General features: G+C 58.2%; 41 protein-coding genes, 1 pseudogene and 1 riboswitch (2 of these 43 cut by a window edge). Of the genes and pseudogenes, 20 read left to right on the top strand and 22 right to left on the bottom strand.

Annotation, left to right across the window (positions count from 1 at the left end; genetic code table 11):
- The 5 genes from ABLV75_RS07790 to yegS all read left to right on the top strand — a co-directional run.
- Nucleotides 1–1,091, top strand: partial view of a PcfJ domain-containing protein gene (locus ABLV75_RS07790; protein WP_196090133.1) — the 3' portion only. Its footprint begins 109 nt before the window's first position; only the last 1,091 of its 1,200 coding nucleotides appear in the window; its start codon lies off the left edge, out of view; its stop codon occupies nt 1,089–1,091.
- Complete coding sequence (locus ABLV75_RS07795; RefSeq protein ID WP_004103748.1) at nt 1,091–1,807, top strand: DUF1266 domain-containing protein; 717 nt, start codon at nt 1,091–1,093, stop codon at nt 1,805–1,807. Before ABLV75_RS07790 ends, ABLV75_RS07795 begins: the two co-directional genes overlap by 1 nt.
- A gap of 11 nt (nt 1,808–1,818) precedes the next feature.
- Complete coding sequence (locus tag ABLV75_RS07800; protein ID WP_196090132.1) at nt 1,819–3,927, top strand: DUF4034 domain-containing protein; 2,109 nt, start codon at nt 1,819–1,821, stop codon at nt 3,925–3,927.
- A 115-nt stretch (nt 3,928–4,042) separates the two neighbouring features.
- Nucleotides 4,043–5,404, top strand: a complete 1,362-nt coding sequence (gene yegQ / locus ABLV75_RS07805; protein ID WP_004114016.1) for a tRNA 5-hydroxyuridine modification protein YegQ — start codon at nt 4,043–4,045, stop codon at nt 5,402–5,404.
- A 243-nt stretch (nt 5,405–5,647) separates the two neighbouring features.
- A complete protein-coding gene (gene yegS, locus ABLV75_RS07810; protein ID WP_004103756.1) occupies nt 5,648–6,541 on the top strand; it encodes a lipid kinase YegS in 894 nt (297 codons plus the stop codon).
- Here the strand turns inward: yegS and ABLV75_RS07815 are convergent, their stop codons facing one another.
- The 12 genes from ABLV75_RS07815 to dalD form a co-directional block, all read right to left on the bottom strand.
- Nucleotides 6,542–7,012, bottom strand: a complete 471-nt coding sequence (locus tag ABLV75_RS07815) for a hypothetical protein (protein ID WP_004103758.1) — start codon at nt 7,010–7,012, stop codon at nt 6,542–6,544.
- A complete protein-coding gene (locus tag ABLV75_RS07820) occupies nt 6,999–7,808 on the bottom strand; it encodes a winged helix-turn-helix domain-containing protein (RefSeq protein ID WP_196090131.1) in 810 nt (269 codons plus the stop codon). The genes ABLV75_RS07815 and ABLV75_RS07820 overlap by 14 nt, the downstream gene beginning before the upstream one ends.
- A gap of 417 nt (nt 7,809–8,225) precedes the next feature.
- Nucleotides 8,226–8,999, bottom strand: coding sequence for an ABC transporter ATP-binding protein (locus ABLV75_RS07825; RefSeq protein ID WP_004103762.1), 774 nt, complete (start codon nt 8,997–8,999; stop codon nt 8,226–8,228).
- Nucleotides 9,000–9,009: 10 nt separating this feature from the next.
- Nucleotides 9,010–9,873, bottom strand: a complete 864-nt coding sequence (locus tag ABLV75_RS07830) for an ABC transporter ATP-binding protein (RefSeq protein WP_004103764.1) — start codon at nt 9,871–9,873, stop codon at nt 9,010–9,012.
- The gene (locus ABLV75_RS07835; RefSeq protein ID WP_004103766.1) at nt 9,845–10,750 is read right to left on the bottom strand and encodes an ABC transporter permease; all 906 of its coding nucleotides are present in this window, start codon (nt 10,748–10,750) and stop codon (nt 9,845–9,847) included. Before ABLV75_RS07835 ends, ABLV75_RS07830 begins: the two co-directional genes overlap by 29 nt.
- Complete coding sequence (locus tag ABLV75_RS07840; protein WP_004103768.1) at nt 10,747–11,784, bottom strand: ABC transporter permease; 1,038 nt, start codon at nt 11,782–11,784, stop codon at nt 10,747–10,749. The genes ABLV75_RS07835 and ABLV75_RS07840 overlap by 4 nt, the downstream gene beginning before the upstream one ends.
- Entirely contained in the window at nt 11,781–13,403 is a 1,623-nt protein-coding gene (locus ABLV75_RS07845) for an ABC transporter substrate-binding protein (RefSeq protein WP_049594099.1), read from the bottom strand. The genes ABLV75_RS07840 and ABLV75_RS07845 overlap by 4 nt, the downstream gene beginning before the upstream one ends.
- Before the next feature lie 119 nt (nt 13,404–13,522).
- The gene (locus ABLV75_RS07850) at nt 13,523–14,677 is read right to left on the bottom strand and encodes a mandelate racemase family protein (protein ID WP_049094414.1); all 1,155 of its coding nucleotides are present in this window, start codon (nt 14,675–14,677) and stop codon (nt 13,523–13,525) included.
- Nucleotides 14,678–14,974: 297 nt separating this feature from the next.
- Nucleotides 14,975–15,637: a hexitol phosphatase HxpB gene (gene hxpB, locus ABLV75_RS07855; RefSeq protein ID WP_032728518.1), complete on the bottom strand. Its 663-nt coding sequence runs from the start codon at nt 15,635–15,637 to the stop codon at nt 14,975–14,977.
- Nucleotides 15,638–15,685: 48 nt separating this feature from the next.
- Nucleotides 15,686–16,963, bottom strand: coding sequence for a D-arabinitol transporter (dalT, locus tag ABLV75_RS07860; RefSeq protein ID WP_004103784.1), 1,278 nt, complete (start codon nt 16,961–16,963; stop codon nt 15,686–15,688).
- A 69-nt stretch (nt 16,964–17,032) separates the two neighbouring features.
- Entirely contained in the window at nt 17,033–18,496 is a 1,464-nt protein-coding gene (xylB, locus tag ABLV75_RS07865; RefSeq protein ID WP_049594100.1) for a xylulokinase, read from the bottom strand.
- 9 nt (nt 18,497–18,505) lie between these two features.
- Nucleotides 18,506–19,873: a D-arabinitol 4-dehydrogenase gene (gene dalD, locus ABLV75_RS07870; RefSeq protein WP_004103787.1), complete on the bottom strand. Its 1,368-nt coding sequence runs from the start codon at nt 19,871–19,873 to the stop codon at nt 18,506–18,508.
- A 206-nt stretch (nt 19,874–20,079) separates the two neighbouring features.
- On the opposite strand from dalD, the gene ABLV75_RS07875 reads away from it, so the two are divergent.
- Nucleotides 20,080–21,021: a sugar-binding domain-containing protein gene (locus tag ABLV75_RS07875; RefSeq protein ID WP_004103788.1), complete on the top strand. Its 942-nt coding sequence runs from the start codon at nt 20,080–20,082 to the stop codon at nt 21,019–21,021.
- A 22-nt stretch (nt 21,022–21,043) separates the two neighbouring features.
- On the opposite strand, the gene ABLV75_RS07880 is transcribed toward ABLV75_RS07875, so the two are convergent.
- A complete protein-coding gene (locus ABLV75_RS07880) occupies nt 21,044–22,045 on the bottom strand; it encodes a LacI family DNA-binding transcriptional regulator (RefSeq protein WP_004103789.1) in 1,002 nt (333 codons plus the stop codon).
- Nucleotides 22,046–22,302: 257 nt separating this feature from the next.
- Here ABLV75_RS07880 and ABLV75_RS07885 point away from each other — a divergent pair, with 257 nt between their 5' ends.
- On the top strand, nt 22,303–23,052 hold the full coding sequence (locus tag ABLV75_RS07885; RefSeq protein ID WP_004103790.1) for an SDR family oxidoreductase: 750 nt from the start codon (nt 22,303–22,305) through the stop codon (nt 23,050–23,052).
- A gap of 30 nt (nt 23,053–23,082) precedes the next feature.
- A complete protein-coding gene (locus ABLV75_RS07890; protein ID WP_004103791.1) occupies nt 23,083–24,690 on the top strand; it encodes an FGGY-family carbohydrate kinase in 1,608 nt (535 codons plus the stop codon).
- Nucleotides 24,691–24,876: 186 nt separating this feature from the next.
- On the opposite strand, the gene fbaB is transcribed toward ABLV75_RS07890, so the two are convergent.
- The 4 genes from fbaB to ABLV75_RS07910 all read right to left on the bottom strand — a co-directional run bounded on the left by fbaB (nt 24,877) and on the right by ABLV75_RS07910 (nt 29,064).
- Nucleotides 24,877–25,929, bottom strand: a complete 1,053-nt coding sequence (fbaB, locus tag ABLV75_RS07895; RefSeq protein WP_004103793.1) for a class I fructose-bisphosphate aldolase — start codon at nt 25,927–25,929, stop codon at nt 24,877–24,879.
- A gap of 148 nt (nt 25,930–26,077) precedes the next feature.
- Nucleotides 26,078–26,878, bottom strand: coding sequence for a bifunctional hydroxymethylpyrimidine kinase/phosphomethylpyrimidine kinase (gene thiD, locus ABLV75_RS07900; protein WP_004103795.1), 801 nt, complete (start codon nt 26,876–26,878; stop codon nt 26,078–26,080).
- Nucleotides 26,875–27,648, bottom strand: a complete 774-nt coding sequence (thiM, locus tag ABLV75_RS07905; protein ID WP_004103797.1) for a hydroxyethylthiazole kinase — start codon at nt 27,646–27,648, stop codon at nt 26,875–26,877. Before thiM ends, thiD begins: the two co-directional genes overlap by 4 nt.
- Before the next feature lie 34 nt (nt 27,649–27,682).
- Nucleotides 27,683–27,779: riboswitch (TPP riboswitch) on the bottom strand.
- 358 nt (nt 27,780–28,137) lie between these two features.
- The gene (locus ABLV75_RS07910) at nt 28,138–29,064 is read right to left on the bottom strand and encodes a LysR family transcriptional regulator (protein ID WP_162098338.1); all 927 of its coding nucleotides are present in this window, start codon (nt 29,062–29,064) and stop codon (nt 28,138–28,140) included.
- Nucleotides 29,065–29,184: 120 nt separating this feature from the next.
- Here ABLV75_RS07910 and ABLV75_RS07915 point away from each other — a divergent pair, with 120 nt between their 5' ends.
- Together ABLV75_RS07915 and ABLV75_RS07920 are read left to right on the top strand one after the other, a co-directional pair.
- Entirely contained in the window at nt 29,185–30,996 is a 1,812-nt protein-coding gene (locus ABLV75_RS07915) for an adenine deaminase C-terminal domain-containing protein (RefSeq protein WP_004103801.1), read from the top strand.
- A 2-nt stretch (nt 30,997–30,998) separates the two neighbouring features.
- Entirely contained in the window at nt 30,999–32,342 is a 1,344-nt protein-coding gene (locus ABLV75_RS07920) for an NCS2 family permease (RefSeq protein WP_004103803.1), read from the top strand.
- A 174-nt stretch (nt 32,343–32,516) separates the two neighbouring features.
- Here ABLV75_RS07920 and ABLV75_RS07925 read toward each other — a convergent pair whose 3' ends face one another.
- On the bottom strand, nt 32,517–33,437 hold the full coding sequence (locus ABLV75_RS07925) for a LysR family transcriptional regulator (RefSeq protein WP_004103805.1): 921 nt from the start codon (nt 33,435–33,437) through the stop codon (nt 32,517–32,519).
- Between the two features lie 169 nt (nt 33,438–33,606).
- Here ABLV75_RS07925 and ABLV75_RS07930 point away from each other — a divergent pair, with 169 nt between their 5' ends.
- The gene (locus ABLV75_RS07930) at nt 33,607–33,924 is read left to right on the top strand and encodes an RcnB family protein (protein WP_004103807.1); all 318 of its coding nucleotides are present in this window, start codon (nt 33,607–33,609) and stop codon (nt 33,922–33,924) included.
- A gap of 59 nt (nt 33,925–33,983) precedes the next feature.
- On the opposite strand, the gene ABLV75_RS07935 is transcribed toward ABLV75_RS07930, so the two are convergent.
- Nucleotides 33,984–34,313, bottom strand: a complete 330-nt coding sequence (locus ABLV75_RS07935; RefSeq protein ID WP_004103809.1) for a hypothetical protein — start codon at nt 34,311–34,313, stop codon at nt 33,984–33,986.
- Between the two features lie 351 nt (nt 34,314–34,664).
- Complete coding sequence (gene apbC / locus ABLV75_RS07940; RefSeq protein ID WP_004103811.1) at nt 34,665–35,774, bottom strand: iron-sulfur cluster carrier protein ApbC; 1,110 nt, start codon at nt 35,772–35,774, stop codon at nt 34,665–34,667.
- A gap of 151 nt (nt 35,775–35,925) precedes the next feature.
- On the opposite strand from apbC, the gene metG reads away from it, so the two are divergent.
- The 9 genes and pseudogenes from metG to ABLV75_RS07985 all read left to right on the top strand — a co-directional run bounded on the left by metG (nt 35,926) and on the right by ABLV75_RS07985 (nt 56,416).
- Nucleotides 35,926–37,959, top strand: a complete 2,034-nt coding sequence (gene metG, locus ABLV75_RS07945; protein ID WP_016809243.1) for a methionine--tRNA ligase — start codon at nt 35,926–35,928, stop codon at nt 37,957–37,959.
- A 136-nt stretch (nt 37,960–38,095) separates the two neighbouring features.
- Nucleotides 38,096–41,833, top strand: a complete 3,738-nt coding sequence (locus ABLV75_RS07950) for a WGR and DUF4132 domain-containing protein (RefSeq protein ID WP_004103815.1) — start codon at nt 38,096–38,098, stop codon at nt 41,831–41,833.
- Nucleotides 41,834–41,845: 12 nt separating this feature from the next.
- Complete coding sequence (locus ABLV75_RS07955) at nt 41,846–45,583, top strand: WGR and DUF4132 domain-containing protein (protein ID WP_032734320.1); 3,738 nt, start codon at nt 41,846–41,848, stop codon at nt 45,581–45,583.
- 14 nt (nt 45,584–45,597) lie between these two features.
- The gene (locus tag ABLV75_RS07960; protein ID WP_004103817.1) at nt 45,598–49,188 is read left to right on the top strand and encodes a DUF4132 domain-containing protein; all 3,591 of its coding nucleotides are present in this window, start codon (nt 45,598–45,600) and stop codon (nt 49,186–49,188) included.
- A gap of 230 nt (nt 49,189–49,418) precedes the next feature.
- Nucleotides 49,419–50,507 carry a MoxR family ATPase gene (locus tag ABLV75_RS07965; RefSeq protein WP_348854920.1) on the top strand — a complete coding sequence of 363 codons (1,089 nt, stop codon included), beginning with the start codon at nt 49,419–49,421 and terminating at the stop codon, nt 50,505–50,507.
- A 10-nt stretch (nt 50,508–50,517) separates the two neighbouring features.
- Complete coding sequence (locus tag ABLV75_RS07970) at nt 50,518–52,803, top strand: DUF5682 family protein (RefSeq protein ID WP_004103819.1); 2,286 nt, start codon at nt 50,518–50,520, stop codon at nt 52,801–52,803.
- Nucleotides 52,803–53,939: a VWA domain-containing protein gene (locus tag ABLV75_RS07975; RefSeq protein ID WP_004103821.1), complete on the top strand. Its 1,137-nt coding sequence runs from the start codon at nt 52,803–52,805 to the stop codon at nt 53,937–53,939. The genes ABLV75_RS07970 and ABLV75_RS07975 overlap by 1 nt, the downstream gene beginning before the upstream one ends.
- Nucleotides 53,936–55,855: pseudogene (locus ABLV75_RS07980) on the top strand (SWIM zinc finger family protein); the annotation flags it as partial. The gene ABLV75_RS07975 and the pseudogene ABLV75_RS07980, both read left to right, overlap by 4 nt.
- Nucleotides 55,856–55,954: 99 nt before the next feature.
- Nucleotides 55,955–56,416, top strand: coding sequence for a YehR family lipoprotein (locus tag ABLV75_RS07985; RefSeq protein ID WP_004103825.1), 462 nt, complete (start codon nt 55,955–55,957; stop codon nt 56,414–56,416).
- Between the two features lie 124 nt (nt 56,417–56,540).
- On the opposite strand, the gene ABLV75_RS07990 is transcribed toward ABLV75_RS07985, so the two are convergent.
- On the bottom strand, nt 56,541–57,008 hold the full coding sequence (locus ABLV75_RS07990; protein WP_004103827.1) for a DUF1456 family protein: 468 nt from the start codon (nt 57,006–57,008) through the stop codon (nt 56,541–56,543).
- 53 nt (nt 57,009–57,061) lie between these two features.
- Nucleotides 57,062–57,671 carry the 3' portion of a two-component system response regulator BtsR gene (btsR, locus tag ABLV75_RS07995; RefSeq protein WP_004103829.1) on the bottom strand. It continues 110 nt past the right edge of the window, so 610 of the gene's 720 nt are visible here — the last part of the coding sequence; its start codon lies beyond the right edge, outside the window; the stop codon is at nt 57,062–57,064.

Here is a 57,671-nt window from a genome sequence, read left to right on the forward strand (position 1 = left end):
AACGCTGGCTAAGCAACCATTTTTTTCGCTGGGCTATCGGTAATTTCCCCCACGTTTATCCTGTACGCTCCGCCGCCGATTATGCGGTTTACTTTGGCGCGGAGAAGGCGATCCCCGCGTGGTTGATATCCGGGCTGGGCGGCGGCGGCGCCTTTTACTATCTTAATCCACAGCATCCGCAGCTGCTGGCGACGGAAAGGGAGTTACTGGAGTTCCTGTCGCGGCTGGAAGGCACGCGGCTGGAAAGCAAACTTCAGCGCATTAATTGTTTCACCGTCCTGGACATGCGCGAGGCCGAGCACCAGAAAATGCAGCGCCTGCGCGAACGAGGGTGGTACCCCTCCAGCGACGACGCCGTTAAGCCGCTGATGAAGGTCACTGCTGGGCAATGGGTCGCCTTCAATGCCGCCAGCCCGGCCTTGCGTAGTGAAATGGCCTATGAATCCTGGCATATGCAGCACTGCGTCGGCCAGTTCGAGGATAAAGGGTCACTCTCCGGCGGCTACGGCGAGTACTACGCCCGGCAAATTGAACAAGGCGCATTTCGCCTTCTGAGCCTGCGCGACGAAAATAATATTCCCCACGTCACCCTGAGCCTGAGGATAAATAATGACAGCATGAGTATCGATCAAATTAAAGGTAAGCAGAACCAGCATCCTGTTAAAAAAAATGCCGCCGACGTTTTGGCTTTATTACATTATCTGCAACCACGTCCCGAGCGCCACGCCGATTGTGAAGGTATGGGGATCGTCTATGAAGCGACGCCGCAATTTGCTGGCTGGAAATTTATCACCGATGTGGTTGATTTTGATTTTTTACTCAACGTTCTGCATAACAATTTTCATTTAATGACGCACTTCCCTCACCCACCGGTGGCGCTACAGTGGCTGCTTCTGCACAGCGCTCCGGAGGCATTGCGCTATCTTCGGACGATCGATCCCAACGTGGCGACCGCGGCGGAAATGCTGTTCCCACAGCATGAATGGCACCCTACGCTTGCCGGGAAAAACACCTGCAGCCAGCCTTTTGAAATTGAGAGCCTGACGCTACAAACCACGCGCTACCGACCCCACACCGGAGAGAGTCCTTGATGCTGCTGATAGCCTTGTTTACCACCGCTTATTACCTGCGCTTACGCGCCAAAAAAAAGAATAAACAGCTGGTTGCCGCCCGCATCGCCGAGGAAAAAGAAAAGGACCGTCTTAACGATCTGCGCCGCGATAGCCGAAGACGCCAGTGGGCGCTGGCGTTAGCCGATCTCCTCTCGCACCGCAATGGCCTGCCGACAAAAGGCGTACAGCTGGCGTTGAAACTTGATGATGACCAGCGCCGCCACCTGACGCAGCAGGTAAAAAAAGAACTGGGCTTGCATCAGCACCTCGACGGCGCGGCGTTACGCCAGCAGATCGCCGAGATCCTGCGCTGCTGGCCGGCGGGCATGGGCAACTCGCCGCGCACGTTTTACCACCACCTGGCGGCCCAGGGCCGGGTTCGCGACGCGCTGGCGTTCGACTGCATGCGCACCGCCTTTCTGACGCGCTGTATCGCCGGGCTCGGCTGGTGCGACGAAAATCAGGCCTGGCTGGTTCTCCTGTTAAACGCCCAGCGGGCGCAGGATTGTTTTGCTTCGTGGGAAGATTACGCCACCGCCTACGTCCGCGCCCGCCGGGTACGGCTGGCATTAATGGATACGCCAACGGCGGTTGCCGGACGCGATGTGCAGGAGGTGGCCTGTTATCTGAAAGCCTCCTTCAGCCGCTGGAAAACGCTGCCGTGGAATGACTTCAAAATTTTCGACCCGGTTTAAAAGGAGTGTATATGGAAAAGGATGACCCACTGCTCACCGCCATGTTTGAGATGTGCAACCGTAAAAATCCCCTCAATGACAGACAGCGCGAGTGGTCTATCGCGGATCTTCCCGGCCTGTTGCGCGAAGGATGTTATGACGAGCTCGAGGCGCGCTATAGCCGGGCGCTGGCGGAAAGCCTGACCAGCCGCGAGGCGGAAAAACGTTACTTCCTCGCCTGGACGCAGATGTGCAACCATTTTTACGATATGGATGCGCTGGTCGAGGCCGGGCCTGCTGGGTTAGCGCTGATCAAAAACTGGCAGCGCGCCCGCCCGCGCTCCAGCTATGCCTGGCTTGCTGAGGCCCAGTACTGGAACCACCGCGCGTGGCTCTATCGCAGCTACGGCTGGGCGCAGGATACCACCCGCGCCATGTGGATCTGCGCCAGCGCCTGCAATGAGCGGATGGTCATTGCCGCTCTCTACGCCATCGACCTCGAACCACGCCAGTGGATGGCGGCGTCCCTGACCAGCACTAACTCTAAGGTCTTCGGCCAGCCCGACTGGCTGGCTGAGTTCCTTGCCGGCGCTGAGGTTGCAGGACGACCGCTGATGCAGGAACTGGCTGAGTATCACCGCCGCTCACCGCAGGAAGTGGAGGCGCTGATGGCCCATTCCGGCCTGTCGTTTGCCGACGCGGTATGCCCGGATCTGCCTCGCACGCAGGTTCTGCCTGCGTGCGATGGCGACGCCGGGCAACGCTACTGGCTCGCCGTTTGTCTGGCGATTTTCCCGACGGCATTTTACGCGCTGGATGAGTATATTCCGTTTCGTATGCCGCGCTGGGGAGGATCGCATCAGGAGATCCGCGAATTTCTGGCATCAACGGTATGCGATCATCTTACCGCCGCCGAGCGGGAGCATCTGGAACTTTTAATCTGGTGGGATGACCATCGCGATCTGCGTATCAATGAAGTGGATTCACCGACCGAGCGGGAGCATATTATCGCCAAAGCCGAAGAGATTGCCCGGCGGGCGCACATGGCGCAGTCTCGCCACCATGCGCTGGAGTGGCTGCTGCTCTGCTATAGCGATTTAGACGATAAAGACGCGCTCTGGCTCACCCTGCAGCGTTCGGTCATGGAAAAAGTGAAGCTCAACAATTACTACACCGCGTGGGCGTTAAAGTTTGCGCTGCGCGATTTCCCGGACAGCGAGTGGGTTTACAATTTCATCTGCCAGAATGCGCAACAAACCGAATACGGCGTGCCGAAAATCTATCGCGGCTACTTCCAGTACGCGGGGTTATTTGGCTTTGAAAAAGATGAAGCGCAGGGTGCCGTCTGGCTCGATAGCGTCGCCGACATTGAATACGACCATAACTGGCGGGCGGCGATAAAAGATTTTCGCTGGCTCGGTTACCCCGAATATCTCCTGCCTCTGGCCCACCTTGGCGCCCGGAGAAACATCCCCAGCGCGCTTAATCAGCTCGGGGTGGAATCTCATGCCAGAGATAACGGAGGCTTGTTGCCGTACGATCCCGCCATCGCCTTCGGTTACTGCCAGCAAGCGGCCGAGATTTTACGCCATCACGTCGCGCAGCGCGACGCAGATAAATATCGCTTGATCGCCAACGGCGGCGATGACGGCTATGAACAGGACCTGCAGGAGATCCATTTCCGTATGGCCAACTGCTGCGAACGTCTGATCAACCAGGCTCCGCCGGCGGAAAAGCGCGCCGCTTACGAAAAAAACCTTCTCGATAATCTCTATCTGGCCTCCCGCTATGGCGATAAGCGGGCCTGGGAACTCTTTCTGCTTAATATCGCCGGCGTAAAAGATTTAGCGCTGGCGCACTCACATTTGCAACAGGTGCGGGAAGCGGCAAATAAAGGTTCGCCGGAGGCCATGGTGGCGCTGTCGCAGCTGTACGGTAACAAACGGGATAAAGCGCTTTATAATATGAAACAGAGCGCGCGCTGGGCGCATTTTTTCATCACCTTGTACCCTGAACATGAATTATTCATGGATCTGGATGCTCTCCATTTCGATTCTTTCTGGAAACGCTGGCGCTTTGCCTGGTACACCTCACGCATCCCGGATTCCGAGCTGCCGGGGCAGGTCAACTCCATGGTGTAAGGTGGTTTACTCCCCTGCCCCACAGCGCTACAATGCCCGCCCTTAATGTGGGGGCACTCCCCAACTCGCCGCACCGGGTGCGGCGAATCTGACCTGTCATCAGAACGAGAAAATCATGTTTAAACCGGAACTCCTTTCCCCGGCGGGAACGCTGAAAAATATGCGTTACGCTTTCGCCTATGGCGCAGATGCCGTTTATGCGGGCCAACCCCGCTACTCCCTGCGCGTGCGTAACAACGAATTCAATCACGAAAATCTGCAGCTCGGCATTAACGAAGCCCACGCGTTGGGTAAAAAATTCTATGTGGTGGTTAACATTGCCCCGCATAACGCCAAGCTGAAAACGTTTATTCGCGATCTGAAGCCGGTGGTGGAAATGGGGCCAGATGCGCTGATCATGTCCGATCCGGGCTTAATTATGCTGGTGCGCGAACATTTTCCCGACATGGATATTCATCTGTCGGTGCAGGCCAACGCCGTGAACTGGGCGACGGTCAAGTTCTGGCAGCAAATGGGGCTGACCCGCGTCATTCTCTCCCGCGAGCTGTCGCTGGATGAAATCGCCGAAATTCGCAGCCAGGTGCCGGAGATGGAAATTGAAATCTTCGTTCACGGCGCGCTGTGCATGGCCTACTCTGGCCGCTGCCTGCTCTCGGGCTATATCAACAAACGCGATCCGAACCAGGGCACCTGCACCAACGCCTGCCGCTGGGAGTACAACGTGCAGGAAGGTAAAGAAGACGACGTCGGTAATATCGTGCATAAGCACGAACCGATCCCGGTGCAGAACGTCGAGCCGACGCTGGGCATCGGCGCGCCGACTGACCAGGTGTTTATGATTGAAGAGGCCAAACGTCCGGGCGAATACATGACCGCGTTTGAAGACGAACACGGCACCTATATCATGAACTCGAAAGATCTGCGCGCTATCGCTCACGTCGAGCGGCTGACCCAGATGGGCGTTCATTCGCTGAAAATCGAAGGCCGCACGAAATCACATTACTATTGTGCCCGTACCGCTCAGGTCTACCGCAAGGCCATTGACGACGCCGCCGCAGGCAAACCGTTCGATACTTCCCTGCTGGATACCCTGGAAAACCTCGCGCATCGCGGCTATACCGAAGGTTTTCTGCGTCGCCATACGCACGATGACTACCAGAACTATGAGCACGGCTACTCTGTTTCCGAACGCCAGCAGTTCGTCGGCGAATTTACCGGCGAGCGCAACGGCCAGCTAGCGGCGGTGGCGGTGAAAAATAAATTTTCCGTCGGCGATAGCCTTGAGCTGATGACCCCGCAGGGCAACGTCAACTTTACTCTCGAACATATGGAAAACGGCAAAGGCGAGCGAGTGTCAGTAGCGCCGGGCGACGGGCACACAGTATGGTTGCCTGTCCCGGAAGATATGGTGCTGCAATATGCTCTGCTGATGCGCAACTTTACTGGTCAGACAACCCGAAACCCGCACAGTAACTAGTTAATTTGGGTTATTTTTTCACGATGTAAAGATATTAGAAACGGATCACATACCGTTTCGTTCAAAGCAGATATCATCCATTTCGCTGAAAAACATAACCCATAAATGCTAGCTGTACCAGGAACCACCTCCTTAGCCTGCGTAATCTCCCTTACGCGGGCTTATTTTTTATCTCTCCCCCCGCCTTCGCTTTCTTCATGCGGTACACTTTATGCATTACTGAGCAATAAAGGTCCCCTGATAATGTCCACGTTTCCAGCCAGCTTACTGATTCTGAATGGCAAAGGCGCCAATGAACCGCAGCTACGCGAGGCGGTTAAACTGTTACGCGACGAAGGAATCGATATTCACGTCCGCGTCACCTGGGAAAAAGGCGATGCCGTTCGCTTTGTCGATGAAGCTCTGCAGCTGAATGTCGAAACGGTGATTGCCGGCGGCGGTGATGGCACCATCAATGAGGTGGCGACGGCGCTGGTCGAGCGCGACGGTAAAATGGCGCTGGGGATTTTGCCGCTGGGCACGGCGAACGACTTCGCCACCAGCGTCGGCATCCCGCAGGATCTGGCCAGCGCGCTGAAGCTGGCCATCGTTGGCCGCGAAGTGGCGATAGATATTGCGCGAGTTAACGATAAGACCGGTTTTATTAATATGGCCACCGGCGGTTTCGGCACCCGCATTACGACCGAAACCCCGGAGAAACTCAAGGCCGCGCTCGGCGGCGTCTCGTATTTGATCCACGGCCTGATGCGCATGGATACGCTCAAGCCGGACCGCTGCGAAATCCGCGGCGAGAACTTTCACTGGCATGGCGATGCGCTGGTCATCGGCATCGGCAACGGGCGTCAGGCCGGCGGCGGCCAGCAGCTGTGCCCGGAAGCATTAATCAACGACGGCCTGCTGCATCTGCGCATTTTCACCGGCGAAGAGCTGATCCCTGCGCTGTTCAGCACCCTGGCAAATCCGCAAACCTCGCCGAATATCATCGACGGCGTCTCATCGTGGTTTGAGATAACCGCCCCTCATGAGATGACGTTTAACCTCGACGGCGAACCGCTGACCGGTAAAACCTTCCGCATGGAGCTTTTACCGGCCGCGCTACGCTGCCGGCTTCCTCCCGACTGTCCGCTGCTACGTTGATCAGGTTTCGCAAAGCAAAGACGGCGCCCGGCTGGTATACAGCAGCCGGGTTCGTTGATTGAGCCGCTGAATATTAAGGTAAAACGGCACCTGCGGCTGCAGGAAAAACTTGGGCAGGATGTTGTTAATATGCTTCTCCTGCTCGGTTTCGCCGATGCTGGCAGAGACGGTTTCCGATCGCAGGAAGTAGTGCTGGCCGTCGCGGGTAAAGCTAAACCAGATGTTCTGGTTGATGGTAAACGATTCACCCTGCGGCGGCGTAATCTCTCCCCGGACAATCACCAGCCCACGGGTGCTATCAAATACGAAGCGTAATGAAATATCGCCCTGATAACCTGAGTTTAATAGCCGCATCTCACCGCTGCACTGGAAATGATTGCGCTGCCAGTATTGCCAGGATTTTATCGTCATACCGCTTAATACTCCGATAAATACGATAGCGATTAACCATTTAATTTCACGCCGGCGCATTGACTACCTCCTTAATGTAATATTTGGTGAGGCATTGATTATCACGCCATTGACTAAATGGCTGACGGCAGCGAATCACCGACACCCGCGCTTGCCCGGGATAAAGCGTCAAATAAATCCATGGATATTCTTCGCATTCAAATTTACTGCGCTTGATAAAATTGACATGACGAACATGGTCAACTACGTCATTATTGGCAAAGAAGTGACATTGTTGCGAAAATTTAGCAATTATGGGCGAATAACTTTGCAAATAAGATTCGAATTCTGTTTGCCACGCAACAAATCCACAAACCAGACAACTCAGCAGCGCCGCAAGCCCCCACAAAAGAGAGCGTCGCGGCCTTAACCGCTTTTTTTCGGGCAAACTCGCAGCTGCGACCTCCTTATGAACAGGCTCGTCAACGGGCGCTTGTGGCTCCTCCGCCGTCGGTGCCTTCTCTACACCGCGCGGCTGAGATTCCGTAACCGTTAATGTTGCATCCAGCCTGACGCCTACCCTCGGCACCGTAATAATAATATCCTCGTCTACCCCCAGCTCCTTAAATGCCCGACGTAACAGGGAAATATTCTGGTAAAAACCGTTGCTGGTTACCTGGGCGCCATGCTTTATCCACACTTCCTCAAAAAAGGTTTCGCGGGCAACAGTATTGCCATCATGCTGAATAAGCAGTAATAAACAGCGGCTGGCCGGCATATTTAAGGAAACCGTTTTCGTCTCGTCAGCAATAAGTATTAGAGCGCTACGCTGAGGAAAAAAGGCAATTCTTCCATTAATCGTATATATTTTTTCCATCCTGTTCTCTGAGAATAGTAATCACGTGGATGAGCGGCAGGGGGTACCCTACTATAAATAGGGTAATCCGCCATGACGTTGATGACATCTTAAGATTATTCGCAGGCGAGTTTACTCTATTACTCAGCAGATCTGGAGGCGTAATACGCAGTTTTTCCTTGTTATTAGCAAGGTTTAAATGAATTTACAGAACGGAATATTTTGTACTTCGAATTGAAATTGGCTATTTATTTCAAAAAAAATAATAAATGCAAGTTATAATTCGTAAAAGATGCATTCACACAACAGATACTTTCATTTTAGATCTAAATACCACATTTACATTAATAGACGATATTTATAACTATAACTACATATCGTTTCAAAGTTTTATCTATAAAATGGGCGCATTTCCCACGTGACAATGCGCCATAAAGCTTAGTATGCCGCCACCTCGCGCGCCATTTCGCGCGTATATTGCCGACTGGCGTTGACCAGCATCTGCGTATAGGCCGTCCGCGCCTCGCCGCTGACCAGCGCATCGACCGTCAGGGTTTCAAGGATTTTCCCGTACTGCATCACCGCCACGGTCTGGCATAAATGGGCAATAACCCCGAGATCGTGGGTAACCATCAGGTAAGTGAGCTTAGCCTCCTGCTGCAATTCTGCCAGCAGATTGAGGATCTCCGCCTGCACCGACACATCCAGCGCCGACGTCGGCTCATCCAGCAGCAGTACCTGAGGCTCAAGAATCAGCGCTCTGGCTATCGCCACGCGCTGCCGCTGCCCGCCGGAGAGCTGATGCGGATAGCGCTCGCGAAAGGCACGGTTGAGGCCAACTTTGTCCAGCAGCGCATTGATCCGCCGGTCGCGGTCGTTGATACGATGGATCTGCAGCGGCTCTTCGAGGATATCGCCAATGGTGTGACGAGGATGCAGCGATCCGTAGGGGTCCTGAAATACCATTTGCACCTGACGGCAGCGCTTGCGGCTGATTTCATGCCCTAAGCGCTGACCATCGATGGCCAGCTCCCCCTGCCAGTGGGTAAACAGCCCCGCCAGGCACTTGAGCACCGTCGTTTTACCGGAGCCGGACTCGCCTACCAGACCGTAGATCTCGCCGGGCTTAACGTGGAAACTGACGTCATACAGCACCTGGTTACGCTTCTCCCCCTCGCCAAACGCGAGGTTGAGATGTTGAACTTCAATCATCATCCGCTCCTTATTCCGTTAGCCAGCTGGCCTGACGCTGCAGCACCGGCAGTATCGGGCGACGATGCTGCATATCCGGCAGCGAGTTAATCAATCCCTGAGTATAGGGATGACGGGCGTTATCGAGATCTTTAGCAGCGATGGACTCCACTACCCGTCCGGCGTACATCACCAGTACGCGGTCGCAGAAGCTGCGCACCAGGTTGATATCGTGGCTGATAAAAATCAGCCCCAGCCCGCGCGACTGAACCAGGTCATCCAGCAGGCCCAGCACCTGCAGGCGCACCGACACATCCAGCGCGGAGGTGGGCTCATCGGCAATGATCAGTTCCGGGTCGGTAATCAGCATCATGGCGATCATGATGCGCTGCCCCTGTCCGCCGGATATTTCATGCGGATAAAGCTGATAAACGCGCTCCGGCTGGCGAATACGCACCACCTCCAGCATCTCCAGCGCCCTGGCTTTCGCCTCATCTTTGCGCCCGGGATGATGAGTAAGCCAGGCCTCGGCGATTTGCTTACCCACGCAGACCACCGGATTAAGCGAATATTTCGGGTCCTGCATAATCATAGAGATACGTTTGCCGCGTACGCCGCGCATCTGCGCTTCGCTAAGATGCTGCAGATCGAGGTCGGCAAACTGCATCCGGCTGGCGCTGACGCGGGCCTTTTTCGGATGCAGCTGCAGCAGCGCGCGCCCAACGGTGGACTTACCCGAACCGGACTCGCCGACAATCGCCAGCTTTTCGCGCCCCAGCTGGAAAGAGACGCCGCGCACGGCATGGGTCACCGCGCTGCCGTTAACAAAGTCGACGCACAGATCGCGCACGTCGAGCAGCGGAGCATTATTCACTGCGGGGATCGAGGATGTCACGTAGGCCATCTCCTAAGAAGTTGAACGCTAAGCTGTTGATCAGAATCGCCAGCCCCGGAATTGTTACGACCCACCAGCACTCCATCATATAAGTGCGCCCGCTGGAGATCATCGCTCCCCACTCCGGCTCCGGCGGCTGCGCGCCGAGCCCGAGAAAGCCGAGACCGGCCGCGGTCAGAATGATCCCGGCCATATTCATGGTGATACGGATAATGACCGAGGGCAGACACAGCGGCACGATATGGCGCCAGAGGACGCGGGACGATGAAGCGCCCTGCAGACGCACGGCGGAGATAAAATCGGCCTGGCGCAGAGAGAGCGTTTCGGCGCGCGCCAGACGGGCTATCGGCGGCCAGGCGGTAAGCGTGATGGCGATAACCACATGCTCCAGCCCCGGCCCTAAGGCGGCGACAAACGCCAGCGCCAGAACCAGACTCGGGAAGGAGATGAAAATATCGGTGACGCGCATCAGCACCATATCGACTTTACCGCCGAAATAGCCGGCGCTGACGCCCAGCAGCAGCCCGAGCGGACCGACGGTCACCGAGACCAGCAGCACGATATAGAGCGTGATGCGCGAGCCGTACACCAGGCGACTAAAGATATCCCGGCCAAACTCATCGGTGCCGAACCAGTGCTGCGCATTCGGCGCGACCAGCGCGCTGTTCAGGTCCTGCACCAGCGGGTTATAAGGCGCAATCAGCGGCGCGAAAATCGCCACCACCAGCAGCAGAAAGATAATTCCTCCGCCGATGGCCGTTAGCGGGTTGCGCGCCATTTTGCCGATAAACCCGACGGCCCGCGCCGCCGCGCGTTGCAGCCGCTGACGGCCTTCGCCCGCACCGCCCGAAAGCGGCGAATCCAGAGAAACGGTCATGATTTTGTCCTCGGGTCAAAGAATTGATACAGCATGTCGGAGAGCAGGTTGAGCATCACGAAGATCACTCCCACCAGCAGCACGCAGCCCATCACCGCATTCATATCGCCCAGCAGCAGGCTACCGGTAAGATAGGAGCCGAAACCCGGCCATGAGAAGACGGTTTCAATCAGCACCGCGCCTTCCAGCAGCGCGCCGTAGGCCAGCGCCACCACCGTCAGCAGCTGCACGAGGATGTTACGAAACGCATGGTTCCAGATAACCTGACGCTCGGTTAGCCCTTTCACCCTCGCGGTAATAATGAACTCCTGCGACAGCTGGGCCAGCATAAAGCTGCGGGTCATACGGCTGATATAAGCCAGCGAGTGAAAACCCAGCAGCGAGGCGGGAAGAATCAGATGATTAATGGCGTTCCAGAACACCTGTCCGTTTCCTGCCAGCAGCGCATCAACGGTCATCAGGCCGGTACGACGCGGCACAATGCCGTCCAGACCGAGGTCTACCCGCCCGGCGCCGCCCACCCAGCCGAGCCAGGCATAGAACACCAGCAGCCCCATCATTCCGACCCAGAAAATCGGCGTCGAGTAGCCCGCCAGGCTGATAATGCGTACCACATAATCGGAGACGCTATTGCGCCGCGCCGCCGCCAGCACGCCCAGCGGAATTCCGAGACCCGCGCCGACGAGAATCGCCATCGTCGCCAGCTCCATGGTGGCCGGGAAGACGCGGATGATATCGTCCACCACCGGTTTCCCGGTCAGCAGCGCATTGCCCAGATCGCCGTGCAGCAGGTTGACGAAATAGATGCCAAACTGGGTGGTCAGCGATTTATCAAACCCCAGCTGCTGGTAAACCTGCTGATAGGTACTCTGGTCAGCATCCGGACCGACGATCGCCAGCACCGGGTCGATAGGCATGACGCGGCCAATGGTAAAGGTCAGCAGCAGCAGGCCGAACAGCGTAATCACCACCTGCAGCAGCCGTTTGGATAAGCGCCGGCCGCGTGAGCCGGGCGCAAGGATTGCGGTACTCATCCTTTCTCTCCTTCGCGGACTTTATAGACGTCACGCAGAAAAGTGGTGGCGGAGGGGTGCGGCTGATACTCTCGTACCTCGTTGCGCACCACCACGGAATCGACCATCTGCGAAAGCGGAATTAAAGCCGGAACCAGCTGGTCGTAGCGCGCCTGGATGGCCTGGTAGTCAGCCACCTGTTTTTGCGGATCGCGTTCCAGCAGGGCCTGGTCAATCATCGTATTGAGCTGCGGGTCGTAAAAACCGGTACGCCAGCCCTGAAAGTTGGTCAGACGCGCCTCATCGCTGTTATCCGGGTTATAGACCAGCGCGCGCAGGCTGGAGTGCGGATGCGGCTCCATTCCGCTGCCGCCGCGTCCTACCAGCAGGTCAAATTTACGCTCGCGCATCGCGCCGTAGATCTGGTTACCGGTGCCGGTGATGATTTTGGCGTTAATCCCCGCCTGCATCAGCGTCGACTGCACGGCGATAGCGATGTTAAGAAATGGCTGATCGGAGAGGACCCGCAGCGTGGTATCAAAGCCGTTGGGATAACCCGCTTCCGCCAGCAGCTTTTTCGCCCGCGCCACGTCCAGCTTATAGCCAGGGTCAGGCAGCGTAGACGGCATGCCCGCCTTAATCGGCCGCTGGTGCAGCACGCCGTAGCCCGGCATCAGCGCTTTATTGATACCCTGGTAATCAATCAGATAGCGCACCGCTTCGCGCACTTTCGGTTGGGCGAAGTGCGCCTCTTTCATGCTCATCGCCACGTAGTACATGGTGCCGCGCTGCACCGCATCGACGGTCAGCTGCGGGTCGCTGCGCAGGGCGTTAATATCGGAAACCGCCATATTGTTGGCAATATCGAGGTCGCCTTTTTCGATCATCAGACGCAGGGTTTGCGACTCCTGGAAATGGCGCAGCACCACGCGGCTCATTTTCGCCTCGCCGCGCCAGTAGTCAGGATTGCGCTTCATGCGCAGCACATCTTTTGCCTGCCAGGTTTCCAGCGTAAACGGCCCGGAACCGGCTTCATGGGTGGTCAGCCAGCGGTTACCCCAGTCGTTATCCTGCTGGTAGTTTTGCACCGTTTTACTGTCCAGCACCCCGAGGTTGCCCAGCGCCGCCAGCGAGTAAATCACCAGCTGCGGATCGTTATCTTTGGGTAACTCGATTTGCACCGTGAAGCGGTCCGGCGCGCTGACCTGGCTGTCGATATTTTTCTTACTGAAGCCATAGGATTTCCATACCGAGGCCTGAGCCAGGTTGAGGTGCAGGATGCGCCGCATTGACCACACCACGTCAGCGGCGGTCAGCGGGTTGCCGGAGTGAAACTTAACGTCGTCGCGCAGATGAAAGGTCAGGGTTTTGCCGTCGGGGCTGATATCCCAGGATTTCGCCAGCGCGGGCTTAACGTTGGTGAGCTGTTCAGGGTCAAGCTCCACCAGCGAGTCGTAGAGGTTGACCACGATTCCCACCACTTCGTTACCGGTCATCGCCGCCGGGTCAAGGGTGAGCAAGTTATTCATATTCATGCCGATGATGAGCTGATCGGGCGGCGTTTTCGCCACCGCCGCCCCGCTTCCCATCGACACGGCGAGCGTGAATAAGCACGCTGCCAGTAGGGAGGTTTTTTTCATATCTCTGTTTGCCTGTACTGTAGGGTACATGTTGCCGGATGGCGGCATTTTCGCCTTATCCGGCCTACCGGGCCGCAGACCCGATAAGCGCAGCGCCATCGGGCATTTATTTTTTTGAATCAGTCGTGGCTAACGGTATTGGCTTCGATATACGCAAAATTAATGTCTTCGCCGAGGCCCGGACGTTGTGACAAATGCACAAATCCCTGGTCATCCATCGGGTCAACAATGCTATTGAGATAAGCCGCCGGTTCATCGTAGTCGAGGAACGGATGCAGCAGGCCGCGCTCGTACCAGCGGCAGTTGCGGATCGCGCCGACCACCGCCAGGCTTGCCGCGCCGTTGCCGTGGACTTCGCAATCCATGCCGAAAGATTCCGCCAGCGCCGCGACCTTCATGGTCGGGGTAATACCGCCCACGCCGTTAGCGCCGGCGCGCAGAATGTCGCAGGCTCCGGCTTTCACCCATTCGGCGCGCATGTGGTGCTTGCCGCCGAAGCTCTCCGGCCCGACGATGGGGATCGACAGGTTTTCCGCCAGCCACGCGTAGGAGGACATCGAATCCTCCTCCATCGGCTCTTCAAACCAGGCGAAATTGAGTTTTTCCAGCTCTTTGCCGATCCACAGCGCCTCGGCGCGGCTGTACCAGTGATAGCCGTCAATCATCAGGTCAATATCCGGCCCTACCGCTTCGCGCACCGCCGCGCAGGCTTTAATATCCATTTTGGGATTGGGCGCAAAAGAGATTGGCGGCATCCAGGTGTGCAGCTTGATGGCCTTGTAGCCGCGGGCGACCAGCTTTTCGGCAAAGGCGGCATACTCCTCCGGAGTCGACAGTCCACCCGGCAGATCGTCGCCGCACATCGTGCTGCCGTAAGCCGGGACGGTGTCGCGATAGCCGCCGAGCAGCTTGTAAACCGGCATCTTAAGGCTGCGGCCTATCAGGTCCCACAGCGCCTGTTCAATAAACGACAGCGCGCGCTCCGTTAGCTGATGTGCACTACCGCGCTGCCAGTGGTTAAGATCCTGCCAGATACGCTCGCGGTTAAACGGGTCCTGCCCCACCAGCACTTTGCGGAAAAAAGTATTCACCACGAACGGGCGCACGACTTCCGGAGGCGCAAATGAAAAACCCTGCTCCCCATCATCAGCGGTGATGGTCAGCATCGCCATTTTGGCCATGCTTTCAGCCCCCGGATGGGAGTGCCCGGCGCTGTCGGAAACCCGACGTGTGGGATACTGGAAAACGGTGACATTCACAGATTCAATTTTCATGCTCAATCCTTATCACGGCCAAATCCGATCGATAGAAGCAAATCGGCAAAGTGGTTTCACATTATTGAAAATACGTTTCAATATCTAATCTAAGCACAATTACGTAGCAGTGCCTCGGACAAACACCGCTAAGCAAGGCAATAAATTTGGGCATTGGCACAACAAGACGTGACTGTTTTCACAAAAGATGAGTGAAATGTGAGGCGGATCGGCATGGAGAAAAAAGGGCGTGAGCGCAGAAAAGAGAGTGACCGACCGTGTACATCCCGGGATTTTCTGCGCTCACGAAAGCGTGAGTTATGCGACCGCCTCTGGCTCGGCGGTGAGGGCTTCCAGCAGTTCAGGCAGCGCCCGGTAGCGGCCAGCGGCGGCCTGAAAACGCGCGTGCTGGCTATCTTCGGCAATCACTATCGTGGCAATCCCCGCCGCCCGGGCCGCGCTAAAGCCATTGAAGCTGTCTTCGATCACCAGGCAACGGCTGGCGTCGAGATTAAGCTTATCCAACGTCGTCAGATAAACCGCCGGATGCGGCTTGCCCTGCGCTTCATCATCCGCGCTGCAAATCACATCAAAATAGTGCCAGAGCGAGAGCTTGTTCAGCACGGCGGCGATAACCTGCCGGGACGAGGAGGTCGCGAGCGCAATTTTATAACCGGCATGGCGAAAATAGCGTAACGCCTCATGCACCCCGCGCATCGGCTCGCCTTCGGCGGCGATCAGGCCGGTAATACGCTGCAATATCGCGGCTTCAAGCCGCTGCGGAACAAGCTCAAGCTGGCAATGGCGGCACCAGGTGCGGGCAATTTCGTCGAGGCGTTTGCCTTTGGTCAGCGTTTCGCACTCCTCGACGCTCGCCGTTGCCCCCCACTGCGCGAGGGCGTCGATTTGCGCCTGCCGCCACAGGCTTTCGGAATCAATAATCACGCCATCCATGTCAAAAATCACTGCCTGAATACTCATCATTCACCTCATTAAGGCTGGCATGCCTGGCATGCCAGCCGCATCACCTTAAGAGAACTCCACCTGCTCGCTGGCCGGCGCTTCCTTGTGGGAAAATCCCGGCTGCTCGACGCGGATAAACGCACAGAGGAAAAAGGCCGCCACGTACAGCGCGGTATAGGCGATCACCACTCCGATGGTGCTAAAGAACGGCAGCAAAATCACCGCAATAGCCGGTGCGAGAAAGTTCGACATCCCCGCCGACAGGTTGTAGACCGAAATGGCCGCGCCTTTGTGCTTCGGCTCCAGCGCCGGGAAAACCGCCGCCAGCGGAACAAACGCGGCGACAAAGATCCCCAGGGCGATAGCCGGAAGCAGCGCCATCGCGAAGTTATGTCCGAAGTGCTGCGGAATGTAATAAAACGCCAGGCTGGAGACCGCCATACCGATGCAGCCGAACCAGCGCACCACCTTCATCCAGCCCAGTTTTTCGCCCAGAATGCCCCACAGCACGTTAGAGAAAATGGTGGTAAAGAAGAAGACCGCCCACACCTGCAGCCATTCTGAGGTGGTGAAGCCCAGCTCATCGACGAACATCATCGGCATAATCACCGCAAAGCCGAACAGCGAGAGCGTATTGATAATTCGCACCATGCTCGACAGCAGAATATTGCGGTTGGTATAGAGCAGCGTCGCCGCGCGGCCCAGTTCGGCAAACTTCTCGCGGGTGGTCAGGTTCTGCATATGGTGCGGCGTTTTAATATGGCGCAGGGAAGCCAGCGCAATGATGCCGCCGGTGACGCAGAAAGCGAGCGCCAGCCACAATGTCCCCAGCTCGCCGATATGCGGGATGGTAAAGCTCGGAATATAGCTGCCGAATACGCCGATGCCGATGGAATAGACCGCCCAGAACCAGCCGATCGCCGAGCTGGCGTTATCGCTTTTCACGTTGTGGATAATGGCGACGATAAACGAGTAAAGGAACAGCGGATACGCGAAGCCGCGGATGCCGTAGAAAATTAAGATCAGCGCATAGTTGGCATGACCGAGACCGAAGACCAGGAACAGCACGTGGAACACGCACCATAGCACAAAGCCAATCATCATGGTCTTCAGCGGCGTGATGATTTCCGCCACCACGCCGGAGATCCATGCCGACAGCGCGGCCGCCAGGCCGTAGAGGGTAAAGGCGAACGATGCCTGCGCCGGGGAGAACCCGAGCTCTTTAATGTAGTGCGACAGGAATGCCAGTTCAAAACCGTCGCCGGTCATAAACACGGCAATGGCGATGTATCCCCAGAGCAGGTTCAGGGGTAAACCGAGCCACTGTTTATTATTGATGGACATAATGACCTCGTTTTTAGGGTACAGGAGGCCGCTCCGGTCAGATCGCCGGAGCGGTTATGGTGATAAAAATTAATGCTGCCGATAGTTCAGATCGTTTAAATACAGGGCCTTAAACTGCGCATAGCGCCGCATCAGGGTTTGATGGCGTACCGGGTCCGCACGCCAGGTCTGCCAGATCTCCGGTTTTTCACATACCGCGGTAATTGGTTTGCCCGCCGCCAGACAGGCCAGCCGCGCCGCGCCCAGCGCGCCGCCGGTCTCTCCACCTTTGTGGGTCACCACCGGCATATCGAGGATATCGGCCAACAGCTGCGCCCAGAACGGGCTGCGGGCGCCGCCGCCAACCAGAGAACATTGTTCGATCTGCGTACCGCTCTCTTTCAACACCTGCAGACCATCGCTGATCCCAAAGCTCACCCCTTCCAGCACCGCATAGCCGAGCTGGGCGCGCAGGCTGGAGTGGGTCATGCCCCAGAACATGCCGCGCGCGTCAGGATCGTTGTGCGGCGTACGTTCGCCGGAGAGATAGGGTAAGAAGAACGGCGCATGGGCCTTCTCCTCTTCGCTAAGCTCGGCAATCTCCTCCAGCAGCGCCACTTCCGTGGTGCCGGTCAGGCGGCAGAACCACTGCAAACAGCTGGCGGCGCTGAGCATCACGCTCATCTGATGCCACAGATTCGGCAGAACGTGACAAAACGCATGGACCGCCGACTGCGGAGCCGGACGATAGGCGTCGGTTACCACAAACAGCACGCCGGAGGTACCGAGCGAAATAAACGCATCCCCCGGTGAAACCGCCCCGACGCCGATGGCGCTGACCGCGTTATCGCCACCGCCGCCGGCAACCGCTACCGAGGCATTCAGCCCCCAGCGTTCGGCCACCTGCGGGTCAAGGGTCGCGGAAACCTCGCAGCCTTCGACCAGCGTCGGCATCTGGCTGCGCGACAGCCCGCATTTATCCAGCAGCGAGTCGGACCAGTCGCGCTTCGCCACGTCCAGCCACAGCGTCCCGGCGGCGTCGGACATATCGGAGACTTTCTTCCCGGTCATCCGGTAGCGCAGATAATCTTTCGGCAGCAGTACCGTGGCGGTGCGCTGAAAGTGTTCCGGCTCATGACGGCGTACCCACAGCAGCTTCGGTGCGGTAAAGCCGGGCATCGCCAGGTTTCCCGCCACCTGATGCAGCTCCGGCGCCATCTCCTCCAGCTCCGCACACTCCGCGGCGCAGCGGGTGTCGTTCCACAGGATTGCCGGGCGAATGACTTCCCCGCCGGCATCCAGCAGGACCGCGCCGTGCATCTGCCCGGAAAGGCCAATGGCCTTAATGGCTGGCCAGTGCTGGGCGCATTTTTCCCGCAGCGTGGTCATCAGATACTCTGTCGCCTCCCACCATGACTGCGGCGACTGTTCTGACCAGTGCGGGTGAGGCCGCTGAATGCTCAGCGGCGCGCTATGGCTGGCAATAACCTCATTGTTCTCATCAATGACCAGCGCTTTCACTTCCGATGTGCCGAGATCGATACCCAGATACATAGCCACCTCTTAGTTAATCAGCGTATAAACTGCCGCGACTTTTTCGCGCATCAGCGCGAGGAAATCGGCGTTTTCAGCGAGTTCGCCAAACAGAGCTTTATCGCGGGCATACAGCGCCAGCGGATCGCTGGCTTCGAACATCTGATGCACCGCCTGCGCATCAAGAATGCCGTCCTGGTATTCATACGGCAGACTTCCCTTATGCCACTGTTCCATAAAGACGAAGAACAGCGCGGGCAGCATCGCGGTCGCTTCCGGGCGGGCGCCGCGCTGGTAGCACTCCTGCAGGGTTGGGGCGATCATCGCCGGAATTTTCGAGAAACCGTCGGCGGCAACGCGCTGGTTCGTGTCCTGGATATACGGGTTGGTAAAGCGCTTAAGCACCACATCGCGATAGGTTGGTAAATCAATGCCGTTATCGCCAAGGCAGGGGATCACATCTTCCGTAACGTAGCGGTCGGCAATGGCGTAGATGAAATCCGTTAGCGTACTTTCATGAATATACTGCTGGCCGATTAACGTCCCCGCCCACGCAATGCAGCTATGCGACGAGTTCAGAATGCGAATTTTCGCCTCTTCATAAGGAATAACCGATGCAACCATCTCCACGCCAACCGCTTCCAGATTCGGGCGCTCATCGCGGAAATGGTTTTCCACCACCCACTGGATGAAGGTCTCACCCATCACCGGCGCGCTGTCGTCAATGCCGGTTTGCGCTTTGATGCGCGCGGGCAGGTCTGACGCCGGACGCGGAGTGATACGGTCGACCATGGTGTTCGGGCAGGTCGTGTTGGCGGCCATCCAGTCAATCACCGCCTGCTTGCCGGTTAGCTGCAGGAACTCAACCATGCCGTCGTGGAAGCGCTCGCCATTATGGCGCACGTTATCGCAGTTCAGCAGAGTCAGCGGCCCGGCGTTGTCCGCCATACGCTTTTCCAGGATCCGCGCGATAGTGCCGTAAATCGTTTTGCACTCCCCTGCCAGATCGGCCTGCAAGTCGGGGTTGCTGGTTTCCAGCTTATGACGGGTATTCAGGTAGTAGCCGCCTTCCGTCACGGTGAAGGCGATGACTTTGGTCTGCGGGTTTGCCCCTTCGTTAATCAGCGGCTTGAGCCCGGCCTGCCACGGCAGCAGTTTCTGAATTGAGGTGATCTCTTCATATTCACGTTCCCCTTCAGGGCTGACGGTTTCCAGCACGTAGCGCCCACCCTGAGCTGCCAGCGCCTGGACCACCTGCTCGGCGTCGTTGCGGATATTCCCCGCCGCAATGTGCCAGCGCTTATCTCCGGAAGCAATCAAACGATGCAGATACCACGCCTGATGGGCGCGATGAAAAGAACCCAGACCAATGTGAAGCCATGTGAATTGATTGTTCATGTTCTGCTCTCCTTGAGTTGATGGCGTCACTGTAAATGATCATTTGACCAAAATAAGAGCCACGGATCACAAAAGAACAATTACCCATTAAAATTACAATTGACCAGAAAAGAGCAAAAGCTTGCCAGTTTTACCAACCACGGCGAGAATGCGGTTATTCGCCGGGCGAAATTATCGCCGCGGCCAGAAACTTAGGGCAGGAAACCATGAGCAAAGAAGATGATATTCGGCTGGATCAAAAGGTCCGCGCCGCGTGGATGTACTACATTGCCGGGCAGAACCAGAGCGAGATCGCCAGCCAGCTTGGCACGTCGAGGCCGGTGGTACAGCGGCTGATCGCCGCCGCGAAAGAAGAAGGGATTGTGTCGATCGGGCTGCATCATCCGGTGGCCAACTGCCTCGATTATGCGCTGTTACTACAGGAAAAGTACCGGCTTATCGAGTGCAATATCGTGCCCGCCTTTAGTGAAGAAAGCACCCTGGATAGCGTCTCCTTCGGTTGCTATCAGCTGATGGCCCGCTACCTGCAGGACGATAAAGAGAAAATCATCGGTCTGGGTTCCGGCCTGACCCTGAAAAAAGCGCTGCAGCGTATCGATTTCGACAGTCAGAATACCCGCTGCGTCGCGCTGATCAGCGCCATGGACGCCGACGGCCAGTGCAACTATTACGATGATGTCCCGCTGCTGCTGACCAGCAAAATTAAGGCGAAGTACTATCAGTGGCCCGCGCCGCGCTACGCGCAGACGCAGGAAGAGTACGACATGTGGTGTACCAGCCGGCTGTTCCGCAGCGTCTCCGCCGTCGCCCGCCAGGCGGACGTTATTTTTGTCGGCATTGGGCCATTAGGCACCCAAAGCCCTATTTTTAAAGACGGCTTTATCAATCAGGCCCAGATGGATGAAGTGACGGCGCAAGGCGGTATCGGCGAGATTATGGGGCGCTTTATCGATGCCGAAGGCGGAGTGGTGGATAGCGAAATCAACAGAATGATCACCAGCTACGATATCCGCCAGAATCAGTGTCCGCGCATCGCGGTGGCATGCGGCGAGTACAAACGCCCGGCGATTCTGGCGGCGCTTAAAGGCGGCTGGATCAACGGTCTGGTGACCGACGAGCACACCGCCCGCTGGCTGCTGACGCGCTAAGGTCAAACAGCCAGATAGCGACTCAGCTGCTGCTCATCAGTAGCGGCGGAATTTCAATCCGCTGCTGGCCGGCATCGCCGGAGTCGATAATCGTAAACACCGCTTCCAGCATCGCCGGCACGTCCTGCTGCACCATGTCGATATCGTGCCCCAGCAGATAGACAAACGGGTCCCAGTCGAAGCAGCCCATCGGCGGCTGCTCGCTGCCGGTGAGTCCTGCCTGCGACAGCCAACGTACGACCCCCTCCAGCGATATCGTTGAGTTGACAAATATGCCCTGCAACGGAACCTTCGCGTTGCCAAACCGCTCCTGCAGGCAGGCTTCGACTTTGCCTTTCGAATAGCCGGGAGCCAGAATGTTCCCCTGCGGCACGCTCAGCCCCTGCTCGCGATGCGCGTCGTGGAAGCCGCGTAAACGTTCGCTGGTGTTATGGTCGCTGCTGCGCCCGCCAATGAACGTCAGCGGCGCCATCTCTCCCCGGCGGCGAGCGCTATTCGCCAGGATCTTATGGGTCAGCGCTTTCGCGCCGCCGTAGTTATCCGAAATCACCGACGGTGCGATAGTCCCCGGTAGATCGAGATTGACCGTTGGCACGCCCGCCTGCTGGCATAGAGCGGAAATTTTATCCGGATTGGTCGCCCCGGTCGCCACCACCCAGTCAACCTGCCAGGAGAGCATCGCTTTCACCGCTTCGAGCTCCAGCTCGGGGCTTCGGCGCGTACAGGTGATAATCGGCAGCAGGCCCCGTTCGCGAGCCATCTCCTCAAAGCGTTCGGCGACCGAACCGAAATAGCGGTTATCGTATTTGGGGATAATCATGCCGATGACGCGCGATTTTTTGCTGCGCAGCATGCTGGCCTGGCGGTTAATCGCGTAGCCCTGCTCCTCGGCAATCCGCGTCACCTTTTCGGCAAGCTTTGCGCTGATGCGGCGCTTTTTCCAGTTGCCGTTGAGGATAGCGCTCACCGCACTCGCCGAAACGCCGGAAAGTTCCGCCAGGTCGTAAATCGTGATTTTCTTCATTTTCCCAACTTGCGTCACAAAATCATTTCGCTGTTAATTTCCCCACTTGCTCAATCGATGAAGCTAGCGCAACATGAGCTTCATCGATTGAGCTTCCATTTTACTTTCCGAAGTATTAACGCATTCAGCATTAATATTCCAGAAAACCTGCAGAAATGACGCTCATATTCAATACCTTAACAAGTTTTCGTCTCTAACGTCGAACGCGATGCCCTCGCGCTCGACAGTGCCAACCAGACTCTGTAAAGGATTATAAAATGAACCACTGTGTCTCCTCTATGAATACTTCCCTTAGCGGTAAAGTTGCCGCTATTACCGGCGCGGCGTCCGGTATTGGCCTCGAATGCGCCAGAACCCTGCTGGGCGCCGGCGCAAAAGTGGTGCTTATCGACCGTGAAGGGGAAAAGCTCAATAAACTTGTTGCCGAACTCGGTGAAAACGCCTTCGCCCTGCAGGTTGACCTGATGCAGGCGGATCAGGTTGATAACCTTGTGCAGGGAATTTTGCAGCTCACCGGGCGTCTTGATATTTTCCACGCCAACGCCGGAGCTTATATCGGCGGACCGGTGGCCGAGGGCGATCCGGACGTCTGGGATCGCGTGCTGCATCTCAATACCAACGCCGCCTTCCGCTGCGTGCGTAGCGTCCTGCCGCATCTTATCGCGCAAAAGTCCGGGGACATTATCTTCACCAGCTCTATCGCGGGCGTGGTGCCGGTGATCTGGGAGCCTATCTATACCGCGTCGAAATTTGCTGTCCAGGCGTTTGTTCATACCACCCGTCGCCAGGTTTCACAGTACGGCGTGCGCGTCGGCGCCGTGCTGCCTGGCCCGGTAGTCACCGCCCTGCTGGATGACTGGCCGAAAGCCAAAATGGACGAAGCGCTGGCCAACGGCAGCCTGATGCAACCGATCGAAGTGGCCGAGTCGGTGCTGTTTATGGTGACGCGGTCGAAAAACGTCACCGTACGCGACATTGTGATCCTGCCGAACAGCGTGGATCTCTGACCGTTCAACCAGACTGTGTGAGAGGATATTATGCAAAGCGATACGCAACATATTATTGGCGTCGATGTTGGCTCAGGCAGCGTTCGCGCCGGCGTGTTCGACCTGCGTGGCGAACTTCTTGCCCACGCAACCCGGGAAATTACCCTGTTTCGCAGCGCCGGAAGCGTGGTCGAACAGTCAAGCCGCGAGATCTGGCAGGCGGTGTGCTACTGCATTAAAACGGCGGTGGCCAGCGCCGGGGTCCCTCCATCGTCGATTGCCGGGATCGGCTTCGATGCCACCTGCTCGCTGGTAGTGATTGGCGATAACGACGCGCCGCTGGCGGTCGGGCCTTCGGAAGATGCGGACCGTAACATTATTGTCTGGATGGATCATCGCGCCACCGGCCAGGCGGAAAAGATTAACGCCACGGGCCACGCGGTGCTGCAATACGTTGGCGGCAAAATCTCGCCGGAGATGGAAACGCCGAAAATTCTCTGGCTGAAGGAGAACCGCCCGCACATTTATCAGCAGGCGCGCCACTTCTTCGACCTCGCCGATTATCTCACCTGGCGCTCGACCGGCGATTTAGCCCGCTCAGTCTGTACTGTGACCTGTAAATGGACCTACCTGGCGCATGAACAACGCTGGGATGCCAGCTACTTCCGCCAGATTGGCCTCGAAGAGCTGGCGGATGAAGATTTTGTCCGCATCGGCCAGCGGATTGTCGATCCGGGAACCCCCTGCGGCGACGGCCTTTGCGCCACGGCGGCAGAGGAGATGGGGCTGCCGATCGGTACGCCGGTAGCGGTCGGTATGATTGACGCCCACGCGGGCGGCATCGGCACCGTCGGCGTGCTTAACGGCGCGGTTAACAATATGGCCTACGTCTTCGGTACCTCCTCCTGCACCATGACCACTACTCAGGAAGCGGTATTCGTGCCCGGCGTCTGGGGGCCGTATTACTCGGCGATGGTGCCAGGGTTCTGGCTGAGTGAAGGTGGTCAGAGCGCGGCCGGAGCGGCCATCGACCAGCTGCTGAGCTTCCATCCCGCCGCCGCAGAAGCTAAGTCGCTGGCCAAAGCGCGCGGCGTCCCGCTACCGGTTTATCTTGCCGATAGCGTGCTGGCGAAGGTAGATAATCCGTCAGCGGCGGTCAAACTTGCCGACGGCCTGCACGTGGTGCCCGAGTTTTTAGGTAACCGGGCGCCGCTGGCCGATCCGCAGGCGAAAGCGATTATCGCCGGGCTGGGGATGGAGCGGGATCTGGACAATCTGATGGCGCTCTACGTCGCCGGATTGTGCGGCATCGGCTACGGTCTGCGGCAGATTATTGACGCCCAGAAGGCGTGCGGCATCCGCAGCGAGAATATCGTCATCAGCGGCGGGGCCGGTCAGCATCCGCTGGTGCGCCAGCTGCTGGCAGACGCCTGCGGAGTGAACGTGGTGAGTACCGAATCCAGTGAACCGGTGCTGTTAGGTTCGGCGATTCTTGGCGCGGTGGCCGGTCATATCGCACCTTCCCTGCCAGAAGCGATGAAGCAGTTTACCCGGGTGGATAAAACCTACCGCTGCGTAGAACAATTTAGCGCCGATCATCAGCGGCGCTATGAGGCGTATAAAATGCTACAGCACACGGCGCGGCTGATTCGCGAGTAAGCAGGAACCCGGAGGCGGCGCTTGACGCGCCTGTCCGGGCTACCGGCCCGCAGATAGCTGTGAATCCGCACCCTGCTCTCGATGGGGCCTCCGGGCCGCAGACGGCGGTGAGCCGGTAGCCCGGTCAGGCGCAGCGCCGCCGGGGAAGGCAGACGACGCTGTTGCCTTTAAGGGTTAGATAGCCTGTTAAGCGATGGTGACTTTGCCGTCCAGATAAACATCCTGCACGGCATTAATCAGCTTCACGCCGTCGGCCATCGATTTTTTAAACGCCTTACGGCCCAGAATCAGCCCCATGCCGCCCGCGCGCTTATTGATAACCGCGGTGCGCACGGCGTCGGACAGATCGGTTTCCCCGCCCGCCGCGCCGCCGGAGTTAATCAGCCCGGCACGGCCCATATAGCAGTTCGCCAGCTGGTAACGCACCAGGTCGATCGGATTATCGCTGGTGAGCTTGCTATAAACCCGGTCATCGGTATAGCCGAAGTTCACCGCTTTATAGCCGCCGTTGTTTTCCGCCATTTTCTGCTTCACGATATCCGCGCCGATGGTCGCCGCCAGGTGGTTGGCCTGACCGGTTAAGTCAGCGGAAACGTGGTAGTCGACGCCATCTTTCTTAAACGCCGAATTACGCAAATAGGCCCACAGCACGGTCACCAGGCCAAGCTCGTGCGCGCGCTCAAAAGCGGCGGAAATCTCTTCGATTTGCCGACGGGACTGTTCGGAACCGAAATAGATCGTCGCCCCGACCGCCACGGCCCCCATATTGAACGCCTGCTCGACGCTGGCATACAGCGTCTGGTCATATTCGGTCGGGTAGCTCAGCGTTTCGTTATGGTTCAGCTTGACCAGAAAGGGAATGCGGTGCGCATAGCGGCGCGACACCGAGGCCAGCACGCCATAGGTGGAGGCCACGCAGTTACAACCGGCCTCAATGGCCAGTTCGACGATATTTTTCGGATCAAAGTACAGCGGGTTGGCGGCAAAAGAGGCGCCAGCAGAATGCTCTACGCCCTGGTCGACCGGCAGGATCGACAGATAGCCGGTTCCCGCCAGGCGGCCGGTGTTATACAGGGTTTGCATATTACGCAGCACCGCCGGCGGACGGTTGTTATCAACCATCACCCGATCGACGTAATCCGCCCCCGGTAAATAGAGCTGGTCGGCTGGAATTGTCATACAGCGGTGCTGTAAAAGCGTGTCGGCATCTTTGCCAAGCAACTGCGTAATATCAGTCATAGCTATCTCCCGTAAGTGCCGGTCGAAACCGGCATGCGTTTTCCCAACCCAATTATTTTGGGCAGGTTAAGCCTGGTACCGACTCAGCAGATTTTCCAGCCGGGAGCCTATTTTTTCAGCATAGTCTGCTGACACGTTGTCTTGCCGTTTACCACCAGGCGTGGAAATGGTGTACCGGGCCGATGCCGTGTCCCACTTCCAGCGAATCCGCCTGCGCCAGCGCCGCCGAGAGCCAGCCCTTAGCTTCCGCCACGGTTCGCCCCCAATCCTCGTAACGCGGACGCAGGGCCGCCAGCGCCGCCGATAGCGTACAGCCGGTACCGTGGGTATTTTTAGTCTGGACTCTCGGCGCGGTAAAACGCCGCTCCCCGTCGCGGGTAAACAGCCAGTCCGGGCTTTCCGCATCATCGAGATGGCCGCCTTTCATTAATACCGCTCCGCAGCCCATTCCCAGCAGCGCTCTGCCCTGCTCCAGCATCTCCTGTTCCGTTCTGGCATGCGGCGCATCCAGCAGCGCCGCCGCTTCCGGCAGGTTCGGAGTGATCAGCGAGACCTGCGGCAGCAGGCGCTGGCGCAGCGTTTCCACCGCCGACGCCGAGAGCAGCGGATCGCCGCTTTTCGCCAACATGACCGTATCCAGCACCACATTTTTAATCTGATAACGCGCCAGCCGTTCCGCCACCGCTTCAACGATATCAGTTTCCGCCAGCATCCCGATTTTGGTGGTATCGATGCGCACATCGCTGAAGACGGAATCGAGCTGCGCGGCGACAAAATCAGGCTCTATACGATAAACCGACTGGACGCCAAGGGTGTTTTGCGCCACCAGCGCGGTGATGACCGAGCAGCCGTATGCCCCCAGCGCCGAGAAGGTTTTGAGATCCGCCTGGATCCCCGCACCGCCGCTCGGGTCGGTGCCGGCGATGGTTAGCGCATTAATTCGTTTCACAGATCGCCTCCCGCATAGAGCGCATCGAGGAAGGCGGGAGTAAAGCTGCCGGGGCCGCCCTGCTGCGCCGCTTTCCCCCCCGCGAGCTTCATCAGACCGCAGGCCGCGGCCACGTTCTCCAGCCGATCGCCGGGCATCGCCGCAGCGGCGGCAACCACCGCCGACAGCGCGCAGCCGGTGCCGACCACCCGGGTCATCAACGGATCGCCGCCGGTGACCATGCGAATGCGCTGGCCGTCGGTGACGTAATCAACCTCCCCGGTCACCGCGACCACGGTATTCAGCTGGCGGGCTAACGCCTGGGCTGCGGGCAGCGCTGCGGCGGCGGTATCGGTCGTATCGACGCCGCGCCCGCCGCCGCTCACTCCGGCCAGCGCCATGATTTCCGACGCATTACCGCGAACGGCGGCAGGCTGCAGCGCCAGCAGCTCCCGGCAAAATTCTGTCCGTAAGGTCAGCGCGCCGACCGCTACCGGGTCCAGCGTCCAGGGTTTGCCCGCCTGCGTTGCGCTACGCGCCGCCGCGCGCATCGCCTCCGCACGCTCAACGGTCAGCGTGCCGACATTAATCAGCAGCGCATCGGCAATGGCGGCAAACTGGCTGGCTTCGTCCGGATCGATAACCATCGCCGGCGATGCGCCAATCGCTAACAAGACGTTGGCGGTAAAGGTCTGCACCACGTCGTTGGTCATGCAGTGAACAAGGGGAGAATGGCGGTGAAAAAGGTGCCGCAGATGGGCAATATGCGCGGGGTTCAGCAGGTCAGACATCGTTTGCTCCCGCCAGGCGATGAAGAAGCGACGACCCTGCGGTCTCTGACTTCCCTACGCTGGCATTATCCAGATCAGGTGGTACGGGTTTTTCTCAGCCTTCACAAGGAAGGGCACCCCGAGTCATTGAGAGATAAAAACGTTCTCAGCGGGCAGGTTACGGTAAGTCGCCGGACAACGCAAGCTGGCCCGGCTCGGCAAGATTTGTTCCAACATGCATGGGGAAGGACTATCCCCGCTCGCGCGGGGAACTCTCTGTCTGAGATTTTCCAGGGCCTGGCGCGCCCGGTTTATCCCCGCTCGCGCGGGGAACTCTCTAAATGTATCCTATTGTTTTATATCAACTTTATTCGCACGGAATAATCTACTGACATTTCTGCAACAAATTCATTTTTTAAAGAGGCATAACCCTTTGATTTTAAAGGGTACAAAAACTATTTCGTTGCCTCTCTCGCATTTCACCACAAGCCTTAGAGAGAGCAACGCCCGCTATAGATTCACTTCCCGCAGCGAACTCAGTAATAGTGCAAAACATTCCTCGATCAGCGGCGGCAGAGGCTGCGGTCCGCGCATCAGCGCCACGGTTCGCGTCAGCGCGGGCTGCTGAAGCTGCGCCACCTTTAACGCCGGATCCTGAAGGTGGGTAGTATAAAGCTCAGGCAGAATCGCCACCGCCAGCCGCGAGCGCACCAGGCCGTAAAGCGTCTCGATATAGTCAACCTGATAACGCGTATTCAGCGTGAGGCGATGGCTCTCGGCCAGCGCGCCGACCAGACGCTGAATATTGCCCTTTGAAAACACCGCGATATCGCGCCCCGCGAGCAGTTTCCACGGCAGATGCGGCTGCCCGGCCAGCGGATCGTCGCCGTGCAGCACCGCCACAAACGGATCTTCGCGCAGAGGATAAACCTGCAGCTCAGGCGGTAACGAACTGTCTATTGCGCCAACGGCAAAATCTATCTTTCCCGACTGCAGCTCGCAGAACAGGGCGTCGTTGGTCTGATCGTGAAACTCCACCCTCAGGCGCGGAAACGCCTGGGCCAGCGTTTGCGGCAGCAGCGGAAACAGCAGCGAACTCACCGAAGGCACTAAGCCAATACGCACCGTTCCGTCGCCGCCGGCTTCGACTATCTGCTGCATATCCTGAAAAGCCAGCTGCGCCACGCTCAACACTCGCCGGGCGTGGGGCAAAATCGCCGCCCCCAGCTCGGTTAAGGTCACCGCCGAGGCGGTACGGTTGACCAGCTTGCCGCCGAGCACCGTCTCGATTTGCCGCAGCGCGCTGCTTAGCGCCGGCTGGCTGATAGCCAGCCGGTTAGCGGTGTCGGTGAAGTGACGCAGCTGGGCCAGGGTCACAAAGTACTGAATCTGCTTGAGAGAGAGCGCGGGCAGCCGCTGCCAGGGTTCGGTCATCATGTTTTCGTCAACGGTGAGCATGCAGAATAACCCGAAGTTATCGGGCGATAAATTTATTCATCTGGGCAAACGTTTGCTCTGCCCCTAGAGTATCCCCATTATCCTTGTGCCGGAGTTGTTATGTCCAGCAGTGCTGAAACCCGCCGCCGCGCCGTCCAGGCCGCGCGCGGAGAATCCCCGTTCGATTTATTATTAACCGACGCGCAGATTGTCGACATGGCCACCGGAGAAATCCGCGAGGCCGACGTCGGGATCGTCGGTGAAACGATCGCCAGCGTGCATCCGCGCGGCAGCCGCTCCGATGCCCTCGAACGCCGCTCGCTGGCGGGATGTTTCCTGTCGCCGGGGCTGATGGATACGCACGTTCACCTTGAAAGCTCTCACCTGCCGCCTGAACGCTATGCCGAAATCGTGCTGGCTCAGGGCACCACGGCAGTATTCTGGGACCCGCACGAGCTGGCCAACGTACTGGGCGTCGAAGGCGTGCGCTACGCGGTCGCTGCCAGCCGCCATCTGCCGCTGCAGGTGATGGTTGCGGCGCCTTCCAGCGTGCCGTCGACGCCGGGACTGGAGATGTCCGGCGCCGATTTCGCCGGCGCGGAGATGGAAACCATGCTGGCCTGGCCGGAAGTCTGCGGCGTTGCTGAAGTAATGGATATGCACGGCGTGCTGCACGGCAGCGAGCGGATGCAGGAGATCGTTCAGGCCGGGTTGAACAGCGGCAAGCTGATCGAAGGCCACGCGCGCGGTTTGAGCGGCGCGGATCTGCAAGCCTATCTTGCCGCCGGGGTCACCTCCGATCATGAGCTCACCTCGGCGGACGATGCGCTGGAAAAACTGCGCGCCGGGCTGACTATCGAAATTCGCGGCTCGCACCCTTACCTGCTGCCGGATATCGTTAACGCGCTGAAAACGCTGCCGCATCTCTCCTCGCAAATCACCGTCTGCACCGACGATGTGCCGCCGGATATGCTGCTGGAAAAAGGCGGCATTATCGCCTTGCTCAACCAGCTGATTGAGCACGGACTGCCGGCTACCGACGTCCTGCGCTTCGCCACCTTAAACGCGGCGATCCGTCTGCAGCGTAACGATTTGGGGCTGATTGCTGCCGGACGCCGCGCCGATCTGGTGGTTTTCGATTCTTTATCCCGACTCAACGCGCAGGAAGTTTACGTCGCCGGTAAGCTGATTGCCCGCGATGGCGCCCTGCTTCAACCCATTCCGTCGGCGGCGGGCGTTACCCCGCCGCGCGATACCCTGCAGATGCCGCCGCTCAGCCCTGACGATTTTATCCTCCGCGTTGGCGCCATTCGCCACGGCGTCGCCCGTCTGCGGCATATTCGCGGCGCGCGCTTTACCCAGTGGGGAGAAGTTGAGGTGCAGGTCCGGGATGGCCGGGTGCAAATCCCGGAAGGATTTAGCCTGATTTGGGTTAAGCACCGCCACGGTCGTCACCAGGCGACGCCGCAAATTGCGCTGCTGGAAGGCTGGGGCGAACTGCGCGGCGCCATCGCCACCAGCTACTCTCACGATTCTCACAACCTGGTCGTGCTCGGACGCGATGCCGACGAGATGGCGCTGGCGGCGAACCGCCTGATCGAATCCGGCGGCGGCATGGCGCTGTCGCAGCAGGGAAAAATCCTTGCCCACGTGGCGATGCCGATCGCCGGGATGCTTTCTGACTTACCCGCCCCGGAGCTGGCCAGAGAGTTCCGCCAGCTTCGCGACCTGAGCGCGGAAGTCGCCGACTGGGAGCCGCCCTATCGCGTGTTTAAAGCTATCGAGGGTACCTGCCTTGCCTGTAACGCCGGGCCGCATTTAACAGATTTAGGTTTGACCGACGGCAGCACCCGCCAGATAGTCGAGCCGCTGATAGACTGCCGGGAAATCCCGGAACACACAGAACACAACAATAAACATCAGGGAGCCTGAGCATGGCCGACAATACCCTTAACTCATCCGCGCAGGGAAGCTGGCTGGAGCGCCGTTTTGCCTTGTACTCCCGCGGCAGCACGCTGCGCACCGAATGCCTCGCGGGCATCACCGGTTTTCTCGCCGCCGCCTATCTACTGGTGGTTATCCCCGGCCTGCTGGCGGTGGGCGGGATGGATAAAGGCGCGGCAACCACCGGCACGATTCTGGTGTTCGTCGGCGGCACGCTGCTGATGGCATTTTATGCCAACCTGCCGTTTATCGTCGGGCCGGGCATCGGCGGTTCGGTGCTGGTCGGCGTCACGCTGGCGGGCAGCGAAGGCATTGGCTGGCAGATCGGGCTTGGTATCGCCTGCTGGTCGGGGATTCTGTTTTTCCTGCTGACCAAATTCGGCCTGCGTGAAGTGGTAACCCGTTCGGTGCCGCAGTCGATCAAGCTCGGTCTGACGGCGTCCATTGGGCTGTTCGTCGCGGTATTGGGCTTCCGTAACGCCGGACTGGTGCTGGCTAACGCCAAAACCAACGCCCTGATGCTCGGGGATTTCCTTTCGCCGGGGGCGCTGGTTGCGCTCTGCGGGCTGTTTCTGGCCATTGCCCTGCAGGCAAGAAAAATCCCCGGCTCGATTCTGTGGGCGATTCTCTTTGCAACCCTGGTCGGTATTCCGATGGGCGTTACCAGACTCCCGGGCAGTTTTATCGATATGCCGCATTCGCTGACGCCGGTGCTGGGGCAAATCGATATGCTGGGCGCGCTGAATATCGCCTTTCTGCCGTTCCTGTTCGTCTTTTTCGCCTCAGAGTTCTTTTCCACGATGGGCACCACTCTGGCCGTGGGCGGCGAAGCGGGTCTGCTGGATGAAGAAGGCAATATGCCGCATATCAATCGCCCGTTTATGGTCGACTCGATCGCTGCGGCTATAGGTCCCTGGCTGGGTATTCCGGCGGCGACCGCGCTGATTGAATCCTCGGCGGCAGCGGAAGCCGGCGGTAAAACCGGGTTAACCGCGCTGTCGGCGGCGGTAATGTTTCTCCTGATGCTGCTGTTTACGCCGGTGGCACTGATGATCCCGAAAGAGGCGACCGCACCTGCGCTGATCCTCATCGGCCTGAATATGTTCAGCGGCCTGCGCAAAGTGGATCTGGCTAACTTCACCGACGGCCTGCCGGTGCTGATGATGGTGATGATTACGCTGATTGCCAATAGCTTCGGTACCGGGATTGCCGGCGGGCTGCTGTTTTATGTCGTGATCAAAACCATCGCCGGCAAATGGCGGGAAATCCCCATCGGCCTGTGGATCCTTGCGATTCCGCTGGTCTACTACTTTGCCACGCTGGTGAAGCATTAAGCTTCGCGCCGATCGTTCTCCCGGAGGCGGCGCTGACGCGCCTTGTCCGGGCTACTTGTCCGCAGATTGCTGTGAACTCGTAGCCCGGTCAGCGCAGCGCCACCGGGGAAAAGCCACGCCGATGCTTCACCCCGACACCGTTCCCGGAGGCGGCGCTGGCGCGCCTTATCCGGGCTACCGGCCCGCAGAGAGCGCGCTGGAATTAACCGCTTCGCACGCCTCTTTCACCGCCTCATACAGCAGCCGTACCGCAGGCGAAAGCTGTTTGCGGTGCGGGCAAATCATATTCAGCGGCACCACGTCGCCCTGGTAGTGCGGCAGCAGCACCTGGAGTCGCCCTGCACGAATATCGTCGCCGACGTCGAGTTCAGATTTGTACGCAATCCCCTCACCGGCAATCGCCAGGCGGCGAATCACCTCCGCATCATCGCTCACGATAGTGCCGGAAACCTGCACGTGGTGTACTTTCCCTTCCCGGCTCAACGGCCAGCGGTCAAACGCCCTGCCGCGCAGCACGTAGGTGAGCGCATTATGTCGCGCCAGCTCTTCCAGCGTTTGCGGCTCGCCGTTTTCAGCTATCCAGCCGGGCGAAGCCACCAGCACTCGTCGGTTATCGGGCGCGACGGGCAGGGAGATAAACGAAGCATCGTCGTTATCGCCGTAGCGAAAGGCCACGTCCACCGGATCTTTAAACACGTCGGTCCGATGATCGGAAAACAGGATCCGCAGACGCAGCGCAGGATGACGCTGGCGAAAGCCGCGAAAAACGCGCAGAAGCAGGTTGCGCCCGAGATCGGACGGCACGGCAATTTGTAACGTACCGCGAACTTCGTCATCCGGCGTGCGGATTTTTTGCAGCCCGGCGTGCAGCGTATCGAGCATCTGCGTGGCGTAGGGCAGCCAGGCCTCACCTTCCGGCGTCAGGCGCAGGCTCCGCGTTGAACGGGCAAAAAGACGAATATTCAACGTCGTTTCCAGACGCTTGATCGCCGCACTAACCTGCGCCGGCTGCAGCCCGGCCTCTCGCGCCGCATCGCTGAAGCTGCTTAGCGCCGCAGCGCGGACAAACAGAGCCAGATCTTCCAGCCTTAACATAGACACTCCCGAACCCGGATTATTCTCAAAACTGGCGCAACCAGGCGAAAAACATCGTTGCCTCACCGTTTGCTTACACTTTTAACGAAACCAACGCTTGCCATTTCCTTGAGGTATCAGGAATCATACGAGGCTGCGATTGAGTGTCCAGGATAATAATGAGGAAACTATGCGTAAAACAAAAATGATGCTTCTGGGCGTACTGTTGGCATGCACCAGCGGAGCGTGGGCGGCGACCGGCGACGGCATTCAGAAATATGAGCTGGACGGGGTGACCGCAGACTTTAAACAATTCCACATCGGCGATACCGTTCCGCCGCTGTACCTGACGCCAGAATACAATATCAAACAGTGGCAGCAGCGCAATCTGCCGGCGCCGGATGCCGGCACGCGCTGGACCTACATGGGCGGGAGCTACGTCCTGATTACCGAAACCGAGGGGAAAATCCTCAAAATCTACGATGGCGAAATTTTCTATCATCGCTAAAAACGAAACGCCAGCGGACAAATTCTGCCGCTGGCATATCTTTTATCGTTGCTAAAGCGCTATTCGTTCAAGCGGTTTTGTTTGTGCATAAACTCCTCGACGGCAATATAGGCAGCGACCTGTTCGTAGAGCATTAAAATACTGAGTATCAGATCCCCGCCGCTGCGCAGTAAATCATCCGGCGCAGTGCGACTTTTATCATCCGATAAAAAAACTATTTGTTCATAAATTTCACAATATTCACCATAAGCGCCAATCGGAAGGTCAGCCAGCGGGATATTTTCCTGACAATAACGCAGCGCGTCAGCGGCTTTCTCCGGCAGCGTGCGCGAATGCATAAAGATGACCAGAAGTTCCCGCAACTTAACGATTAGAGCAATATTATTCATCATGCACTCCGGAAATGTAGTACGGCGATATTTTCCTTCCATCGTTTTTATTGACGTATGACTGATGACTACCACATTCCGCCAAATAATAAAGCCAAATAAAATTCCTTTCGGCGAATTAAAATAGGTCACTGCTATGCTAATTAAACTCGCACAAGCGCGGAGGGAAAACAATGTTAAGAGTATGTTTTATTGATTAATCTCAACATCAGCAAATGTGAATAAAAATAAGTAATATTTAACACCACTATCATTCGCGCAGTGATTATTTTAGCGAAAGAAAACGGCGTTCGGCGGAGGTAAAAAAACCGCACGGCGCTTTGCGCCGCACGGTTCAGGATAGTGAGTGGACTATACCGCGCGGAAGGCGATCTCACCGGGGATAACTTCCCCCTGCCAGTACAGCTGCGCCGCGACGCGGTCTGCCAGCTGACGATAGGTCTCGGTAAACTCGCTTTCCGGACGCGCCACTACCGTCGGGGTCCCTTTGTCGAGGTCTTCGCGCAAAGTGATGTGCAGCGGCAGCTGGCCCAGCAACTGGGTGTGGTATTTCTCCGCCAGCTTTTGCGCGCCGCCGGTACCGAAGATAGGCTCGTGGTGCCCGCAGTTGCTGCAAATATGCATGCTCATGTTTTCCACGATACCCAGCACCGGTACCTCGACTTTTTCAAACATCACGATGCCTTTTTTGGCGTCGATTAGAGCGATATCCTGCGGCGTGGTCACCACTACCGCGCCGGTAACCGGAATATTTTGCGCCAGCGTCAGCTGAATATCACCGGTACCCGGCGGCATATCCAGCACCAGATAATCGAGATCCGGCCACAGGGTTTCCTGCAGCATCTGCATCAGCGCCTTGCTGGCCATCGGCCCGCGCCACACCATAGCGTTATCGTCGGTCACCAGATAACCGATGGAGTTGGTGGCAAGACCGAACTTCATAATCGGCGCCATATGGGTCCCATCTGGCGAGGTCGGACGCTGATCTTCCGCGCCGAGCATGGTCGGAATCGACGGGCCGTAAATATCGGCATCCAGAATGCCGACTTTCGCCCCTTCCGCCGCCAGCGCCAGCGCCAGGTTGACCGCGGTCGATGATTTACCCACGCCGCCCTTACCGGAGCTGATAGCGATAATATTTTTCACGCCGTTGATACCGGGCTGATTTTTTACCCGCTGAAGCGTGGCGATGCTGTGCGTCAGCTTCCAGTCAATAGCTTTGGCACCGGTAATGCGCAGCAGCTCGGCGCTGCACTGCTCCTTCAGAGCTTCAAAGGCGCTGTTCCAGACGAACGGCATCTGAATTTCAATATGCACGGTTTCGTCCAGCCAGGCGACGTGATGCAGCGCCTTCAGCGTAGTGAGGTTATGTTTCAGGGTTGGGTGCTGGAAATTAGCCAGGGTCCCGGCGACCATCGCGCGTAGACGTTCGGGGGATTTGGCCTGGGATTGCGAACTCATCCCGACTCCTTTGTTATTGTGAGTTGAATCTTGTGCGTTAAGTTTACCTTAAAGGGAATAATTCCCCCACCATAAGCTTTGGGCTTACCAAATTATTGCCTTTGCGGTAACATCAAACCCCCTTTTTACAATAGAAGATGTAATGCCCACTATGACTCAAGTCGCGAAGAAAATACTGGTAACGTGCGCACTGCCGTACGCAAACGGCTCAATCCACCTCGGCCACATGCTGGAGCACATCCAGGCTGATGTCTGGGTCCGTTACCAGCGAATGCGCGGCCACGAAGTCAACTTCATCTGCGCCGACGACGCCCACGGAACCCCGATCATGCTGAAAGCGCAGCAGCTCGGTATCACCCCGGAACAGATGATTGGCGAAATGAGTCAGGAGCATCAGACCGATTTTGCTGGCTTCGACATCAGCTACGACAACTATCACTCCACGCACAGCGACGAAAACCGCGAGCTGTCGGAGCTTATCTATACGCGTCTGAAAGAGAACGGTTTTATCAAAAACCGCACCATCTCCCAGCTCTACGATCCGGAAAAAGGCATGTTCCTGCCGGACCGTTTTGTGAAAGGCACCTGTCCGAAGTGTAAATCACCGGATCAGTACGGCGATAACTGCGAAGTATGCGGCGCGACCTACAGCCCAACCGAGCTTATTGAACCGAAATCGGTCGTCTCCGGCGCGACGCCTGTGATGCGCGAGTCCGAACACTTCTTCTTCGACCTGCCGTCGTTCAGCGAAATGCTGCAGGCGTGGACCCGCAGCGGCGCGCTGCAGGAGCAGGTAGCGAATAAAATGCAGGAGTGGTTTGAGTCCGGCCTGCAGCAGTGGGATATTTCCCGCGATGCGCCGTACTTCGGCTTTGAAATCCCGAACGCGCCGGGTAAATATTTCTACGTCTGGCTGGACGCGCCGATCGGCTACATGGGTTCCTTTAAGAACCTGTGCGACAAGCGCGGCGACGCCGCCAGCTTCGATGAGTACTGGAAGAAAGACTCCACCGCCGAGCTGTATCATTTTATCGGTAAAGACATCGTTTACTTCCACAGCCTGTTCTGGCCGGCCATGCTGGAGGGCAGCAACTTCCGCAAACCAACCAATCTGTTCGTTCACGGCTACGTGACGGTCAACGGCGCGAAGATGTCCAAGTCGCGCGGAACCTTTATTAAGGCCAGCACCTGGCTGAACCACTTTGACGCCGACAGCCTGCGCTACTACTACACCGCCAAGCTCTCTTCGCGTATCGATGATATCGATCTGAACCTGGAAGATTTCGTGCAGCGAGTTAATGCCGATATCGTCAACAAAGTGGTGAACCTCGCCTCGCGCAACGCCGGTTTTATCAATAAGCGTTTCGACGGCATGCTGTCCGCCGAGCTGGCCGATCCGGCGCTGTACAAAACCTTCACCGATGCCGCAGCAAGCATTGGCGAAGCGTGGGATAGCCGCGAGTTCGGTAAAGCCATCCGTGAAATCATGGCGCTGGCCGACGTGGCGAACCGCTACGTTGACGAGCAGGCGCCGTGGGTGGTTGCCAAACAGGAAGGCCGCGATGCCGATCTGCAGGCCATCTGCACCATGGGCCTGAATATGTTCCGCGTGCTGATGACCTGGCTCAAGCCGGTTCTGCCGCAGCTGGCCGCCCGCGCCGAAGCGTTCCTCAACAGCGAACTAAGCTGGGAGGCCATTCAGCAGCCGCTGCTCGGCCACAAGGTTAACGCCTTTAAAGCGCTGTATAACCGCATCGAAATGAAGCAGGTGGAAGCGCTGGTCGAAGCGTCGAAAGAAGAAGTGAAAGCGCTGTCAGCGCCGGTCACCGGACCGCTGGCGGACGATCCGATTCAGGACACCATCACCTTTGACGATTTCGCCAAAGTCGATATGCGCATCGCGCTGATTGAAAACGCCGAGTTCGTGGACGGTTCCGACAAGCTGCTGCGCCTGACGCTGGATCTCGGCGGCGAGAAGCGCAACGTCTTCTCCGGCATCCGCTCCGCCTACCCGGATCCGCAGGCGCTGATTGGCCGCCTGACGGTTATGGTCGCCAACCTGGCGCCGCGTAAAATGCGCTTCGGCATCTCGGAAGGCATGGTGATGGCCGCAGGCCCTGGCGGGAAAGATATTTTCCTGTTAAGCCCGGACAGCGGCGCCCAGCCAGGCCAGCAGGTCAAGTAATACCGCATAAAGCGCTGCTCCGGCAGCGCTTTTTTTATAAATTCTGAAAATCGCATTCTTGTCGTCCTCCCCCTCTGTGTTCTTAGTAATAACTGCTAGCATAAAATCCAAACTGGATAAAAACACAGGGAAGAAAATGAAATCTTTTATTTATCAGGACGAAAAATCACATAAATTCTGGGCGGTGGAGCAGCAAGATAACGAGCTGCATCTGAGCTGGGGCAAGGTCGGCACCAGCGGCCAGAGCCAGATTAAAACCTTTGCCGATAGCGCCACTGCTGCAAAAGCCAAACAGAAACTGATTGGTGAGAAGACAAGAAAAGGCTACGCAGAAAATACCGCGGCGGAAAAAAGCCCGCCCCAGGCTGTCGCTAGCCAATCTAATAACCGACCCTGGCTCGCTGATGATGCCCATATACCGCTAACAGAGGAGATCGGCTGGTTTGCTTTCCCTCACCGTAACCGTTCCAGACCGTTTAATACCACACCGGACGGCAATCAGATTTGGCAACGCATTACCAGGAATGATAAAGCCGAATTCAGGCCATCCGACTATCATTTCACGTCACCGGCCTGGGAACAGGCCTACGCTGAACTACACCAACGGATTAAGCATAATCAATCCACCGGAAGCCTGCTTTCCGAAGCGGCTCTTCTCGGGCAAATGGGCTATTATTCTGGTGATTTAATCGACCTCTTTGTGACGCAATACGGGCTTGAAACCACGGTTGAGATCGCCTGTCATACCCTACAAGTGGCATGCAAGTACGATGATGATCTTAAGAAAATTGTCGTACGTAGCGACTTTCCTGTTAACGAAACAGAATATCTGCCCGACTGGCTCCCGCGCTTGTGTCATCATCTTTCATTAGCGCCAGAGGAAGAGTGGCTACGCTGTGTCAAAAAACTGATTGCTGCTATTCCTGAGCTTTCTCCCGCTATGCAGCCGTTTGTCGCACTGATGTTGCCAGAGCGTCCGGATATCGCCAATGAGATAGCATTACGTTTCGCCGCAGAAGAGATTCCGGCAATGGCGTGGTTGAAAATGGTTGTCAATGCCCCTTCTGCACTGATTACGCTAGAAAAATATCCGTTGCCTCCACTTTACTCTCACTTTCTCCCCTATGTTGCCACATTGATAGCCAACCAAGGCATGATCGGGGTAAGTCAACTCGTCAACGATTTGGACGAAAAGGAAGCAAGCACCCAATTACCTGAGCTTGAAGCTACTGACTATTTCACTAAGTGGTTAGCTAAAACGAACCATCCGGATGCGCTTAAGATATTAATTCTTGGTGCCGGCAACAAAAATAAGCGCCTGGGATATTTAAGTAAGGCCAGTCAAAAATATCCTCATGCAGCCATTGCCGCTTATGCGTCGCTGCTGACGAGCTATGAAGATCCGATCTGGCGCAAAGCGCTAACGGTACTCATCAGCGCTGAACCAGCTCGGGTAGAGCAAGTTCTGCCATGGATTGACGCACACGCCGCAGAAACGTTAACCGCGACGCGGCCGCATAGCGACTCATCAGCAGAATATGCCAGCCCGGAGACCCTACCAGAAATACTGGTATCCCCGCCGTGGCTAAAGCAAAATCAAAAAAGCGCATCACCAGTATTCAAACTATCCATACTCCCCGTCACTTCTACGCTAAGCCTGACGCCGGCAATAACGGAAGAGCTAACTGGCTACGATTACAGTGATTACCACTGCCAATTCAGGTACGCGGACCTGCCGCCATTTGAAAGCTATCATTGGGAAAAAGTGACGGAGCCTTTCACCCCGGAACAAAACTTTCTGTGGCGTCTGGGGTTTGAAAAGTGGCAACAGTTAACCCCTGGCACATCGCAAAAAGTCCCCATTCCGCAAAGCGCCGTCACAGCCCTGCAATGTGCAGACTATGCCACCTTGATAAATGAGTTCCATCAGTATACGGGTAAGCAGTATTCGCAATGGAAGCTGTATCTGCTGGCCTGGATGCCGCGCGAGCAAGCATTAGCCCTGCTGGATGCTCTGGCTGATGAACCTCACAAAGGCGAAGAGGGGATCTTACCCATTTTTGGCATCGATGCCCTGCCGATATTTGTCCGTTATCTTAAACACGATCGCCAGTCGCTGTGGCCGTTTACCCCCTATTGCGGCACAACCGATTTGGCACTGCCGATGGCACAAAACTTCAGCCGCAAAAAAACGCTGCGCGAAGACGCCCGAAGCTGGTTACTTGAGTATCCCGAACATGCCATTGCCGGGTTATTGCCCGTAGCGCTAGGAAAAGCGTGCAAAGACAGGGACGACGCTCAAAAAGCTTTGCGATTACTGGCCGAAAATAATCACCGTTCTCTGATAACCCAAATAGCACAGCGCTATCAACAACCGGAGATTATCGCTGCACTGGGAGCCTTTCTCGACGCAGGAGACTTTCACGATTTCCCGACGAAAATTCAGCCTTTGCCTGAATTTTATCAATTTGCACTGTGGCGCAGACCACAGCTCAAAAGCTCGGGGTTGCCGTTGCCGGATAACGCCATGCGTTACCTCGGCGATATGTTGAATTTCCCACGCGAAGTGAAACTTTACGCCGGACTGAATACCGTAAAAAGCATCTGCACTCCAACATCTCTGGCTAACTTTGCCTGGGATCTTTTTAACGCCTGGATTGAAGCCGGAGGCCCTTCAAAAGCGAACTGGGCCTTCACAACATTAGCCTTTTTCGGTAATGACGATACCGCGCGAGCGCTGACGCCGCTCATCCGTGCCTGGCCTGGAGAATCACAACATCAACGCGCAGCGCTTGGGTTGGACATTCTGGCAGAAATCGGCAGCGACATCGCTTTGATGTTGCTAAACGGCATTGCGAAAAAAATCAAATTTGCGGCGCTACAGGAGAATGCACAGAACAAAATCAAGCAAATTGCCGAACAGCGTGAACTGACCATTGCCGAGCTGGAAGACCGCCTCGCCCCGGATCTCGGACTGGACGACAACGGCACTCTGGTTCTCGACTTCGGCCCCCGCCGCTTTACAGTCAGCTTCGATGAAGCTCTGAAACCCTTTGTGTGCGATGAAAGCGGTCGCCGCCTGAAAGATTTGCCGAAGCCCGGCAAAAGCGACGATGAACCGCGGGCTGCGGAGGCCGTCAGTCGTTACAGACAGTTGAAAAAAGACGTCCGCACGGTAGCCAGCCAGCAGATCATGCGGCTTGAATCAGCGATGTGCCTGCGCCGCCGCTGGACCGCCGAACAGTTCCGCCTGTTCCTCGTCGACCATCCGCTGGTGCGCCATCTCACCCGTCGCCTGATCTGGGGAGTCTATAGCCAGGAAAACGTCCTGCTGGCCTGCTTCCGCGTCGCCGAAGATAACAGCTACAGCGATGCAGAAGATAACCTGTTCAGCCTGCCTGAAGGGCAAATCGGCCTTCCGCACGTGCTGGAAATCTCCGCGGAAGACGCCGCCGCCTTCGGCCAGCTGTATGCCGACTATGAACTACTGCCGCCGTTCCGTCAGCTCGATCGCAACCACTATCGCCTGACGGAAAGCGAAAACCGGGCCACAGAATTAACGCGCTGGCGCGGACGCCAGTGCCAGGCCGGGCGCATCGTCGGACTGGAGCGCAAAGGCTGGCAGCGAATAGAAGATGGCGGCAGCATCTGCGGCATGTTCAAACCCGCCGCCAGCGGCGATATTGTGCTGGAAGTGGAACCTTTTTCGCTGCTTTATGGAGAAACCACCTACGACGAACTCATCCCGTTCGAGACAGTGAAAATCGTTACCAAAGGCGATATTGACTACGGCAAACCGACCTTTGCTTTCGCAACGCTCGACGCCATAGCCGCCAGCGAACTGATTAACGATATCGAATCGCTATTCGATTAAAAGGACTTAGTCATGAAAACGTTTATTTATCAGGATGAAAAATCGCATAAGTTCTGGGCGATTGAGCAGCAGGATAACGAGCTGCATCTGAGCTGGGGGAAGGTGGGTACCAGCGGCCAGAAGCAGATTAAAACCTTTGCCGACGCGGCAGCGGCCAGTAAGGCCGGGCAGAAGCTGATCAATGAAAAAAACCGCAAAGGCTACGTTGAGCAAGGCGAAACCACGCCGTCTGCGGCAGCCAGCCTGCCGGAGGAACCGGCATCTACCCCAGCCGCACCGCCGCCCGCATGCGCCACCGTGCCTGCAGACATAGCTCGTCCGTGGCTGGCGGACGATGCCGAACTGGCTTTGTCAGATGAGCTGCTGCAAGATGTGCTCCCTTCACGCCGCTTTCCCGGTCAACCGATCGCCGCGCCCGCAGATAGCGAACTGATGAATCTCGGCAAAGAGATCCACCAGCAGTCCGGGAAAGCCGTGACCTTTGACTATGCCGACTGTTCCGCCTACTGGCAGCAAACCATCAACGAAGCCCTTAGCGATGGCCCGCTCTCCCCTGCTGCGCTGGCGATGCAGCTCGCCCTCGCCACGCGTCGCGGCTGGCGCAGCAGCGACAATGCCGACCTGATGGACGAAATTGTTTACGTCTACGGACTGGAATACGCCGTCGAGACGTTTATTGCCCTGCAGCACATTGCTTTTGATTACAATTACCAGACCCTGCAGGTGACCTTCCTTTCAGAACCCACCAGCGCGCGCGGGCCCGGGATGCTCGACGTGCGCCTGCGCGCGCATCTGGCTCAGGCCGATGAACCGCTCTGGCAGCGCTGCGTGAATAAACTGATCGCCGCGCTGGCGGATATGCCCATCGGGCAGCAGCCGCTGGTGGCGCTATTGCTGCCCGATCGCCCGGATATCGTCCACGAAATCGCCCGCCGGGTACTGGCGCATAAAACTATCAGAACGGCGGAATGGCTGAAGGTGGTGGTTCGCGACCCGCAGCTCGTCAAAGCGCTGGAGCCTTATCGGGCGGAGAACCTGTTTAACGACTACTACCACGGCAGCGTCTGGAACGCGACGGTGATGCGCGAGCAGGGCGTTGCCGGCATCGCCCGCTTCGCACCCTACGTTCATGACGATCTGTGCGGTAAGCTGGTCAGCCAAATTAACCATCCGCAGGCGCTGGGCCAGCTAATCCTCGCAAGCGAGCAGGGTAAGCGTTGTCACGAACGGATGATCCAGGCCAGCGCGCGCTTCCCGCACGCCGCGCTGGCGGCGCTGGCTGAACTGCTGACGCAGAAAGAAGAGAAACGCTGGCGCATTATGCTGATGACCCTGCTCAGCGGGCAGCCGGGGCTAGTCGGAGAAATTGTGCCGTGGATCTCTGCACAGGCCGCGACGCTACTGGAAGCCTGCCAGCAGCAGTTAAGCCAGCAGGCCGAGTGCGCCCGCGACGATATGCTCCCGCCGGTGCTGGTCACCCCACCCTGGGCGGCGAAAAAGAAAAAATCCCCCATTGCACAGCTGAATCTGCCGCCGCTCCCATTAGAGCCGGTCTGTATGCTGACGGAAGAGGCAAGCAAACAGCTTCTCGAACAGCGTAGCTGGTATGCCCGCCAGCTCGATAATGGCAAAGAAAAAGATGAAAAGGAGCTCCTGTCCTGCTTAGGTTTCCACAGCTGGAACCGGAGCCAAAATCGCTATGAAGATGTCTCCGATGCCGCTATCGATGCCTGGCAACGACAAGATTATCCGGCGCTGATTGCGGAATTTAAGAATGCCCATACCTATCGCCAGGAAGAGTGGAAGCTGTACATGCTCGCCGCCCTGCCCGCCGGACGGGCGCTACAGGCCTGGAACGCGCTCAGCCAGGAGCCCCACACCGGCGCAGACTTTGTGATGGCGCACCTGCGTCTCGCCGGTTTGCCGGGCTTTATCCACTCCTTCTCACGCTATCCGCAGGAAAACCTGTCGGTTGCGATCTGGTTTGCCGCCAGCGAACTGGCCCCCATCATCGCCCGCGCTTTTAACAAGCTTAAATCGCTGCGTGAAGGCGCGCGCGAATGGCTGCTGGCCTATCCTGAACATGCGATTACCGGCCTGCTGCCCGCCGCCCTCGGCAAAGCGGGCGAAGCGCAGGACAGTGCGCGCCTGGCGATACGTATGCTGGTGGATAACGGCCATCAGCCGCTGCTTGAAGAGGTCGCCCGGCGCTACAATCAGCCGGCGGTAACGGAGGCCGTTACCGCCCTGCTCGCCCTCGATCCGCTGGATAACCATCCGACCAAAATTCCGCCGCTGCCCGCATTTTACCAGCCTGCGCTGTGGACGCGTCCGCTGCTGCGGGAAAATGGCCTGGCTCTGCCGGATGGCCCCATAAAAGCGCTCGGCGAAATGCTGCGCTTCCCGTCAGAGGAGGGGATTTATCCCGGCCTGCAGCAGGTTAAAGATCTCTGTACTGCCGAATCACTTGCCGCCTTTGCCTGGGATCTGTTCAGCGCCTGGCAAACCGCCGGAGCGCCATCGAAAGAGAGCTGGGCGTTTACCGCGCTCGGGATTTTCGGCAACGATGATACCGCCCGGGCCCTGACGCCGCTGATCCGCGCCTGGCCCGGCGAATCTCAGCATAAGCGCGCCACCGTCGGATTAGATATTCTCGCCGCCATCGGCACGGATATCGCCCTGATGCAGCTTAACGGCATCGCCCAGAAGCTAAAATTCAAAGCCCTGCAGGAACGCGCCAGAGAGAAAATCGGCGATATCGCTGAAAGCCGCGGGCTGACCGTGGAAGAACTGGAAGACCGCCTGGCGCCCGATCTGGGTCTGAATGAGGATGGTAAGCTCACCCTCGATTTTGGCCCACGGCGCTTTATCGTGAGCTTTGATGAAGCGCTCAAGCCGTACGTCCGGGATGAAAACGGCAGCCGTCTGAAAGATCTGCCGAAGCCGAATAAAAGCGACGATAACGCGCTCGCCGCCGAGGCTGTCAATCGCTACAAGGCCCTGAAAAAAGATGCCCGCACGATTGCCGCCCAGCAAATCGCGCGGATGGAGTCGGCCATGTGCCAGCGCCGCCGCTGGACGCCGGAGAACTTCCGCCTGTTCCTGGTCAACCATCCGCTGGTACGCCATCTCACCCGTCGCCTGGTATGGGGCGTATACGGTGAGGACAACCGCCTGCAGGCCTGTTTCCGCGTGGCGGAAGACAACAGCTACAGCAATGCCGATGACGATCTCTTTCCTCTGCCGGACGGCGACATTCGTATCGGCCTTCCGCATCTGCTGGAAATGACGCCGCAGGATGCCGCCGCTTTTGGTCAGCTATTTGCCGATTACGAACTGCTGCCGCCGTTCCGTCAGCTCGACCGCAACTGCTACACACTAACACCTGCCGAGCTTGCAGCCACTGAGCTGACCCGCTGGGCCGGACGCAAGTGCCCGAGCGGCCGGGTCATCGGGCTGGCCAACAAAGGCTGGCTACGCGGCGAGCCGCAGGACGCTGGCTGGATCGGCTGGATGCTAAAACCGCTGGGACAGCGGGCGCTGGTAATGGAAATAGACGAAGGCTTCGCCGTGGGCATGCTGCCGGATGAGCTCAGCACCGAGCAGCTATTAAGCAAAGTCTGGCTGTACGCCGGAAATGCCCGGCAGTACGGCTGGGGCGGCAACGCTCCGCAGCAGGCTCGATTTTCGGAGCTGGATAAAGTCGCCCTCAGCGAACTGATCAACGATATTGAAGGGCTATTTGAATAGAACAAGGAACGTTTATGCACAACGCACTAACCCCACCCTGGCTGGCGGATGACGCGCAGCTGGAGCTGACCTTTAAAAAAGGTAAGACGCCGTTAAGCCATCGCCGCTGGCCGGGCGAGCCGGTGCCGCTGGTCAAAGTGGAACGACTTCAACGGCTGGCGAACGATATTGCCTCCCGCAGTCAGCCCCTCGCCTGGGAGGCTGAACAATGTACTGCTGAGTGGCAACAGGCGATTGCGCAGGCGATGCGCTGCGTGGGCGAGGCCAGAGCGGCAATGCCCGCCCGCGCGCTGGCGGTGCTGACTCGTCTGGCTGAAGAGGATAGCCCGGCGCTTTTGGATGAAATCGTCCAGCTGCACGGCGTCGAGTACGCGACCGAGGTGGTGATTGCCCGGCAGAATATCGCGGCGGGCCATAGTAAATACCCGCCGCGCAAATGGGTGTTCAGTCATCCGCAGAAAGAGAACGTTTACGGCCTCCACTCTGAAACCTATAGCGAGTTCGATCTACGTCTGCGCAAACATCTGTCGCTGGCGGAAGAGGTCGTCTGGCAACGCTGCGCCGAAAAGCTTATTGCCGGCCTGGTCGAAACGCCGTTTTATCGCCAGCCGTTTATCGCCCTGCTGCTGCCGGAAAGGCCGGATATCGCCAATCAAATAGCCGGACGTTGCATTGACAACTCCTGGCGGTCGTCAAAAGAGTGGCTTAAAGCCGTCGCCACCGACCCCGCCGTGCTGGCGAAGCTTGAGGAAACCTGGTCGAGTGATATTTTTACCGATCGCCAGGACAGCGATGGCTATTTTGCAAACCGCTACGGCTATGTCGCTTGCGCCGCGCTTTTGCGTGAACAGGGGCTGGCGGCAGTCGCCAGGCTGGCGATTTACGCGCATAAAGACGACTGCGGTAGCCTGCTGGCGCAAATCAACCATCCGCAGGTTATTCGCCTGCTGCTGCTGGTGGCGGATAAAAACAAGCCCAGCCAGCTGCGCGTGGCAAAATATGCCAGACAATTTCCCGCCTCGACGCTGGCGGCGCTGGCAGAGCTGCTGGCGCTACCGGAGCCGCCCGCGCGTCCGGGCTATCCGCATATTGAAGCGAAAAAGCTCCCGCAGCAGCAGAAAAAACGCGCAGAGGGCTGGCGAATGCTGCTCCGGACGCTGCTGAATACGCATCCGCCGCTGGCCGAACAGGTTAGTCCCTGGCTAAGCGCGCAGGCGCGGGAACTTCTGGCGACGTTCCAACAATCGCTGCCTGCAGGCGTCACGGTGGCCGTCGATAACCCCGGCCTGCCGGAAATTCTGCTCTCGCCGCCGTGGCGCAGTAAAAAGAAAAAAGCCGCCGCGCCGCGTTTTGCGCTATCGCCGCTGAAGCTTGCGCCGCAGGAGTACTGGCAGCCTGGAGAGCGGGAGGCGCTGGCCGCCGGCAAACCGGCCTGCTTTTTCAACGATCTTCCGCTGCGGGAACGCATTCGCCGCAAAGGAGGGATCGTATTACGGGAGCTGGGTTTTGAGGACATGTATTACCTGTTCCATCAATACACGCTGAACGGACAACAAATTCATTTTGAGCCGCAGTATCATCGCTACAGTGAGAAGCCGGTGTGGAACGAAGCTGCCATGCAGGCATTGCATCATGGTGATTGCAATATCTTACTGCAAGCCTGGCAAAGCCATTTGACGGCGGGCTACAAGCCGAATGACTGCTGGAACCTCTATTTGCTGGCCCAGCTGCCTCGCGAACGGGTCATCACCCTCTGGCAGCGCATTAATGAAGAAAATTTCAAATTTGTCGGCGCTGAATACCTGTTGAGCATCCTCGGGACTGACGCCCTGTCCGGCCTGCTGCTGGCGCTCCGGCATCGGCCAAAAGAGATCTTTCCGCTGCTGATGCATCTCGGCGCAACGGAGCTGGCGCTGCCGGTGGCCCGCGTCTGGCGGCGTTTTCAGGCGCAGAGCCATCTCGCCCGCCAGTGGCTACTGCAATGGCCGGAACACGCCGCCGCCGCGTTAATTCCGCTGGCGTTCGATAAAGCAGGCGATAGCCGCGAAGCGGCCATTAACGCCCTGCGTCTGCTGTATCAGGAAGGCCATCACGCGCTACTGCAAACGGTGGCGCAACGCTGGCACGAACCGAGGCTATGGCCAGCGCTGGAGCAGCTGCTGACGCAAGATCCGCTGGATAATTATCCGGCCCGCACGCCGAAAGCGCCGGATTTCTGGCAGCCCGCGCTCTGGCGCAGGCCGCGGCTTCTCAGCAACGACCAGCCGCTGACCGACGATGCGCTGGAAATTCTCGGCGATATGCTGCGCTTCGCCCAGGGCGGCCACTTTTACTGCGGGCTGGATTTAGTCAAAGCCGCCTGTCAGCCTCAATCGCTGGCCGCTTTCGCCTGGGATCTCTTCAAAGCCTGGCAGAATGCCGGTGCGCCCGGCAAAGAGAACTGGGCTTTTCAGACGCTGGGGATCTTTGGCGATGAGAGTACGGTGCGTGATTTAACCCAGCTTATTCTCGCCTGGCCGCAGGAAGGGAAATCTGCCCGCGCCGCCAGCGGCCTGCATCTTCTGACCCGCATCGGCAGCGATATGTCGCTGCTGCAGCTGGACCATATTTCGCAACGGGCAAAATCCCGCCCGCTGCGCGAGAGCGCGGAACGTTGTCTGCAAGAGATTGCCGAAGCGCGCGATTTGAGCGAAGAGCAGCTGCAGGATCGGCTTACGCCGACGCTGGGGCTGGATAACCCCGGTGCGCTGACCTTTGATTTCGGTACCCGCAGCTTTAGCGTGCGCTTTGATGAAAATCTGCAGCCGGTAATTTATGACCAGCAGGGAGCGCGGCAAAAGAGCCTCCCGCGCCTGCGCGCCGAAGATGACCAGACAAAAGCCGCGGAAGCGCTGCTCCGGCTGAAAGGATTGAAAAAAGATGCCGCTCGCGTGGCGAAACGCCTGCTACCGCATCTGGAAAACGCCCTGCGGCTGGCGCGGCGCTGGACGCGCGCGGAGTTTCAGTCGCTGTTCGTCGACCACCCGCTGACCCACAATGTGACCCGCCGCCTGGTATGGGGAGTATACGCCGCTAATGAGCCTCGTCGCCTGCTCGCCGCTTTTCGCATCGCGGCCGAGGGGGAGTTCTGTGACGGCCAGGATGAGCCCATCACGCTGCCGGAAGATGCACTATTCGGCATCGTTCATCCGCTGGAAATGGACGACCTGACGCGGGCGGCGTTTGAACAACTCTTTGCCGATTACCAGCTATTGCCGCCGTTCCGTCAGCTGACCCGCCATACTCTCCTGCTGCTGCCGGAAGAAACTTCAGTCAGCAAGCTAACGCGCTGGCAGGGCAAATCAACCACCTGCGGACAGCTGTTGGGGATCCGCCGCCGGGGCTGGTGGCAAGGTAGCGAAAGCTATTTCTGTTACGATGTTGCTCAGCATCGGCTGATACTGGAAATCACGCCGGGATTTGTTCACTACAGCATAGACGCTAAAGCTCCTCAGCAGTTTGGCGCGATAACGCTCTATTACGGCGAACAACCCGTTGCGTTTTCCCGGCTCGATCCTCAGGATCTCAGCGAAGCGCTAAGCACAATAGAGATTATTTCCCGCTAGTGCGACAAACGAGGTGAGTCAATTAGCAACAATATTCGACTCACCGCATGAGTCGAATATTGGCTTTTTAGCCCCACGAACCTAATGTGCCTTTTTAACTACAAGATACGCAGGAAGATGTTGCGTTAAACATAATCCGATATATCAAGCTCAGAAATAAAGCACCTCACGCAATCTGCTGCGCATAAATAAGGTCTAACGATTACCGCTGTCTCTTTAAGGAAGAAACGATGATACAACAGGAAAAACATCTTCAGCGCCCCCCAGCCGCCGTGCTCTACGCCGATGAACTCGCGCGGCTGCAACAGAATGACCCTTTCCCCTGCCCGCCCGGCTGGCAGTTAAGCCTGCCTGCGGCGCGCGCGTTTATCCTCGGCGATAGCGCTCGCGACATCAGCCGTAAAGTGGTTATCAGCCCCGCCGCCGTCGAGCGGATGCTGGTCACGCTGGCGACCGGACGCGGCCTGATGCTGGTCGGTGAGCCGGGCACGGCAAAATCGCTGCTCTCAGAGCTGCTGGCCACCGCCGTCTGTGGCGATGCCGGGCTCACCATTCAGGGCGGCGCGTCGATTACCGAAGATCAAATCAAGTACGCCTGGAACTATGCGCTGTTGATCAACCAGGGACCCTCGACCCAGGCGCTGGTGCCCGCCCCGCTGTATCAAGGCATGCGCGACGGGAAAATCGTCCGCTTCGAAGAGATAACCCGCACGCCGCTGGAGGTTCAGGACTGCCTGCTGGGGATGCTTTCCGACCGGGTAATGGCGATCCCGGAGCTGAGCGGTGAGGATAGCCTGCTCTATGCCCGCGCCGGGTTTAATATCATTGCGACCGCCAATACCCGCGATCGCGGGGTCAACGAAATGAGCGCGGCGCTTAAACGTCGCTTCGACTTCGAAACCGTCTTTCCAATCATGGATTTTCAGCAGGAGCTGGAGCTGGTGGCTAACGCGTCGGCACGCCTGCTGGCGCATAGCGGCATTCCGCATAAAGTGCCCGATGCCGTACTGGAACTGCTGGTCCAGACCTTCCGCGATCTGCGCGCCGAGGGCGGAAAGAAAACCTCAATGGATACTCTCAACGCAATTATGTCCACCGCCGAAGCGGTTAACGTCGCCCATGCCGTCGGCGTGCGTGCCTGGTTTCTGGCCGCTCGCGCCGGAGAGCCCGCCGACCTGGTAGACTGCATCGCCGGTACAATTGTCAAAGATAACGAGGACGACCGCGCCCGCCTGCGCCGCTATTTTGAGCAGCGCGTCGGTACGCATAAACAAGCCCACTGGCAGGCCTATTATCAGGCCCGCCACCGCCTGCCGTGAGGGAACACGCATGCCAGAGCAGCCGTTAATTATCGGCGTTCGACACCACAGCCCGGCCTGCGCCAGGCTGGTAAAAGAACGCATCGAACAAACGCGTCCGCGCTACGTTCTGATTGAAGGTCCGGTGGACTTTAATCAGCGCCTGGATGAGCTGTTTTTACCCCATCAATTGCCCATCGCCATCTACAGCTACTGCCAGTCTCAGGAGGGCGGCGCGGCGGGACGCGGTGCCTGGACGCCGTTTGCCGAATTCTCCCCCGAGTGGCAGGCGCTGCTGAGCGCCCGGGCGACGGGCGCGCATATTCGCTTTATCGATTTACCGGTCTGGGCGCAAAGAGAGGATGACAGCGATGCCTCTGACGCTCGCCGCGTCGATGACCAGCAGCGTCTGTTTGTCGCCAGCGGAATGGAGAATACCGACGCGCTGTGGGACCATCTGTTCGAAGATGAAACCCAGCGCGCCGGTCTGGAGCAGGCGCTGAAAACGTACTTTATCCAGCTGCGCGGCGATAGCAGCGGCGGGGAAAACAGCCGGCAGCGGGAAGCCTGGATGGCCCGCTGGGTGGCATGGGCCATGCAGCAAAATGACGGCCCGGTCGTGGTGGTCTGCGGCGGCTGGCACGCCCCGGCGCTGGCAGCCCTGTGGCGGAATTGCCGGGCGCCAGCGCAGGAACCTGAATCCCCGCCGCCACCGACGCCCGACGCCGTCACCGGCTGCTACCTCACCCCCTATAGCGAAAAACGGCTGGACGTTCTGGCGGGCTATCTTTCCGGGATGCCGGCGCCGGTCTGGCAAAATTGGTGCTGGCAGTTGGGCCTGCGTCAGGCCGGGGAACGGCTGCTGAAAACTATCCTCGCCCGCCTGCGCCAGCATCGCCTTCCCGCCTCAACGGCCGATTTCGCTGCCGCCCACCTGCGCGCAATGGCGCTGGCGCAGATACGCGGCCATACCCAGCCGCTGCGCTGCGACTGGCTTGACGCGCTGGCGGGCTCGTTAATCAAAGAAGCGCTCAATGCCCCGCTACCGTGGAGCTATCGCGGCGTGATTCATCCGCAAACCGATCCGATTCTGCTGACCATCGTGGATGCGCTGGCGGGAGCCGGTTTCGGCAAGCTCGCTCAGGGAACGCCGCTGCCGCCGCTGCCGCAGGACGTCGATCGCGAGCTGGCGCGCGTCGGGATCGCCGTACCGGCAAACCTGAACATCAATCGCTATACGCCCGAGGGATTAGCAAAAAGTCAGGTCTTACACCGGTTGGCCATCCTCGACATTCCCGGTTTCCAGCAGCAAACGGGCAGCGCGGTGACGCTTTCCGGCGATGGCGAAGAGCGCTGGCGACTGTTTCCAACCCTGGAGCAGCACGCGGTCCTGATCGAGGCCTCCCGCTACGGCGCTTCCCTGGCGGAGGCCGCGCGCCAGCGGCTGGAAGCGGCTATTCTGGCCTCCGGGGGGATCAAAAGCCTGGCCGCCAGCCTGAATCAGGCCGCGCTGGCGGGGCTCTCCACCTTCAGCCAGCAGATGCTGGAACAGCTGGCGCAGCTGATTGCCGAAGAGAGCCAGTTTGCCGAAATGGGGCCAGCGCTGGAGGTGCTTTACGCCCTCTGGCAGCAAGATGAGAGCAGCGGTATGCAAAACGCCGCGGTGCTGGAAATCACGCTTTGCGCGGCGCTTGACCGGACGCTGTGGCTTTGCGAATCCAGCGGCGTTGCCGAAGAGCAGCAGTTTCACGCCCATCTGCATAGCTGGCGCACCCTGTGCCACATCCTGCGCGATCTCCACAGCGGCAGCGTTTTACCGGGAGTTTCGCTCAGCGCCGCCCTGGCGCTGCTTGAACGGCGAATTCACGCCGCAGATGCCGCACCGCTCGACCGCGGCGCGGCGCTCGGCGCGCTGATTCGTCTTGAGCATCCCACGGCAACCGCTGAAGCAGCGCTGACCCTGCTGACGCAGCTCTCTCCGCAGCGTCTGGGAGAAGCGGTCCACGGTATGCTGGCGCTGGCGCGCCATCAGCTCGCCTGTCAGCCCGCTTTTATCGCGGGATTCAGCGCGCTGCTCGCCCGGCTGGCGGACGATGAGTTTATTCTCGCGCTGCCGGATCTGCGGGCGGCGATGGCGTGGCTGCCGCCTCGGGAACGCGGCGAGCTGGCCCGCCAGGTGCTCGATCACTATCACATGTCCATGCTACCGACCTCTGCGCTACAGGCGCCGGTTGCCTGCTCGCCGGAGCAGTTACTCTATCATCAGCAGCTGGAACAGCAGGCGCTGGCCGCGCTACGCCATTGGGGAGTACGCTAATGAACAGGTTATCCGATATTCTGACAACCCAGGAGCTCCAGCGCTGGCGGCTGATTCTGGGCGAGGCCGCCGAAAACAGCCTCGGCGGCCTCGATGAACATGCCCGTCAGGTAGACCATGCGCTGGAGTGGCTCTACGGCCGCGATCCGGAGCGACTACGGCGAGGCGAGCGCCAGGGTGGACTGGAGGATTCCAGCCTGACGACGCCGGAATGGATCAACGCTATCCACTCGCTTTTTCCGCAGCCGGTTATCGAGCGGCTGGAGAGCGATGCGGTACTGCGCTACGGCATCGATGAGGTGGTGACCAATCTGGAAGTGCTTGAACGTATCGAGCCTTCAGAAAGCCTGCTGCGAGCGGTACTGCATACTAAACATCTGATGAATCCAGACGTGCTGAACGCCGCCCGCAAGCTGGTGCGCCAGGTGGTAGAGCAAATTATGGTCCGGCTGGCGACAGAGGTGCGCCAGGCTTTTTCCGGCGCGCGCGATCGGCGCCGCCCCTCGCGTATCCCGCTGGCGCGCAACTTCGACTTCAAAAATACCCTGCGCGCCAACCTCAAGCACTGGGACCCGCAGCGCGGCAAGCTGTACATTGAATCGCCTAAGTTTATCAGCCGTATTAAACGCCACAGCGAAAAATGGCAGCTGATTTTGCTGGTCGATCAGAGCGGTTCGATGGTGGATTCCGTTATCCATTCGGCGGTTATGGCGGCCTGCTTATGGCAGCTGCCCGGCATTCGTACGCACCTCGTGGCGTTTGATACCAGCGTGGTGGATCTCACGGACGACGTTGCCGACCCGGTAGAGCTGCTGATGAAAGTTCAGCTCGGCGGCGGGACCAATATCGCCCAGGCCGTTGAATATGCGCGACAGCTGATTGAACAACCGCAAAAAAGCGTCATTGTGCTGGTGAGCGACTTTTTCGAAGGCGGGGCGAACTCGCTACTGATTAATCAGGTCAAGCTGAGCGTGCAAAGCGGCGCTAAAGTTCTCGGGCTGGCGGCGTTAGACAGTTCGGCATCCCCCTGTTATGACCACGATATGGCCCAGGCGCTGGTTAACGTCGGGGCGCAAATCGCCGCCATGACGCCCGGCGAGCTGGCCTCCTGGCTGGCGGAGAATTTACAATCATGATGCCTTTACGCCCCGAATTACTGGAACTCACCCCGCAGGCGCTCATGGCGCTAAGCAACGCCGGATTCGTAAAACGCAGCCAGAAAGAGCTGGATAACGGCAATATTCCCGAACTTGCGCAGGATGAAGACGGCACCCTGACCGCCGTATTTCACGACGGCACCCGTACCCGGCTGGCAAAAGGCCAGGCGCTCAAAGAATCCAGCTGTACCTGCGGCGCCAGCGGCATGTGTCGTCATCGCGTGATGCTGATCCTCAGCTACCAGCGCGCCAATACCGGTGATGAGCGTCCCGAAGCGGAACCGGAGAGCGGCGGACGCTGGCATCCGGGTCTGTGGCAAGCGGAGCTGGCCGCTCTCCCCGAGTCCGTTCTGAAGCGGGCGCAGCAGCTGGCGGATAAAGGCGTCGCGGTGGAGCTATTCTGCCGACCTAACGAAACGCCTTCGGCAAAGCTGCCGATGAGCGATGTGCGTTTTTATTCCCGCAGCAGCATCCGTTTTGCCCGCTGCGACTGCGTCGACGGCTCGCTGTGCGAACACGTGGCGCTGGCGGTTCAGGCTTTTACCGATGCCGAAGCCCAGCAGCCTGGCTTTACGCACCTGGTCTGGCAAACGCGCAGCCGCAAAGCCGCCGCCCGCGGAGGGCCTTTTGATACCCCTGACGGCGAGGCCTGTCGACAAAGCCTCCGCCAGCTCAGCCAACTGCTGTGGCAAAGCGGCGTCAGCCAGCCGCCTATTGGCTTCGAGGCTGCGTTCACCCGGGCGCAGCGCGCGGCGCAGACGGTAAACTGGCGCTGGGTCGTCGGCGCACTTGCTCAGCTTCGCGAAGGCGTCGAGGCCCTTCAGCAGCGCGCCAGCCATTACCATCCTGAACAGCTTCTCAGCCAGCTGGTAGAACTTAACGCCCGCCTTGAGAGCGCCGACAGAATGGCGCAGCTTGCCGATGCTGACCAGACGCCGCCCCTGCCGTGGCGCACCGTGGTGGGCCAGGGTATCGCCGGCGAAGCGCAGCTCGATCATTTGCGACTTATCTCCCTGGGAATGCGCAGCTGGCAGGATAATCACCGCTACGGTTTACGCATCTGGTTTAGCGACCCGGATACCGGCAGCATTATGCATCTGTCGCGCAGCTGGCCGCTGGCGGAACGGGCGCAAAGCCCGCTGTGGCAGCGCCGCCTGTTTAGCTTCCAGGCCGGCGCGCTGGCGGGCGGGCAGATAATTACTCAATCAGCGAGCCGCAACGCCAGCGGCGAACTGCTGCTGAGCGCGCGCCACCGCCTGAGCAGCAACGTTCCGCTCAGTGAAGAGGCCTGGCTTTTGCTCAGCGCGCCGCTGCGCCAGCCGGGGGTTGCGGCGCTGCGTGAGTATCTGCGCCAGCGCCCTCCGGCGTGGGTGCGTCCGCTTAATCAGGTGGATAATCTGTTTATTTTGCCGGTGGATGCCTGTCTTGCCGTCGGATGGGACGCCGCCCGGCAAACGCTGGATGCGCAGGTTCTCAGCGGCGAAGGGCAAGACAACGTTTTGCAGCTGTCCCTTCCCGCCGCCGCCAGCGCGCCCTATGCCGTTGAGCGAATGGCGGCGCTGCTCAGCCAGGCGGACGATCCGGTAGTGATGGTGTCCGGGATGGTCACCTTTAGCCGCGGGCAGCTTAGCCTGGAACCGCTGGTAATGATGACCCGCACCCGCGGCTGGGCGCTGAACGCGGAACCGCTTCCCGTTGGGCCGCTGCCTGCCGGCGATATCCTGCCGCCGCGGTCGCTGGCCCTGACGCTGTTGCAGCGCACCCGGGCGCAGCTGATCCAGATTATGCGCAACGGCCTGCGCTATCAGCAAAAGGGCCTTTTTCGCGAAGCGATGACGCTGAGCGACGATTTAACCAACGGCGGATTTAATCATCTCGCGCGCCTGCTCCGCCAGTTGGCCGAGCGCGAAACGGCGACTTCCGAGGATACGCTCAGCGCTATCGCCCAACTCTGTATACAATTAGAGATGATGATTGATTAACAAGGAATGATAATGAAATTTAACCGCAGGATTACCGCCGCTCTGGGCGCAACGTTAATGATGGCCGCGCTCGTCGGCTGCGATAACAACAAAGATGAGGTCAAGACGTTTCACAACACGATGAACGGCGTAGACCTGACCTACACCTATCACTACAAAGACGATGTTGTTACCCGCCAGGACGCGGAGAATACTATTCCCTATACATCACTCGGGGTGAGTAACGAAGAGCAGGCGCGCAAGATCATCGATCCTATCGGCGTGGCCTACAGCAAAATCAAAGGCGTCACCCACAGCGTCGACTATAAAGAGAGCGCCGCGCAGGAACACCTCTCCATCGACTTTAATCAGGCTAAAATCAGCGAGCTGTGTCAATTACCCGGGGCCAGCTTTACCGACTGTTCGCAAAAGTTTATTTCGCTGAGCGAGTCGGAAAAAATGTTGAAATCACAGGGTTTTAAAGAAGTGAAATAACCCAGACTGGCGCGGAGAACTCCCGGCTTACGCTACGCTTAGCCGGGCTACCCCGGTCAGGCTACAGGGCCGTACATTCGGGGAGCCCGGCTCTGGCGTTAACGCCGCAAGCCGGGGAGGCATATCAGGATTTCGCGTGTTCGCGCTCGGTCAGCCCGCGCAGGAAGTAGCGCAGAAACTGGTCGCCGCATTCGCGGAAGTTTTTATGCTCCGGGGCGCGCATCATGGCGGTGATTTCCGGCATCGAGACGCGGAATTTCTGCTGAGTGAGGATAGCGAGAATGTCATCCGTCTTCAGGGAAAAGGCAATACGCAGTTTTTTCAGCACGATATTATTATTCACCCGGCGTTCGACCGCCAGCGGCGGCGCCGACGCATCTTTACCGCGTTTGTCGTAAATCAGGCCGTTGAGAAAATTCGACAGCACGACATCCGGGCAGCGCACAAACCCCTCTTCGTCTTCTTTTTTCAGCCAGGGTACCAGCTGTTCGGCGCTGACCGGCGCATCCGCCAGCGCAAAAATACGTACCAGGCCGCTGTTATTGGTTTTCAGGGTGTAGCGCAGGCTACGGAGAATATCGTTACTGATCATATTGCCTTCATGATGAAAAATTCTGCCGCACAGTTTATCACGATTCCGCCGTTTTACAGACCAATCGCCTCTTTCAGGCTTTTCAGATAACGGCGGCTCACCGGCACCGTTTGCCCGGCACGCATCAGCAGCTCCGCCTGGCCGTTTTCCTCAAAGCGGATCTCCTTGAGATGGGACATGTTAACCAGGTACTGGCGATGGCAGCGCAGCAGCGGCGTTCGGCTCTCGAGGGTGCGTAAGGTGAGCTCGGTAAAACCCTCCTTTCCTTCGCGGTCGGTCACGTAAATCCCGCTCATCCGGCTGCTGACGAAGGCCACGTCTTCCATCTGCAGTAGCCAGATGCGGCTGTGGCCGGTGCAGGGAATATACTTTAGCGCCTGCTGGGTATCGTCGAGGGCGGTCATATCCTGCAGGCTGCGCTCCTGGCGCAGTCGAGCCAGCGTTTTTTCCAGCCTGGCGGACTCTATTGGCTTCAGCAAATAATCAAACGCGTGCTCTTCAAAGGCTTTCACCGCGTACTCGTCAAATGCGGTGAGAAAGACGATATAGGGCCGATGCTCCGGGTCAAGCATGCCAACCATCTCAAGACCGCTGATACGCGGCATCTGGATATCCAGAAACAGCACGTCCGGGTGCAGCTTGTGTACTGCGCCAATCGCCTCT

The sequence above is a fragment of the Klebsiella sp. CN_Kp066 genome, from assembly GCF_040065135.1.
Taxonomy (GTDB): Bacteria; Pseudomonadota; Gammaproteobacteria; order Enterobacterales; family Enterobacteriaceae; genus Klebsiella; species Klebsiella oxytoca.

What these genes read in the sequence shown, in the direction of transcription:
- ABLV75_RS07990 (WP_004103827.1), bottom strand. Translation starts at nt 57,008, where the DNA reads ATGATCAGTAACGATATTCTCCGTAGCCTGCGCTACACCCTGAAAACC.
- thiM (WP_004103797.1), bottom strand. Translation starts at nt 27,648, where the DNA reads ATGTCTGACCTGCTGAACCCCGCGCATATTGCCCATCTGCGGCACCTT.
- dalT (WP_004103784.1), bottom strand. Translation starts at nt 16,963, where the DNA reads ATGTCCATCAATAATAAACAGTGGCTCGGTTTACCCCTGAACCTGCTC.
- ABLV75_RS07950 (WP_004103815.1), top strand. Translation starts at nt 38,096, where the DNA reads ATGAAATCTTTTATTTATCAGGACGAAAAATCACATAAATTCTGGGCG.
- ABLV75_RS07820 (WP_196090131.1), bottom strand. Translation starts at nt 7,808, where the DNA reads ATGGAAAAAATATATACGATTAATGGAAGAATTGCCTTTTTTCCTCAG.
- ABLV75_RS07970 (WP_004103819.1), top strand. Translation starts at nt 50,518, where the DNA reads ATGCCAGAGCAGCCGTTAATTATCGGCGTTCGACACCACAGCCCGGCC.
- ABLV75_RS07915 (WP_004103801.1), top strand. Translation starts at nt 29,185, where the DNA reads ATGTCCAGCAGTGCTGAAACCCGCCGCCGCGCCGTCCAGGCCGCGCGC.
- ABLV75_RS07795 (WP_004103748.1), top strand. Translation starts at nt 1,091, where the DNA reads ATGCTGCTGATAGCCTTGTTTACCACCGCTTATTACCTGCGCTTACGC.
- ABLV75_RS07955 (WP_032734320.1), top strand. Translation starts at nt 41,846, where the DNA reads ATGAAAACGTTTATTTATCAGGATGAAAAATCGCATAAGTTCTGGGCG.
- metG (WP_016809243.1), top strand. Translation starts at nt 35,926, where the DNA reads ATGACTCAAGTCGCGAAGAAAATACTGGTAACGTGCGCACTGCCGTAC.
- yegQ (WP_004114016.1), top strand. Translation starts at nt 4,043, where the DNA reads ATGTTTAAACCGGAACTCCTTTCCCCGGCGGGAACGCTGAAAAATATG.
- ABLV75_RS07960 (WP_004103817.1), top strand. Translation starts at nt 45,598, where the DNA reads ATGCACAACGCACTAACCCCACCCTGGCTGGCGGATGACGCGCAGCTG.
- apbC (WP_004103811.1), bottom strand. Translation starts at nt 35,774, where the DNA reads ATGAGTTCGCAATCCCAGGCCAAATCCCCCGAACGTCTACGCGCGATG.
- ABLV75_RS07845 (WP_049594099.1), bottom strand. Translation starts at nt 13,403, where the DNA reads ATGAAAAAAACCTCCCTACTGGCAGCGTGCTTATTCACGCTCGCCGTG.
- dalD (WP_004103787.1), bottom strand. Translation starts at nt 19,873, where the DNA reads ATGAACAATCAATTCACATGGCTTCACATTGGTCTGGGTTCTTTTCAT.
- ABLV75_RS07825 (WP_004103762.1), bottom strand. Translation starts at nt 8,999, where the DNA reads ATGATTGAAGTTCAACATCTCAACCTCGCGTTTGGCGAGGGGGAGAAG.
- ABLV75_RS07800 (WP_196090132.1), top strand. Translation starts at nt 1,819, where the DNA reads ATGGAAAAGGATGACCCACTGCTCACCGCCATGTTTGAGATGTGCAAC.
- ABLV75_RS07840 (WP_004103768.1), bottom strand. Translation starts at nt 11,784, where the DNA reads ATGAGTACCGCAATCCTTGCGCCCGGCTCACGCGGCCGGCGCTTATCC.
- ABLV75_RS07815 (WP_004103758.1), bottom strand. Translation starts at nt 7,012, where the DNA reads ATGCGCCGGCGTGAAATTAAATGGTTAATCGCTATCGTATTTATCGGA.
- ABLV75_RS07965 (WP_348854920.1), top strand. Translation starts at nt 49,419, where the DNA reads ATGATACAACAGGAAAAACATCTTCAGCGCCCCCCAGCCGCCGTGCTC.
- ABLV75_RS07975 (WP_004103821.1), top strand. Translation starts at nt 52,803, where the DNA reads ATGAACAGGTTATCCGATATTCTGACAACCCAGGAGCTCCAGCGCTGG.
- ABLV75_RS07910 (WP_162098338.1), bottom strand. Translation starts at nt 29,064, where the DNA reads ATGATGACCGAACCCTGGCAGCGGCTGCCCGCGCTCTCTCTCAAGCAG.
- ABLV75_RS07925 (WP_004103805.1), bottom strand. Translation starts at nt 33,437, where the DNA reads ATGTTAAGGCTGGAAGATCTGGCTCTGTTTGTCCGCGCTGCGGCGCTA.
- fbaB (WP_004103793.1), bottom strand. Translation starts at nt 25,929, where the DNA reads ATGACTGATATTACGCAGTTGCTTGGCAAAGATGCCGACACGCTTTTA.
- ABLV75_RS07885 (WP_004103790.1), top strand. Translation starts at nt 22,303, where the DNA reads ATGAACCACTGTGTCTCCTCTATGAATACTTCCCTTAGCGGTAAAGTT.
- ABLV75_RS07875 (WP_004103788.1), top strand. Translation starts at nt 20,080, where the DNA reads ATGAGCAAAGAAGATGATATTCGGCTGGATCAAAAGGTCCGCGCCGCG.
- ABLV75_RS07930 (WP_004103807.1), top strand. Translation starts at nt 33,607, where the DNA reads ATGCGTAAAACAAAAATGATGCTTCTGGGCGTACTGTTGGCATGCACC.
- ABLV75_RS07935 (WP_004103809.1), bottom strand. Translation starts at nt 34,313, where the DNA reads ATGAATAATATTGCTCTAATCGTTAAGTTGCGGGAACTTCTGGTCATC.
- ABLV75_RS07920 (WP_004103803.1), top strand. Translation starts at nt 30,999, where the DNA reads ATGGCCGACAATACCCTTAACTCATCCGCGCAGGGAAGCTGGCTGGAG.
- xylB (WP_049594100.1), bottom strand. Translation starts at nt 18,496, where the DNA reads ATGTATCTGGGTATCGATCTCGGCACATCGGAAGTGAAAGCGCTGGTC.
- ABLV75_RS07985 (WP_004103825.1), top strand. Translation starts at nt 55,955, where the DNA reads ATGAAATTTAACCGCAGGATTACCGCCGCTCTGGGCGCAACGTTAATG.
- ABLV75_RS07880 (WP_004103789.1), bottom strand. Translation starts at nt 22,045, where the DNA reads ATGAAGAAAATCACGATTTACGACCTGGCGGAACTTTCCGGCGTTTCG.
- ABLV75_RS07890 (WP_004103791.1), top strand. Translation starts at nt 23,083, where the DNA reads ATGCAAAGCGATACGCAACATATTATTGGCGTCGATGTTGGCTCAGGC.
- yegS (WP_004103756.1), top strand. Translation starts at nt 5,648, where the DNA reads ATGTCCACGTTTCCAGCCAGCTTACTGATTCTGAATGGCAAAGGCGCC.
- ABLV75_RS07835 (WP_004103766.1), bottom strand. Translation starts at nt 10,750, where the DNA reads ATGACCGTTTCTCTGGATTCGCCGCTTTCGGGCGGTGCGGGCGAAGGC.
- hxpB (WP_032728518.1), bottom strand. Translation starts at nt 15,637, where the DNA reads ATGAGTATTCAGGCAGTGATTTTTGACATGGATGGCGTGATTATTGAT.
- ABLV75_RS07850 (WP_049094414.1), bottom strand. Translation starts at nt 14,677, where the DNA reads ATGAAAATTGAATCTGTGAATGTCACCGTTTTCCAGTATCCCACACGT.